The following is a 41,105-nucleotide window of genomic DNA, read 5'->3' on the forward strand; positions in this document are numbered from 1 at the left end:
GGCCTGACGGCCTGACGGCCTGACGGCCTGACGGCCTGACGGCCTGACGGCCTGACGGCCTGACGGCCTGACGGCCTGACGGCCTGACGGCCTGACGGCCTGACGGCCTGACGGCCTGACGGCCTGAGCCGCCGGGAAAGCGGCGCGACGCCTGCGGGGACGCCCGCCGGGGCCCGGCCGCGCGCAGCCTGCCGAGGCCGTGCGTCGGGCGGCTTGCGCAGGCGGTGACTCGTGGGTTCAGCGCGCGGCCGCTCCTGGGCTGGGCGTGCCGGGCGGCGTCTGGGTCCGGGGGCCGGCGGCGCCGGCGCCGAGGGTGGCGCGCTGGTCGGGGTGGTTCAGCTGATGCTGGATCGCCGCGGCCACGAACGGGACCGGCACGCCGTCGAACTCGAGGGTGCGCCGGCTGGTCGTCCAGCCGGTCACCTCGACGACGTCGGGCCGGGTGAGCGTGAGGCGCAGCCGCAGCGGGGTGCTGTCCGTGGGGTGCGGTGCGGACACCGCGGGCCAGGGGATGGTGACCGTGCCGGCATACTTCTCGTTGCGCAGGCCGTCCGGGGTGAGCGTGAGCCGTACGCCGTACCAGAGGGCTCGCCAGTAGAGGGCGAACCCGGCGAACAGCACCGCGGTCGCCGGCGTGAACGGGACGCCCATCGGGGTGGTCTCGTCCGGGAAGAGGGCTGTCAGGCCGAGCGCGGCCAGGTGCGCCACGCCGCCGAGCACGACCGTGCCGGTGCGCGGGGTGTGCACGGCCTCGTGGTCCACTTCGAACGCCGCCGGGCGCCGTCGCACGGACGGGGCCGCCAGCGTCACGAGGTGCAGGAGTCCGGTGCCCAGCAGGATCAGGAACAGCCAGGGAGCGAGCAGATCCGGGTCGGCCCCGAGCGCCCGCGCGGCCACCACCGCCGTGACCACCAGCGCTGCGGTGATCAGGATCGGTCGCCGGTGCCGCGCGATTGTTGCGGACAGCCGCAGCGTCATGCCCGCATCCTAGGTGCGGCGACGTGCCGGGTGCGGTCCCGGAAGAAGGGGCGCGGGCGCTTTGTGATCAAGATGTGGATCCGCTTTGCGCGCAGTTCGCCGCGTCGGCCGGAAGTCCGTGCCACGATGGGCGAGTTGTGGTAGCTAACGGTCCGGAGTGGGAGAGATGAGCGAACACGTTTCCGACAGCGCCGAGTGGCAGGGTCTGCAGGGGCTCGCGGAGAAGTTCTCGGCCGTGCACCTTCGCGACCTGTTCGGCAGCGACCCGCAGCGTGGCGAGCGCTACGCCGCCGAGGTGGCCGACCTGTACGTGGACTACAGCAAGAACCTGGTCACCGACGAGGTGCTGGCCGGCCTGTTCGCGCTCGCGCGGCGTGCCCAGCTCAGCGAGAAGATCACCGCGATGTTCTCCGGCGAGCACATCAACGTGACCGAGGACCGGGCTGTCCTGCACACCGCGCTGCGCCTGCCCCGGTCGGCGAAGCTGGTCGTGGACGGGCAGGACGTGGTCGCCGACGTGCACGAGGTCCTGGACCGGATGGGCGCCTTCGCCGACAAGGTGCGTTCGGGGGAGTGGACCGGGCACACCGGGCAGCGGATCAAGACGATCGTGAACATCGGCATCGGCGGGTCGGACCTGGGCCCGGTGATGGCGTACGAGGCGCTCAAGGACTTCTCGCAGCGCGACATCGAGGCGCGGTTCGTCTCGAACATCGATCCCACCGATCTGTACGAGAAGACCCACGACCTGGATCCGGCGTCGACGCTGTTCATCATCGTGTCGAAGACGTTCACCACCCAGGAGACGCTCACCAACGCCCGTGAGGCGCGGACGTGGCTGCTCAAGGGCCTCGGTAACGACGACGCGGCGGTGGCCAAGCACTTCGTGGCCGTCTCGACCAACGCCGAGAAGGTCGCGGCGTTCGGCATCAACACCGACAACATGTTCGGGTTCTGGGACTGGGTGGGTGGCCGTTACTCGCTGCCCTCCGCCGTCGGCCTCAGCGTGCTGATCGCGATCGGCAAGGAGCGGTTCGCCGAGATGCTCGCCGGTTACCACGCCGTGGACGAGCACTTCCGCACCACGCCGATCGAGCGGAACGTGCCGGCGCTGCTGGGTCTGCTCAACGTCTGGTACGACACGTTCCTCGGCGCCCAGTCGCACGCCGTCCTGCCGTACGCGCAGTACCTGCACCGCTTCGCCGCCTATCTCCAGCAGCTGACCATGGAGTCGAACGGCAAGTCGGTGCGCCTCAACGGTGACCCGGTCGGATATCAGACCGGCGAGGTGTTCTGGGGTGAGCCCGGCACCAACGGCCAGCACGCGTTCTACCAGCTGATCCACCAGGGCACCAAGCTGATCCCGGCGGACTTCATCGGCTTCAGCGTGCCGAACCACGACATCGGCGAGATGCACGACCTGTTCATGTCCAACTTCCTGGCGCAGACCGGGGCGCTGGCGTTCGGCCGTACGCTGGAGCAGGTTGAAGCCGAGGGCACCGACCCCAAGGTGGCGCCGCACCGCGTCATGCAGGGCAACCACCCGACCACCACGATTCTCGCGGAGCGGCTCACGCCGGCGACGTTCGGGCAGCTGGTGGCGCTCTACGAGCACATCACGTTCACCCAGGGCGTGATCTGGGAGATCAACTCGTTCGACCAGTGGGGTGTCGAGCTCGGCAAGGTGATGGCGAGCCAGCTGGCGCCGAAGCTGACCTCCGACGCCGCGCCCGCCGACGACGCGGATTCGTCGACCAACGCCCTGATCAAGCGGTACCGGGCAGCGCGCGGGCGGTGATGTTCTCCTAGGCTCGGTGCCGTGGACTCCTCTGCGGCACTGAGCCTTCGCCTCACCAGCCTTTTACTGGGCCCCACGCCGGCGGGCGCCGGCGCGTCCGGCCCTCATCCGACCGGCGATGTCCCGGGCGTCGTCGCCTGGTTCGGCGCCATGCAGGCGCAGGACCTGAACAGCGTGCTCTGGTCGCTCGGCGCCCGCCTGCCGCATCTGCGCCTGCCGGACGTCGTCGCGGCCACCGAGGACCGGTCCGTGGTGCGGACCTGGCCGATGCGGGGCACGGTCCACCTCGTACCGTCGGCTGACGCGCACTGGATGCTCGACCTCACCGGCGTACGGCAGCTCACCGGGGTGGCCCGCCGCTGGGCGCACCTCGGCCTGGACGAGAAGATCGCCGGCCGGTCGATGGAGTTGCTCGCCGCCGCCCTGACCGGCGCCGGCGGCCGCCTGACGCGATCCGCCTGCCTGGCCGCGCTCCGCGAGGGCGGCATCGACGTGAGCGGTCAGCGCGGTTACCACCTGTTGTGGTACGCCGCCCAGCGCTCGTTGACGGCCATCGCCCCGAACGACGGCGCGGAACAGACCTTCGTCCTGCTCGACGACTGGGTGCCGGAGCGGTTCACGCCGTCGTCGCGGGAGGAGGCGCTGGCGATCCTGGCCGGCCGGTACTTCCGGTCGCACGGCCCGGCGACGGTCAAGGATTTCGCCGGGTGGACGGGTCTGGGCCTGCGGGAGTCGCGGGCCGGCATCGCCGCGGCCGGGCTCGTCGCCGTGGACGTCCAGGGTGACGAGATGTGGGCCGACCCGGCGGTGCTGGACGCCGGCCCGGTCACCGGGTGGTGGGCGCTGCCGGGCTTCGACGAGTTCATGCTCGGTTACAAGGACCGGTCGATGATGGCCACCACCGAGCAGCTGTCCCGGATCGTGCCGGGCGGCAACGGGGTGTTCCAGTCCACGATCGTCCGGGACGGGCGGGTGGTCGGCGCGTGGAAGCGGACGATCGGCGCTAAGGCGGTCACGGTGACGGTGACGCCGTTCGCGACGCTGCCGGACGCCGATGTCGAGGCGGCGCTGGCCGGGTACGCCGCCTACTTAGACCTCCCGTTAATAGTTAAGAACCCTTGATATTCATGGTGGTGAATGTCACTATGTGCGCATGAGAGTGCGACGCGTGATGCTGGCCCTGACGGCCGGGCTGGTGGTGGCGGCCGGGTCCGTGACGATGTTCTCGCCGAGCGGTGCGGCAGCCGTCGCGTGCTCGCCGACCGTCTGGGCCGAGGGGGTGGCGTACACGGCGGGGCAGCAGGCGACCTACCAGGCCCGGCTCTACCAGGCCCTCGTCACGCACACCGCGTGGACCGGGACCGGCTGGAACCCGGCCGCGACGCCTACCCTGTGGCGCGACCTCGGTGCCTGCTCCGGCGGCACCACGTCGCCGTCGCCGTCCGTACCCTCCTCGCCGTCGACCTCACCCTCCACCCCGCCCTCGTCGTCCCCGCCCGTCTCGCCGTCGGCCTCGCCGTCCGTCTCGCCCTCGGCGAGTCAGGCCGCTTGCGCGGTCAAGGGCCGTCCCGCCGGCAAGGTCCTGCAGGGTTACTGGGAGAACTGGGACGGCGCGGCGAACGGCGTGCACCCCGGCATGGGCTGGATCCCGATCAACGACAGCAGGATCCCCTCGCACGGGTACAACGTGCTGATGGCGGCGTTCCCGGTGATCCGGTCCGACGGCACCGTGCTCTGGGAGAACGGCATGGACGCCGGCGTCAAGGTGCCGACCGCCGCCGAGATCTGCGCGGCGAAAGCGGCAGGCGCGACAGTGCTGATGTCGATCGGCGGGGCGGCCGCCGGCATCGACCTGAGCTCCAGCGCGGTCGCCGACCGGTTCGTGGCCACGATCGTGCCGATCCTGAAGGCGTACCACTTCGACGGCATCGACGTCGACATCGAGACCGGGCTCACCGGCAGCGGCAGCATCACCACGCTGTCGGCCTCGCAGGCCAACCTGATCCGCATCATCGACGGGGTGCTCGCCGCGATGCCGCCGAACTTCGGGCTCACCATGGCGCCGGAGACGGCGTACGTCACCGGCGGCAGCGTCGTCTACGGCTCGATCTGGGGCTCCTACCTGCCGATCATCAAGAAGTACCTGGACAACGGGCGCCTCTGGTGGTTGAACATGCAGTACTACAACGGCTCGATGTACGGGTGCTCCGGTGACTCGTACCCCGCCGGCGCCGCGCAGGGCTTCACCGTCCAGACCCAGTGCCTGGCGAACGGTCTCACCATCCAGGGCACCACGATCCGGATCCCGTACGACAAGCAGGTCCCCGGCCTGCCCGCCCAGCCCGGCGCCGGTGGCGGGTACATGAGTCCCGCCCTGGTCGGCCAGGCCTGGAACAGCGTGCCCGGCCTCAAGGGCCTGATGACCTGGTCGATCAACTGGGACGGCTCGAAGGGCTGGACCTTCGGCGACACCGTGAAAGCCCTCCAGGGCCGCTGATCGGCACCGGCTCGTCCCGGGTCCTCCTCAATGGACCCGGGACGGCGCCGGAGGTGGTTGACTCGGATGATGTTCAGTGAACTCGCCGGAACTCTGCACCAGGAGACCATCGACTCGGTCCTGCTGCGGGACAACCCGCTCGGCGACCCGCACATCCGTCCGCTCTGGGTCTACACCCCACCGGGGTACGCGGACTCGGCCGCACGCTACCCCACGATCTACGTGATCCAGGGCTACTCCGGCCAGGTCGCGATGTGGGGCAACCGCCAGGCGTTCCGCGACCCGTTCGTGGTGACCGCCGACCGGGTGTTCGCGACGGATCAGGCGCCCGGTTGCATCCTGGTCTACGTGGACGCCTGGACGGCGTACGGCGGATCCCAGTTCGTCGACTCACCGGGGACCGGCGCCTACCACTCGTACCTCTGCGACGAGGTGGTCCCCTGGGTGGACGATCATTTCCGGACGATCACCGACCGCGAGTCGCGCGCCATCACTGGCAAGTCCTCCGGCGGCTTCGGCGCGATGATCACCCCGATGCTGCGGCCCGACCTGTTCGGCGCGCTCGCCACCCACGCCGGGGACGCCCTCTACGAATACTGCTACCTCAACGAGTTCGCGAAAGCCGCCCGGGCGCTGCGCGAGTACGACCACGACATCTACAAGTGGTGGGCCGACTTCAACTCCCGGGTTGCCTTCACCAAGGAGAGCGACATGTCGCTCACCCTGCTCCTGGGCTGCACGGCCGCGTTCTCCGCCGACACCGACGGCGCGCCGCTGCTGCCGTTCGACCCGCGCTCCGGCCGGTTGATCCCCGAACTCTGGGACCGCTGGCTGGCCTGGGACCCGATCCGCATGATCGACGACCACGCCGAGGCGCTGCGCTCCCTGCGCGCGGTCTGGATCGACGCCGGCACCCGCGACGAATGGTTCCTCGACCTGGGCGCCGAAGCCTTCAAGGACGGCCTGATGAGAATCGGTCTCCCCGAGGATCGGATCGCCTTCGAGCTGTTCCCGGCCGCACACGGCGGCATCGATTACCGGTACCCCCTGGCCGTCGCCTGGCTCGCCGACCGGCTCAAGCGGACCTGACCGCGCCGCCCGGCTTCCACCGGTCCTCACCCGCGGTCGGTCGCAGGGTGGCGGGTACTTGGCACACTGAGCGCGTCGGAGCGAGCACTCTGCGTGCCAGTGTGGAGGAATGGCCATGCCGATCCCGCTGCCCGGACCGCGGCCGCCGGCTCCCGCCACCCCACCGGCCCGCCGGCACCTGATCGCCCTGCCCCGGGGCCGCCCACCCCATCCCGGGTCCGAGCCCCACCCGGGGTCCGGACTCGCGCTCGCTCCTGCGCCGTCCGGGCCTGCGCTCGAGCCGGTTCATCGCCACCTGGTCGTCTTCTCGCGGAGCCGCCCGTCACGACTGACCGTCCCGCTCCCTGCCCCGCAGGTCACCCGACTCCCGGTCGCCGCTCCCGCCCTTACGATCGCCGCCCCCGAGGCCGCCGCTTTCGTTCCCGCCGCCGTCGCTCCCGCATCGACTTTCATGCCGGTTGCTGACGAGGATCCGCAGGCAGGCGCGGACCCCGGGGCTGCTGATCATCGGCAGGTGATCGCCGTGGTCGGTGCGCTCGTCGCGATCCTCGCCCTCTGCGGCGGGGTATTGATAGCTTTCGCTACCGCCCTAGGCTGACCTGATGGGGGACGAACAACTTTTCCGTGAACGAATCCTGATCGGTCTCCGGGTGGCGGCGCTCGGACTCGGACTGACCTACCTCGTCGCCGCCGGATGCCTCACCGCAACGTCTGCGGACGGCGGCACCACCCTGCCGGTCAACCTGGTCATGGCGTTCGTCTTCACCGTGGCAGCCGCTCCGGCAACGTTGGCGCTCGGCCTGGTCGGCGGCCTGTTCTGGGCATGGCCGACCGCGCGCGACGACAGCTGACGCCACCGGGCGAGGTGGCGCAGGGCCGGAAGCGGCACGGCAGCGTGGCTCGCCTTCCCGCGGTCACGAGACAGGGTGGGCGGCCCCCGGCGCCGCCCACCGGCTCCTGCGTCACAGCCCGGAGAACCCACCGACACGTACCTGGCTGTCAGATGGTGAACCGCGCGGCATTGTTGATCTGCTAGCGATGCGAAATCGCGGTTTCAAGCCCATGATCACACCGATTTCGTAGCGCTAGCTGATCAACATCTCGGCAAGGCGGCGCGGCCGGCGCCACCGCATGCCCGGCAACGGCCACGGTGGGCGGGCCGCGCTGGTCTGGCATGGGGCGGGCTCGGTGGGTGGGCTGCGGTGGGCGGGCCACGCGGGCCGGCCGACGTTCGGGGACGCCGGGACGGCACGAACGTCCGCCTTCAGATCAGCAGCAGGGTCTTCCCTACGGCGGTGCGGTTCTCCATCGCGGCGTGCGCGTCGGCGGCGCGCTCCAGCGAGAAGGTCTGCCCGATGACCGGCCGGACGAGTCCCGCCGCCGCCTGCGACATCATCTGCTCCGCCCACCGCACCACATGCGGCCCGAAACCGAAGAGCTGTTCGATGTCGAGCACTCGCACGCCCCGGCGGCCGGCCTCCGCAGGGTCGATGAGCGTGGCTTCCCCGCTGGCGGCTCCGTGCACCGAGAAACGCCCGCCGCGCGCCGTCACCTCGAACGCGGCACGCCCGATCCGGCCGCCGACTCCGTCGAACACCACGGTCGGCCCTGCGCCCCCGGTCGCTTCGAGCACCCGATCGGTCCAGCCTGGCTCGGAGTAGTCGACCACCGCGTGGGCGCCCAGGTCCCGGGCCACATCCAGCTTCCGGGCTCCGCGAGCGGCTCCGACGACCTGCGCGCCCGCCACCCGGGCGAGTTGGACCAGCAGGCTACCCACCCCACCCGCCGCCGCCTCGACCAGGACCCGATCACCTGGGCCGATCCCGGCGTGCTCGGCCAATCCTTGTGCCGTGCTGCCGTCGCTGTACAGGGCGGTGGCTTCCGGCAGGCCGAGGCCGTCCGGTACCGGGAACAGCTCCCCGGCCGACGCCACCGCCCGTTCGGCGAAACCGCCGGTCCCGCCGGTGCCCGCCACGACACGCCGGCCCCGCCACGCCGGATCGACCTGGTCGCCGACGTCGCTCACCTGGCCGGCGACGAGCGTGCCCGGCACGTACGGCAGCCGCGGACCGGCATGCCATCTGTCGGTGCCGCGCCGGATCTGCGTCTCGACGAAGGTCATGCCCGCCACCGCCACATCGACCACGACCTGGCCGGGCCCGGCCACCGGCTCCGGTGCCTCGCCGAGCACCAGTACCTCGGGACCACCGAAGCGGATCGCCTGAATCACTCGCATACCGCCTGCTCCACTCCCACTCACCGACGTGACGGCCGAAGCGCCACTCACCGACGTGACGGCCGAATCGCCGCGCGCCGACATGACGGCCGAAGCATGCGACCTCAAGTTCGGATGAGGTCAAGCCGCACAGCGATCCGGATCGGCGCCGGGATTGACCTCAACCTACCTTGAGGTACGACAGTCGTGTCCTCGACGACGGGACGGGGACTTCCGATGACACAGCCCAGGATTCTGGTGAGCGGCGCGACCGGACATGTCGGCGGCGCGGTCGTGACGCGGCTGCACGCGGCGGGAATGCCGGTGCGGGCGCTGGTACGACGACCGGCGGACTTCCCGGAGGGTGTGCGGGCGGTACGCGGCGATCTCGGTGATCCCGCGTCGCTGGACATGGCTCTGGACGGCGTCGACGCGGTGTTCCTGATGTGGCCGTTCCTGAGCGCCGACGGCGCGGCGGAGGTGATCGACGCGATCGGGAAGCGCGCCCGGCGGGTGGTGTACCTGTCCTCCGCCGGGGTCGGGGGCACGGAGCGGCCCGGCGAGGCGATCACCATGTTCCACGCCGAGCTGGAGCGGCTGATCGAGGCTTCCGGCCTGGAGTGGACGGCGCTGCGGCCCACCGGGTTCGCGAGCAACACGCTGGGCTGGGCGGAGGAGATCCGCACCACCGCCGCGGTCCGGGCGCCGCTGGCGGGGCTGGCTCGCCCGCTGATCCATGAGGCGGACATCGCCGCGGTCGCCGTTGAGGCACTGACGACCGGCACCCTGCTCGGCGCCCGCCCCCTGATCACCGGTGTCGAACTGGTGACTCAGGAACGGCAGGTGGCGCTGATCGGCGAGGCGATCGGGCGGCCGGTGCGGTTCGAGGAGATCGCCCTGGAGGAGGCCGTGGAGCGTATGAAGGCCGCCGGGTACCCGGCGGAACTGGTGGAGGCCGTGTTGCCGGCCCAGGTGGGGATGCTCACCGATCCGGAGCCGGTCAACGACGAGGTGGAGCGCATCACGGGCACCCCGGCCCGATCCTTCCGGGAATGGGCGGTGGATCACGCGGCCGATTTCCGCTGAGACGGGTGCCCTCAGACGGGCTGGGCGACCTGGACGATGTCCCACTCGCCGTTGTGGACCAGGTAGCCGCGGCCCACGCCCAGCCGCACCGGTGACCGCCGCGGCAGCGTCACGCCGAGCAGGTCGCCGTCGAGGTCGATGTTGGGGCGCAGCAGCAGCCCGGCCTTCGAGCGCCGCACCGTCTGCGTCCAGTGGCCGTACAGCGTGCGCACCGCATCCGAGCGCCCCGCCACCACGACGTGCAGGTCGGGACGCGCGGCGCCGAGGAGGCCGGCGATCGCCCCGTCGGCGTCGTCCAGCTGCTCGGCGTCGTCGATCAGCAGGACCGCCGGGCCGTCGACCCCGCGCAGGTCGGCGAGGAGCGCGGCCGCCTCGCCCCCGGCGGCGGCGAACCGGTCCAGGTCGGTGCTCGTGCGCAGCGGGGAGCGGCGCCCGCCGACCCCGGCCACGTACGCCCGCCCGCGCAGCACGGCGGCGAGGGCGAGCAGTGCCGTGCTCTTCCCGCACCGGGCCGGTCCGGCGATCAGTGCGTGGTCGCCCTCGTAGAGGGTGAGCGAGGCCGCGTCCAGGTCGGATTCCTGCACGCCGAGCGGCAGCCGCCACGGTTCGCCGTCGAGGACCGGGACGGGCAGGTCGGTGACGGCCACCGACGACGGCAGCACACCGATCCGGGCGGCCACGACCGGCGCGTCCGGGTATTTCGCGGACACCAGGGCGACCACCGCTGCGGCGCTCGGTGTCGGCCGGCCCACCTGGGCCTGGTGGCCGGCGGGGAGGGCGACCATCCGGCCGGGCACCCGGGCGGGCACGTCCTTGCGGGTCAGCCCCGCCTGCACGTAGTCGTAGGGGTCGGGCAGACGGAACAGCCAGCGCTGCGTGGTGACCGAGGTCCACGCCGCCGGCACGGTGCTGAACCGGTCAGCGGTGACGGCGAACCAGATGCCCGCGGCGGTGCCGTCGGCGTAGAGCCGGGTCAGCGTGTCGAACACGGCGAGCCCTTCCACGTCGTCGAACTCGGCGCGCATCGCGGACAGGTTGTCGATCAGCACGACGATCGGCCGGCGCGGCGGCCCGCCGGAGCGGCGCCTGTCCAGTTCGGCGCGCAGGTGCCGGATCAGGCGTACCTGGCGTTCCCGGTCGTCCGCGGCGATCACCGCGCCGGTGTGCGGCAGGGTGTCAAGAACGGACAGGTCGCCGGTGCCGTAGTCGACCGCGTACAGCTCCAGCTCGTCCGGCGCCCGGGCCACCGCGAGGCTCAGCGCCAGCGAGATCAGCGTGGTGGTGGTGCCGCTGCCGGTGATGCCGAAGAGCAGCAGGTTCCCCTCGGCCGGGTCCCAGCCGACCGGGTGCTGGCGTTGCTGGTCCGGGTCGTCGGCGAGCGCGGCGACGGCCCGGCCGGCGGCCGGCGGCAGGGTGGACAGGTCGATGTCGGCGCTGAGCGGTTCCGGCCACGGGCGGTGCGGTGCCGGCAGGCCGGCGGCGGCTTCGGCGACGGCGTCGACGAGACGCGCCAGGTCGGTGCGGCCGGAGTCGGCAGCGGGCGGGGTGCGGCCGGCGTCGCCGTCGGTGACCTCGCCGAAGGTGAACGGCGTCACCGACACCGGCGAGTCGTCCCCGCCGCCGGACGTCGTGGTGACAAGTGCCGTCTGGATCCCGACGACCTCGCCGGGCCCGAGCCGCACGTACGCCCGCCCCGGCAGCAACCGGCTCAGCTCGGCCGCGTCCCGCACCCCGATCACGTCGATCGAGTCGGCGGTGTCCTGCACCCGCAGCGCGACCCGCAGGTTGGTGTTGGTGCGGATGTTGTCGTTGACGGCGCCGGACGGCCGCTGCGTGGCGAGGATCAGGTGCACCCCGAGGGTCCGTCCCCGCTGCGCGATCCCGACGAGCGCGGTCAGGAAGTCCGGCAGCTCCTTGGCCATGGTGGCGAACTCGTCGATCACCACGACGAGCCGGGGCATCGGCTCGGCTTCGGCGGCGCCGCTCCGGACGTACTCGATGAGGTTGTCGGCCCGCACCTCCCGCAGCCGCCGCTCGCGTCGCCGCAGTTCCGCCTCCAGGGCGCGCAGGGCGCGTTCGCCGAGCTGTTCGTCGAGGTCGGTGACGAGGCCGACGGTGTGCGGCAGCCGGGCGCACTCGTCGAACGCGGCGCCGCCCTTGTAGTCCATCAGCACGAACGTGAGCTGCTGCGGCCCGGCGTTCGCGGCGAGGGCGGCGACCAGGCTGCGCAGCAGTTCGCTCTTGCCGGAGCCGGTGGTCCCGCCGACCAGGCCGTGCGGGCCGTCCCGGATCAGGTCGAGGGTGAACACGCCGCGATCGGTCATGCCGAGGGGCGCGGACAGGGCGACCGGGTCGGCGCGGCGCCAGCGTTCCCGGATCGCCTCGGCGTCGATGCGGGCCAGGCCGAGCATGGGGAGCAGGCGTACGCCGTCCGGCAGTCCCGCACCGGTGCGCCGCAGTTCCGGGTCGTCGAAGCGGGCCAGGTTCCGGGCGCAGGTCAGCGCGTCCGCGGTGGACAGCCCGGCGAGCAGCACCCCGGTGACGGACGTGCCGTCGGCGGGCCGCCGCACGGTGGCGTCACCGTCCGGCCCGGTGATCTCGATGACCGTGTCGCAGGCCGCCGGCAACCGGTCCGGGGTGGCGGCGAGGACGATCCCGGCGATCCGGACCGCCGGCTCGGACCGGCCGAACGCCGCCGGCGCCGGGTTGCGGGCGGCGTTGAGCAGGTCCCGGGCCGGCGAGTGCACGCCGTCGGTCAGCACCTCCGAGTCGAGCACCACGAGCGCGGTGCCGGCGGCGCCCCCGGCGGCCAGCTGCCGCAGCATGCCGTCGCTGCGGTCACGCCGGTGCGACAGCCACTGCCCGGAGCCGTCGCCGAGCCGGGTGTGCGGCAGCCACTTGCACCACTCCCAGGCGGGTTCGCGGCCGTCGTCGACGAAGACCCCGGCGGTCAGGTCCGCCGGGCCGTGGTGCACGGCGGCCTGGCAGAGCAGGCTGCGAGCGACGGCGAGCGCGGCGGCCCGGTCCCCGGCGATCCCGACGATGCCGCCGCCGCCCAGGTCCACCTCGATCGGGGCGGCCGGGAGGCGTACCGCGTCGATCAGCTCGGTGACCGCGTCCGGCAGCCGGCCGGAGTCGGTGCGCACCGGCGGCTTCCAGGGCCGTTCGGCGAGCCCGGCGTGCAGCAGCAGGAAGTCGTCGTGGTGCGGCCGCCGTTCCCACAGCCGGGTGCTGGGCAGCGCCGCCCGGCGCAGCGCCTCGGCAGGGTCGGCGACGATGTGCCGCAGCCGGTTGCGCTCCACCGTCCCGGACTCCGCCACCCGTTCGCCGAGCTCGGCCAGCTCCGTCCGGAACTTCTCCTCGCCCTCGGCCGCCTCCTTGCGGCTGCGCCGCCGCGACTCCACGTAGGTCCCGATCCCGATCAGCGGCGAGAGCAGCGCGAACAAGCCGAACCGCAGGTCCCTGGTGATCGCCACCATGAGCACCGCGATCACCAGGGGGCCGAGGGTGGACGCCACGCTGAAGTGCGGTTTCGACGGTTCCCGGGGTTCGGCGGGCGCGGTCGTGCCGTCCGGTTCCGGCGGCGGGGCGGTCCGGGGCGGCCGGTTGAACGACACCGTGCCGCCACGCCCCAGGTGCCGCCGCAGGTCGAGGCCGGCGGGCCGGTCCGCCTCGCTGACGCGGCGCACCGCGAACGCTGTCGCGCCCACCCCGAGCACGTCGTCGGCGGCGATCGGGGCGGGGCCGCGCACGCTCACCCCGTTGAGTTGTACGCCGTTCGCCGCACCCAGATCCGTCACGGCCACGCCGTCCGCGGTCACGGTCAGCAGGCAGTGCTCCCGGGACACGGTGTCGTCGGCGAGCCGGATCCCGGCCTGCGGCCCGCGGCCGACCAACCACTGACCGGGCGCCAGCGGGAACACCTGACCGGCCCGCAGCCCACCGACCGTCACCGCCTCGTAGAGCACCTGCCCGGCCCGCCCGGGCGGCGGCGGCCCGGCGGCCAGCACGGCGCCCTCGTGCAGCCCCGACTCGTCGATCCGCGTCGCCGTCCCGACGGACCGCCCGTCGATCGAGGCGACGCCGGGATCGGGCGCGCCGAGCGTCCGGAAGAGGTCTGCCAGCGTCGCGTCCCGGCTGCGCGGGCGCACCTCGACCTCGAACCCGCCGGGCCCCGGCGGCCCCGTGCCGCCCGGCGCATAGATGATGTGCACGACCACCTCGCCTCAGTCCCTCGCCCAGGCTAGCCGCTCGATCCATCCCCGTGGATGTTGATCTCGTCGTCAGCGCGCCCCCGAGGGACAGGTTCAGGCGTGATCTATGCCAAGGCTCCCGGGACGATGCCGGGCGTGTGGGACGAGGTCAGAGACGCGGTGTGGAAACCCGGGCACTTGGCGCTCTTCTGGCATGTTCCGTACCGGTCTTCGTGCCTCATCCACAGCACGACATCCAGTGCTCTCAGGTCGCTGGTCAGGTCTGCCACGCCGGCCGCGACCCGGGCGTCGGTCAGTGCCGCGCTCAGTGCGCCGCCGTCGCCGGCGAAACGCTGGTGCAGCGGCAGCCAGAATTCGGCCGGCCGGCCGAGCTGGCACTTCACCCGGGAGTCGTAGACCGGAATGAGCTCGGGGCGTTTCCGGGCAAGCAACTTGCCTGCGATGACGTGACCGAGTGTGAGGTCGCGTCGGCGGTGGACGTAGCGAGCCGCCTTGAGTTCCTTGTGTGCCTCGTCCGCGTCGCCGCCCGGGCGCAGCAGAAGGGCCGCTCGAGGATCAGTGATGGGCACGGCCGTAGGTATCTCGGCGAGACGTGAGCCGATGCTCGCGCCGAGCGGGCCGTCGATCAGGTCCCGGCGTGCCTCGGCCGGTATTTCGACGCTGAGACCTTCGACCGCGATCAGATCATCCCCCGTGATCCTGTTCCGGACGGCGTCATGAGCACCGCCGCCGCCCAGCGTCTCGAACCAGCGTCCGGTGTATGTCGTCGCCGGCGGCTCGGCGAAGTACCGCACGAGGTAGTGGGTGCCGACGGCGCGGACGATGTCGGTCAGGTCTTCGGGCATGGACGCATTCTAGAAATTCTCGTGCGGCGGATCTCTCCGGCAGCCGTGGTCGTCGTGGGCACCGCTTCCGCCGGGGCAACAGGGGTGTGACCCCCGCCGCAGCGCAAGTTGTTTGAATCTGAAATAGTTTCTGCGTCAAGGAAGTTGTGCAGGGCAGACCGGGACGTCAGAAGCCCCGGCCGGGAGCACCAGGAGCGGGTCATGCAGTTCGGAATCTTCTCAGTTTCAGACATCACCACCGACCCCACCACCGGCCGGACCCCGACCGAGGCGGAGCGGATCAAGGACATCGTCACGATCGCGAAGCACGCGGAGGAGGTGGGCCTGGACGTGTTCGCGCTCGGTGAGCACCACAACGAGCCGTTCTTCTCGTCCTCGCCGACGACCACGCTGGCCTACATCGCGGCGCAGACCACGACGCTGCAGCTGAGCACGGCGACCACGCTGATCACCACGAACGACCCGGTGAAGATCGCCGAGGACTTCGCGATGCTGCAGCATCTCGCGGACGGCCGCGTCGACCTGACGCTGGGCCGCGGCAACACCGGGCCGGTCTACCCCTGGTTCGGCAAGGACATCCGCGCCGGCATCCCGCTCGCCATCGAGAACTACGCCTTGCTGCACCGGCTGTGGCGCGAGCACGTCGTCGACTGGTCCGGCAAGTTCCGTACCCCGCTGCAGAGCTTCACCTCGACGCCGCGCCCGCTCGACGAGGTGCCGCCGTTCGTCTGGCACGGTTCGATCCGCAGCCCGGAGATCGCCGAGCAGGCCGCCTACTACGGTGACGGCTTCTTCGCGAACCACATCTTCTGGCCGGCCTCGCACACCCAGCGCATGGTGCAGCTGTACCGTCAGCGCTTCGAGCACTACGGCCACGGCTCCGCCGACCAGGCCATCGTCGGCCTCGGCGGCCAGGTGTTCCTCAACAAGAACAGCCAGGACGCGGTCAAGCAGTTCCGGCCCTACTTCGACAACGCCCCCGTCTACGGCCACGGGCCGTCGCTGGAGGACTTCAGCCGGGAGACGCCGCTGACCGTCGGCAGCCCGCAGCAGGTCATCGACCGTACCCTCGGTTTCCGCGAGTACGTCGGCGACTACCAGCGCCAGCTGTTCCTGATGGACCACGCCGGCCTGCCCGTGAAGACCGTCCTCGAGCAGCTCGACCTGCTCGGCGCCGAGGTCGTACCGGTGCTGCGCAAGGAGTTCGCCGCCCGCAAGCCGGCGCACGTGCCGGACGCGCCGACCCACCGGTCGCTGCTGGCCGCGAAGCTGGCGAAGGACGCGAAGGACGCGACCAAGGAAGAGGTCCAGGCATGAAGCAGCGCAAACTCGTTGTCGTCAGCTCCGGCCTGAGCCAGCCCTCGTCGACCCGCCTGCTCGCGGACCAGTTGTCCGCGAGCGCGGTCGGCGCCGCCGCCCGGCTCGGTGTCACCCTCGACGTCCAGGTGATCGAGCTCCGCGACCTGGCCCACGAGATCACCGACAACATGCTGACCGGTTTCGCCCCCACCGCGCTGCGGCAGGCGCAGGAAGAGGTGACCGCCGCGGACGCGCTGATCGTGGTGACACCGGTGTTCAGCGCCAGCTACAGCGGCCTGTTCAAGTCCTTCGTCGACGTGCTCGACAAGGACGCCCTGGTCGACAAGCCGGTCCTGCTGGCCGCCACGGCCGGAACCGCCCGCCACTCCCTGGTCCTGGACCACGCCCTGCGGCCGCTCTTCGCCTACCTGCGCGCCACGATCCTGCCGACCGCCGTCTTCGCCGCCAGCGACGACTGGGGCGCCAACTCGGTCGAGGGCCCGCTGCGCGGCCGCATCGAGCGCGCCGCCACCGAACTGGCCCGTGAGGTCGAACGCCGCGAGCCCGCGGTGGTCACCGACCCGTTCGCGCTGACCAGCAACTTCGAGGACATGCTGAAGAACCTCTAGGAGTACGGGCAACGGAGGGCTCCCGCACGTCGCAGCGGCCCAGGTGCGTGCACCGGGCCGCTGCGCCCGTTTCGCTATCGGTGCGTGGTGGCGCTGCGACCCCCTTTCCGGATCCTCCCCGAACGGGGTGTCCGGCGACTTGGCGTCGCCCGCTGTCCCCGCTGAGCGGCGCGGTGCGGCACGGTGCTTTCATGGTGGCGTGCGTCGATGGCTGCTGATTCCGCTGCTCCTGCTCGTCACCGCCTGCAGCGCCCAGCCGGTGCCCGCCCCCGAGGCCGGGGAGACGTCCGCGCCGGCGCCCTCGCCGAGCCCGGCGCCGGAGGTGACGCTGCCCGCCGGGTACATCGGCGCGAGCGAGGCGTCGGAGCCGCCACCGGCGGGGGAGGCCGCGCTGCGGGGCGCCGGATGGTCGCTGCGGCCGGGTCCGGTGCAGGTCGGTCCGCTGGTGCGGACCCTGCACCCGGTCGTCGACCTGCGCACCGGGGAGCAGACGATCGGCAACTACTTGATCGGATACGCCATGATGCGCGCCCCCGAAGGCCAGGAGATGGTCGTCGTGCCGCTCGGCGACCCGGCCGACCTGCCCGCGGTGCCGGTCACGATCCGCGCCGGCGACCGCAGCGAGCGGATCACGAAGCTGACCGCGCCGATTGTCGTGCTCACCGTGCTGGCGGGCGCCCCGGTGAGCCTCACCGTCGAGGACGGCCGGCCGCAGACGCTCGACCTGCGCACCGGGAAGCGCGCCGGTCGCCCGGACACCGACCTGCTCTACGACACGCCGCGGCTGGCGAAGACGGACGGCCCGTCGTTCGGTGTCCCGGGGTCGACCGGGCTGTTCCTCAGTGTCGAGGCTGAGCTGGTGCCCGGTGTCGACGGTGCCGGGTACGCCCGGAAGGGCTTCGCGTGGCTGGCCCTGACCGTGGAGGTCGGCGGCGCGGAGTGCGACATGCGGCTGGCGCGTTCGTCGTTCCGGTTCGAGACCGGCGGCCGGTCGTACCGGCCCGCCGGCGGCCACCGGGTGGACATGTCGGTCGCCGCCGGCGCCCTGGCGCTCGGCACGATCCTGGTGGCGATCGAGGTGCCGGAGAAGACCCGGCGCGGCACGCTGGTGATCGAGCCGGCGGGATCCCGGGAGGGCGGCTCGTGCGGCACGGGCCGGCTGACCACGGTCCCGGCCCGGGACAGCATGCCGGTGGCCCTGTCCTGACCGGACCCCGCCGGTCCGCAGGTCGCGCACCGGCCGGGTGTGTCACCGATGGCGGAACGTCGTCCGGTACGCGGTGGGAGTGACGCCGAGAGCGCGCTGGAAGTGCCGGCGCAGGGTTGCGGCGGTCCCCATGCCGCAAGCGGCCGCGATCTGGTCGATCGAGGCGTCGGTACGTTCCAGGAGCTCCTGTGCCCGGGCGATCCGCTGCTGGTGGAGCCAGCCGAGCGGCCCGGTCCGGAGTTCCGCCTGCATGCGGCGGGCCAGCTGGCGAGGGCTGAGGTTGGCGTGCCCGGCGAGGTCGCGCACGCTCAGCGGCCGGTCCAGGCGGGCACGTGCCCAGGCGAGAGTGGGCGCGAGACCGTCCGGGTTCCGCGGCTCGGCGGGCGGGGTGATGAACTGCGCCTGCCCGCCGCTGCGGTGTGCGGGCACGACGAGCCGCCTCGCGATCCCGTTCGCGGCCGCGGTGCCGAGGTCGCGGCGCACCAGGTGCAGGCAGAGGTCGAGCGCCGCCGTCTTGCCGGCCGAGGTGAGCACGTCGCCCTCGTCGACGTAGAGCACGTCGGGCCGGACATCCACCTTCGGGTAACGGCGGGCGAGATCCTCGGCGTGCATCCAGTGCGTGGTCGCGGCCCGGCCGTCGAGCAAACCGGCAGCCGCCAGGACGAAGGCGCCGGTGCACAGCGCGGCGACGCGGGTGCCACGGTGGCGGGCCGCACGCAGCGCGTCGAGGAGAGCCGGGTCGGGGTTGCTGTCGAGGTCGTCGGAGGACGGAACGACGACGGTGCCGGCCCGGGCGATCCCGGCGTACGACGTGGTGGGGAGTCGTGGCAACCAGGGGTGCGGGGCACCGTCCGCGGTACAGACGACGAAGTCGTACCACCTGCCGGTGGCGGACAGCTCCGATCGGTCGACACCGAAGATCTCGGCGGCGATCGCGACCTCGTAGAGCATCGCGGAGCCGTGCATGACGAGGGCGATCCGTCCCATGTCCGAAACTGTACGGCCGACGTCGTTTCGGACGCTCGTCCCGTACCGGCGTACGCCCCAGGATGTGTTCATGAACGTTCTTGTCTATGGCGCCACCGGTCACACGGGACGCTTCGTTGTCGACGAGTTGTTGCGTCGCGGGCTCGTTCCCGTGCTGGCCGGCCGCAGTGCCGACCGCCTGGCCGCCGTACCGTCCCGGCACGCGGGCCTCGACCGCCGGGCGGTGGGCGTCGAGGATGCCGGCCTGCTCCGCCGGGCGGTGGCCGGGGCCGGCGCTGTCATCAACTGTGCCGGGCCGTTCCTCGACACCGCGCTCCCGCTCGCCCGCGCGGCCGTCGAGTCCGGCGCGCACTACCTCGACGTCACCGCCGAGCAGCCGGTCGTGCAGGCGCTCTACCGCGACCTCGATGCCCCGGCCCGTGCCGCGGGCGTCGCCGTGGTCCCGGCGATGGCCTTCTACGGCGGTCTCGCCGACCTGCTGGTCACGGCCCTGCTCGACGGCGGTTCGCGGGCCGACGAGGTCGACGTCGCCATCGGCCTGGATCGCTGGTGGCCGACCGCGGGCACCCGGGCCACGGGCGAGCGCAACACCGCGACGCGGCTGGTGATCCGCGGCGGCGCCCTGGTCCCGCTGGAGACTCCGGCGCGGCCGGCCACCTGGTCCTACCCGGCACCGCTGGGCGGCCAGCCGGTCGTGCGGATGCCGTTCTCCGAGGTCATCACGATCGCCAGGCACCTCGACGTGGGCGAACTTCGCTCCTACCTCAACACCGCCGCCCTCGAGGATCTGCGGGACGCCGCCACGCCGGCGCCGGCCGCGACCGACGAGCACGGACGATCGGCACAGCGGTTCGTCGTGGACGTGGTCGCGCGCGTGGGCACGCGGACCCGGCGGGTCAGTGCGAGCGGGCGTGACATCTACGCCGTGACCGCGCCTGTTGTTGTCGAAGGCGCCGCCCGGCTGCTCGACGGGCGCCACCGAGGTGGCGGCGCCGCAGCACCCGGCCAGGCGTTCGACGCCGCCGACGTCCTCGCCGCACTGCAGCGGGACACCGGCGCGATCGTGGTGCGGTCCGACCGGGAACCGGCTGTCGGCTGATCCGGAACGCCGGGCGCCGCCCGCGAACCGGGCTTCGGCCGGTCGGCGTCAGGTGCCGACCGTGGTGAAGAACCAGAGGGAGGACGTCAGCCACAGGCCGGCGATCGCCGTCAGCAGCAACCCGCCGGCCAGCGGCAGCACCCAGGCGCGGCTGTCGCCGGGGCGGCTGATCAGGAGCATCTTGGCGACGAACGCGCCGTAGCACAGGCAGCCCAGCACCGAGTGGGCGAGCGTGCGCAGGCTGCCGGTGCTGAAGCCCAGCGCGTAGAGGCAGTGCACCGCGATCGGCAGGGAGAGCAGCAGGGCGATCCGGCCGCTCCATCGGTGCAGGGCCGGGATCCAGGGTGCGGACGGCAACCGGCCGTAGAGGGCGAGCGCCGACACCAGCTGCACCACCGCGAACAGCAGCACCGCGGTGGCCAGCCAGACCTTGCCCGACTGCAGGCGCAGGGCGTCACCGATGCCGGAGGTGCCGGCCGGGTCGTGCAACCGGCCGTAGACGCCGAGCGCGACGGCCACGCCGACGCCGGCCACCGCGGGCAGCCACACCCGGGGCTGCCGCAGCGTGCCGGCCTCCACGGTCAGAATCCCTCCCCGCTGTCCACGTCGACCGACGTGGTGTCCAGGGTGAAGCCGTCCACGGTGACCTGCCGGTTCGTGACGTCCAGGGAGGGCGCCGGAGCCGGTACGCCGTCGCGGGTCAGCACGCCGACCTGACGACCGTCGCCGAGCACGATCCACGACCCGTTCAGCTGGGCGCCGCGGACCCGGGCGGCGGTGCGGTAGAGCCCGGACGGCTTCTTCACCACGCCCAGCTCGAAGCCGTGGGTGTCGCCCTCGATCGTGATCTCACCTTGGGCGGAGCGCGCGTCGAACGTACCGCTGATGGCGCTTCCGTCTTCGCCCTCGAGCGAGAGCTCGCCCGCCTTGGCCGTGCCCTGCAGCCAGGCCTCGACCCGGTTGCCGTCGCAGACGTACGCGATCGCCTTGCCGTCCCGGATCGAGATGGCGAGCGTCCCGGCGTCGTCCTCGACCTGACCGGCCAGGGTGACCCGCAGCTTCTCCGCGGCGGGGCTGGTGGTCGCCGGAGCGGCCAGGCCGGTGGTGGGCAGGGTGGTCGCCGGCGTCTGGCCGGTGACCCGGGGCGGCACGCTCACCTGCTGGATGGCCTGGCCGCCCCGCTCGCCGGCGGCGGCGGCCGCGTTGATCCCGGCGAGCCCCGCGGCGACCAGCACGGCGACGCCGAGCGTGACGAGCGGGCCGCGCCGCCAGCGTGACGGCGGCGCGGCGGGCTCGGTGGGCGGGGGAGGGGCCGCGGGCACGATGCCGGGGCGCAGCCGGGTGTCGTACGGGCCGGGCGCGGACGCGGCCGCCGCCTGTGCCGGCGGCATGTCGGCGGGTGCCGCCGGGAAGGCGGCGGCCGCCGGCGAGAGGTCGGCGTTGCGCAGGTACGCGGCCACCCGCCGGGCCGGTGGCCGCTGGCGCGGGTCGGCGGCCAGGCAGTCCCGGGCCAGCGGCGCCAGGGCCGGTGGCAGCACGCCCGGATCCATCGACGTGTTGCCGGTGGAGAGTTCCGCGATCAGCAGCCCGAGCGACCACACGTCGGCCGCCGCGGTGGGCGGCCCGCCACCGAAGATCTCCGGGGCGGTGTAGCCGGGGGTGCCGCCCGGCGCGCCACGCTCGGCGTCGTGCAGCAGCACCGCCACACCGAAGTCGGTGATACGCACCTGCGGCATGCCGGCACCGGGCATGACCAGGATGTTCTCCGGTTTCAGGTCGAGGTGCACGACGCCGTGCGCGTGCGCCGCCGCCAGCGCGGCGGAGGTCTGCCCGGCGATCGCGGCGACCTCGGCGACCGGCAGGCGGCCGCCCCGGAACCGCAGGTAGTCGCGCAGGTTCGGGCCGTCGACGTACTCCATCACCAGGGCCAGGGTGTCGCCCTCGACGACGAGGTCGCGCAGGCCCACGATGCCGGGGTGGTCGAGGTCGCGCAGGGTGGCCTCCTCGCGGAGGAACAGCTCGCGGACCCGGCGGTCGCTCGCGTACTCCGGGCGCAGCAGTTTGGCGGCCAGCGGTGGACCGCCTGCCCGGCTCGTCGCCCGGCGGACCACCGCCACGGCGCCCCGGCCGATCTCCTCGTGCAGCAGGTATCCCCGGCCGAGGGGTTCCTGATCGGCCATGCCCCGTGCCTCCTTCAAAAATGATCTAGTAGCCGCCGCCGGCGGTCATGATGTTCTGCGAGATCTTCTGGAGCTGGTCCCGCAATTGATCCAATTCCTGTTTCGCCTTGTCGAGGGCTGCTTTTGTCTCCGGCCAGGTCTGGTCCCGGAATTGCTGGGGGAGCGGGCCGTCCCACACGTCGGGGTTGGACAACATCTTGCCCTGCGCGTCGAGCTGGGCGATCTGGTCGGTGAGGCCGCCGTTGATGATCGACTGGACCTGCTGGATGGATGTCTTCGCCTGATCCGTCGAGAGTACGCGTGCCGCCATCTGTCCACTCCCTTTCTCGGGACCGCCATTGTCCGCGCCGACGGCCTATCATCGCAATCACTTGCCAATTGCAGGGGATGGCGATGGTCGATCTGCGGGGGATTTCCGAGGACGTTCCGTTCAACTGGGAGGCGGCCACCCGGCTCGCCGCGCAGTTGCGCGGCAGTGCCGACGCCTGCGAGGGCGCGATCCCGCGGCGCACCGCGGTCGCGACGGTCGCGACCGAGGAGTGGCGGGGCGTCTACGCGCGCCAGTTCGCCACCCGGATGGGCATCTGTGTGACCGACGCGCAGCGTCTGGCGGCCGCGATGCGCCAGGCCGCGAACCAGGTCGACGAGCTGGCCCGCCTAGCCCGCGAGGAACAGGCCCGGCGGGAGAAGGCCCGCGAGTGGCAGCGCCAGCAGGAGGAGGAAGGCGTCCTCGACAAGATCGGCGACTTCCTGTTCGGCGAGGACGAGCTGCCACCGGTGCCGGACCCGATCACCCCACCGGTCTACACGTCGCCGGCCCCGGCCGCCGCGGCCCGGGAGTGACATGGCGACGAGTTCGGCACGCCCCGACGACCTGGACGCGTTCGTCCGCGGCAACCGGGCCGCCGACGACGACCTGCGCGGCCGGTTGGCACAGCTGCGCGCGGCCTACGCCGAGTTCCAGAGCGGTAATCGCTGGGGTCAGCTTGATGCGGCGTCGTTGATCAGTGCGTTCGGGCAGTATCTGGATCTCAACGAGGTGGATGCCCGGTGGGTGGCGCAGATCGCTGAGGCGTTCCGGGCGGCGGGTGGTGACGGTGATCTGGCGCGGTTGCCGGATGCGGCGATCGCGGCGTCGTTGCGGGCTGCGGGTTTGGGTGGTGGGCGTGGTGCCGTGACGTTTGATGATCCGATCGCGTACGGGTTTCCGGCCACCAGTGGTTTCGCTGATGATCCGGTGAACACGGCGAGCGGCAATTTTCTGGTGGCGGTGACTGATGTCCGGCTGTGGCGGCGGGTGTACAACAGCCGGTCGGTGGTGGTGGGGGCGTTCGGGGCGGGGTGGTCGTCGTGGGCTGACTGCCGGTTGCGGGCGACCGAGGCGGGTGCTGCGTATGTGGGTCCGGACGGGCAGCGGGCGGTGTTCCCGCGCCAGGGTGCGAGCTATGGGCGGGTGGCCGGGGTGGCCGCCGAGGTGGTGCCGGTCGGTGACGCCTTGGAGTTGCGGTGGTTCGACGGGCGGGTGTGGGTGTTCGACGCGGCCGGGCGGCTGACGACGGCGGACAGGGCGACGTTCGGTTACACCGAGGGGCGGCTGTCGAGTGTCACGGGGCGTGGTGGGCGCCGTGTCGAGGTGCGGTGGGCGGGCGAGCGGATCGTGGCTGTCGGGGAGGTTCTCTTCGCGTACGCGGACGGTGTTCTGATCTCGGCCGGTGATCAACGCTACGAACTGGACTCGCAGTCCCGGGTGGCCGCGGTGGTCGACGCGGACGGTGTGGCGGAGGCCCGGAACAGCTACGACGCCGACGGGCGGGTCGTCGAGCAGGTGTCACGGTTCGGGCGGCGCACCCGGTACGCGTACCTGCCGGGCCGGGTGACGGTTGTCGGCGACGTCGACGGGGTCACCAACACCTACGTGCATGACCAGCACGGCCGGCTGCTGTCGGTCACCGACGGTCACGGCAAACGGCTGAGCCGGACCTATGACGAGTGGGGAAACCCGGTCACGGTCACCGACCGCAAGGGCGCGGTCAGCACCGCACGCTGGGACGACCACGGCCGGCAGCTGCGCCGGGTGCTGCCCGGCGGCGAGACGTTCGAGTACGGCCACGACGACGCCGGCCGGCTGCTCCAGGTCACGGCCGGTGACGCGTCCGTCCGCTACCGGTACCCCGGCGACGAACGCATCCCGGACCGGATCGTCGACCCCGAGGGCGGTGTCACGGAACTCGAGGTGCGCGACGGCCTGGTGCACCGGGTGACCGATCCGGACGGGGTCAGCCTCACGTTCGGCTTCGACCCGGCCGGCGATCTCGTCGCGGTCACCGACGGCCTCGGCAACACCGCGCGCCTGCGCCGCGACACCGAGGGCAGGCTCGTCGCGACCGTCACCCCGCTCGGCCGGGAGACCCTGTTCCGGTACGACGCCGCCGGCCGCCTCGTCGAGCGGCACGACCCGGGCGGCGCCGTGTGGCGGTACGAGTACTCACCCGCCGGCCGCCTGCTGTCCGCGACCGATCCCACCGGTGCTCGCCGCGAGACCCGGTACGGCGCGCACGGCGAGCCCGAGACCAGGATCGACCCGCTCGGCACCGTCGCCGGTCTGCATTGGGACGACGTCGGCAACCTGACCCGGCTGACCGTTTCCGGCGAGGCGAAGTGGGACCTCGCCTACGACGCGCTGTCCCGGCTGACCAGCACGACCGACCCGGCCGGCGCCACCTGGCTGCGCGAGTACGACGCCGAAGGCAACCTGACCGCCGCGATCGACCCGGTCGGCACCCGGCACACCGCCACGATCGACCCGCAGGGCCGGGTCAGCGGGATCGGCGACGGCGTCACCGGCAGCGCGTTCGCCTACGACCGTCTCGGCCGCACCCTCGCCCACCTGCGCCCGGACGGCACCGCCGCCCGCGCCGGGTACGACCGCTGCGGGCGCCGGACGGTGATCGAGAACCCGGAGGGCGGGCAGTCCCGGATCGAGTACACGCCGGCCGGCCGGGTCCGCCGGGTCGTGACGCCAGGCGGCCACGCGACCGTCTTCGAGCACGACGCCGCCGGCCGGACCGTCGCCCGCACCGACGGCGCGGGCCGGCGCACCGAGTTCTACTACGACGCCGACGGCGCCCTGCTCACCGCCGGAGCCGTCACCTTCAGCTACGACGACGCCGGTCGGCTCGCCGGCCGTGACGGCGTGCGTTACACCCGGGACGCCGCCGGCCGCGTCGTCGCGATCACCGACCCGGCGGGCGGGACCCGCCGGTTCGAACGCGACGCCGCCGGTCGCGTCGTGGCCGCCACGGACCCGCTCGGGCACCGCAGCACGTACGAGTACCACCCGCGCGGCTGGCTCACCCGGACGACAGATCCGCTCGGCGCGGCCACCACCTACCGGCACGACGAGGTCGGGCGGGTCGTCGCGGTGACCGATCCGCTGGGCCGCGTCACCCGGTTCACCTACGACCCGGCGGGCCGGATGACCGGCCGGGTCGACGCGGCCGGGCGGGCCGTGCGCTGGGCGTTCGACGCGTCCGGGCGGGTCGTCTCGATCGAGGGCGGCGACGGCTCCGCGATCACGTTCCGCCGGGACACCCTCGGGCGGCCGGTCGCCGTCCGGGAAGGCGACCTCGAGGTGACACTTACCTGGGACCGGGCCGGCCGGTTGCTCGAACGGCGCCGCGGCGGGCGCACGATGCGACGCCGGTACGGGCCGGACGGCGAACGCACCGCCCTGGTCCTGCCGGACGGCTCGGAACGGACCTACACCTACGACGGCGGCGGCCTGCTGTCCGGTATGACGACGCCGCTCACCGGTCATCTCGCTGTCACACGGGATGCGCTGGGACGTATCACCACGATCCAGGGGGCGGACGGCCGCCGGGCGAGCTGGACGTACGCGGACGACGGTCACCTGGCCGGCTTCGCGTCCGGTGGCCGGGTGGCCCGGCTGGTCCGCGACCCGGCCGGGCGGATCATCGGGGACGGGACACGAACCTACGGTTACGACGCGGCCGGACAGCTCGTCACGGCAGGTGACCGGACCCTGGAGTACGACGCCGCCGGCCGCCTGATCCGCGACGGCGGGCGGGCGTTCACCTACGACGCCGCCGGCCAGCTGACCGGTTCCGGCTATGAGTACGACGGGTCCGGGCGGCGGCTGCGGGACTCCGCGCGATCGTACGCCTGGGATGGTCTCGGACGGCTGACCACCGTCACCGCCGGCGGCCGCTCGATGAGCGTGCGCACCGATCCGCTCGGTGAACTGGCCGAGGTGGACGGCCAGGACGTGCTCTGGGACGGCCGGCCCTGTCTGATCGGGGACACCGAGGTCGTCGCGCACGGCATGCCGTGGCAGGCCGGGTCGTCGCCGCTCACGCCGGACTGGCAGGGCACGCCCGGCGAGGGGCGCGACGAGTGGGGTGCGCCGGCCCTGACCGATCCGGGTCCCGGCTTCCAGGGCGAGCTGGAGTTCGCCGGGCTGACGTGGCTGCGCAACCGCGTCTACGACCCGTCGTCCCGCGCGTTCCTGAGCCCCGACCCGCTGCCGGCAGTTCCCGGGACGGCCTGGTCGGGGAATCCGTACCACTACGCCGGCAACGATCCGCTCGGTCACGCCGACCCGCTCGGGCTGCGACCGATAACGGACACCGAACTGGCCGCCTACCGCGACGAGATGGGCAGCGGCGCCTTCGAGGACGCCGCCGACTGGGTGGGTGAGAACGGGGAGTACCTGGCCGCCGGCGCGATGATCGTGGGCGGGGTGGCGCTGATGTTCACCGGCGCGGGCGGGCCGGCCGGGATCGCGTTGATGGCGGCGTCCGGCGGCCTGATCGCGGGCGGCGCCAGCGCGGGCATCCAGAAGTTCACCACCGGCGAGGTCGACTGGGCTCAGGTCGGGCAGGACGCGCTTGTCGGCGCGGTCACCGGGGCCGCCGGCGCGGGCACGGTAGCCATGCTCGGCAGCACCGCCCGGCTCGCCGCGACCAACCCGTTCGCCCGGGAACTCGCGCTCAACGGGGCCGAAGCCCTGGTCAGCGGCGGCATCGAACGGGGGATGACAGGTGGGGACGTCTTCAACCCGCGGGCCGTGGCCACCGACCTGCTCACCGGTGGCGCGGCACCGGCACCCGCCGGCGGCCTCGGCGCGACCACCCGGCACGGCGACCCGCTGGGCGAGATCCGCGTGTACTCGAGCGGCAACTCGCCCTCACTCCCCGAGCTGAACCGGCGGGAACCGCTGATCAGCGTGGAGGAGGCCCGGGCCGCCGCGGAACGGCAGAACCTCGACACCCGCAGCATCGACATCCGCCTGCGCCGCGAGGGCGAAATCGGCTACTACGAATATGGATGGGGGAGTACGGCGTTCCGGCCCAGTTTCAGTCCGCCCTACCGGGACACACCGATCCGCGCGGATGACGGTAGGTTCATCGTGGACCTGCAACCCTCCGCGCTCCAGGACGAGATGACGGCGGTGAAGACGATTTCCCACGAGCTCTTCCACCTGCGGGCATGGGCCCGAGGAGACGACATCCACGACCATGCGTCCGCGGAGACCGCGGCCGAGCTGACCGAGATGTATTACCGGCAATGAGCGGCGACAACTGGGAACGGGTGGCCTTGGCCCGGACGCGTGAGGACGCGTTCCGGCAGTTCGAGGCGTGGAAGGAACGGACCGGCCTGACGCCCGCCGAGAACGACATCCGGCTGAACTGGGGCCGCCACGCCGACGGCGGCGACTACTGGGAGATCATTTATATCCGGCCGCGGTGAGATGGCCGAGGCTTCTTGCCGGCTCCTCAGTAACCGCCACCGGCGGTCATGATGTTCTGTGCGATCTTCTGCAACTGATCGCGCAATTGATCCAATTCCTGCTTCGCCTTGTCGAGGGCCGCTTTCGTCTCCGGCCACGTCTGATCGCGGAATTGCTGCGCCAGCGGACCGTCCCACACGTCCGGGTTGGACAGCATCTTGCCCTGCGCGTCGAGCTGGGCGATCTGGTCGGTGAGGCCGCCGTTGATGATCGCCTGAACCTGCTGGATCGACGTCTTCGCCTGGTCCGTCGAGAGTACCCGTGCCGCCATGATGACCATTCCCCCGCATTCGTTGATCCACATTGACGGTGCTGTTTCCGGACTGACATTGTCCGCACATCAGGCCTATCATCGCAATCACTTGCCAGATTCGGGGGATGGCGATGATCGATATGCTCGGCCGAGGCTGACGTGGCGACCAGCTCGGCCCGCCCCGACGACCTGGACGGATTCGTCCGTGGCAACCGCGCGGCCGACGACGATCTGCGGGGCGACGCGGCCCGGCTCCGAGCGGCCTACGCCGAATTCCAGAGCGGTAACCGCTGGGGTCAGCTTGATGCGGCGTCGTTGATCAGTGCGTTCGGGCAGTATCTGGATCTCAACGAGGTGGATGCGCGGTGGGTGGCGCAGATCGCTGACGCCTTTCGGGCGGCCGGTGGCGATGGCGGCCTGGCGCGGTTGCCGGATGCGGCGATCGCGGCGTCGTTGCGGGCTGCGGGTTTGGGTGGTGGGCGTGGTGCCGTGACGTTTGATGATCCGATCGCGTACGGGTTTCCGGCCACCAGTGGTTTCGCTGATGATCCGGTGAACACGGCGAGCGGCAATTTTCTGGTGGCGGTGACTGATGTCCGGCTGTGGCGGCGGGTGTACAACAGCCGGTCGGTGGTGGTGGGGGCGTTCGGGGCGGGGTGGTCGTCGTGGGCTGACTGCCGGTTACGGGCCACCGAGGCGGGTGCGGCGTATGTGGGGCCGGACGGGCAGCGGGCGGTGTTCCCGCGGCAGGGAGCGGGTTACGGGCGGGTGGCGGGAGTCGCCGCCGAGGTGGTGCCGGTCGATGACGGCAGTCTTTCGTCCGACGGCGGCCTTTCGCCCAGCGGCGGTGTTTCGTCCGACGGCAGTCTTTCCCCCGACCGCAGTCTTTCGCCCGACGGCGGCCTGGGGCTGGGTGGCGGGCTGGAGTTGCGGTGGTTCGACGGGCGGGTGTGGGGGTTCGACGCGGCCGGGCGGCTGATCCGGGCGGACACGGTGACGTTCGGTTACACCGAGGGGCGGTTGTCGAGTGTCACGGGGCGTGGTGGGCGCAGTGTCGAGGTGCGGTGGGCGGGCGAGCGGATCGTGGCCGTCGGGGAGGTTCTCTTCGCGTACGCGGACGGTGTTCTGATCTCGGCGGGCGATCAGCGCTACGAGCTGGACGAGCACGCGCGCATCACCGCGGTGGCCGACGCCGACGGGGTGGCCGAGGCCCGGAACAGCTACGACGCCGACGGTCGGGTCGTCGAGCAGGTGTCACGGTTCGGGCTCCGGACCCGATACGCGTACCTGCCGGGCCGGGTGACGGTCGTCGGCGATCTTGAGGGCGGGGTCACCAACACCTACGTCCACGACCAGCACGGCCGGCTGCTGTCGGTCACCGACGGTCATGGGGAGTCGCTGAGCCGGACCTATGACGAGTGGGGAAATCCGGTCACGGTCACCGACCGCAAGGGCGCGGTAAGTACCGCTCGCTGGGACGACCACGGGCGCCTGCTGCGCCGGACGATGCCCGGTGAGGCCGCCTTCGACTACCGCTACGACGACGCCGGCCGCCTGCTCGAGGTGGTCACCGGTGACGCCGTTGTCCGTTATCGATATGTCGGTGAGGAGCGGATCCCGGCCGCGATCGAGGACCCGGAAGGCGGGGTGACGCGCTTCGAGGTGCGTGCCGGGCTGGTGCACCGGGTGATCGATCCGGACGGGGTCAGCCTCACGTTCGGCTTCGACCCGGCCGGCGAGCTGATCTCCACGACGGACGGGCTGGGCAACACCGCGCGTCTGCGGCGCGACGCCGAGGGCAGGCTCGTCGCGACGGTCACCCCACTGGGCCGGGAGACCCTGTTCCGGTACGACGCCCGTGGTCGCCTGGTCGAGCGGGAGGACCCGGCCGGCGGGGTCTGGCGCTACGCGCACTCGCCGGCCGGCCGCATCGTGGCCGTGACCGATCCGGCCGGTGCCCGCCGCGAGACCCGGTACGGCCCGCACGGTTCGATCGAGGCCACCGTCGACCCGCTCGGCCAGGTCACCGGCCGCGCCTACGACGACGTCGGCAACCTGAGCCGGCTGACCGCTCCGGACGGCGCGAAATGGGACTTCACCTACGACGCGCTGTCCCGGCTGACCGCGACCACCGACCCGGCCGGCGCGACGTGGCTGCGCGAGTACGACGCCGAGGGCAACCCGATCGGCGCCGTCGACCCGTCCGGTGTGCACCGCACCGCCGACGTCGACGGCAACGGCCGGATCACCGGGCTCGGCGACGGCCTGACCGGCAGCGCCTTCGAGTACGACGACCTCGGCCGCACCACCGCCCACGTGCGGCCGGACGGCACCGAGGCACGCGCCGGGTACGACAGGTGCGGCCGGCGGACCACGATCACCGCTCCGCTCGGCGGGGTCACCCGGATCGAGTACACAGCCGCCGGCCGGGTGCGCCGGGTGCTGTCACCGGGCGGCCGCGCGACCGTTTTCGACTATGACGCAGCCGGTCGCCGGGTGGCCCGCACCGACGGGGCCGGGCGGCGTACCGAGTTCCGCTACGACGCCGACGGCGCGTTGCTCACCGCCGGCCCGGTCACGTTCGGCTATGACGACGCCGGCCGGCTCGCCCGCCGCGACGGCACCCGTTTCACCTACGACGCGGTGGGCCGGGTCGTCGCGGTGACCGACCCGACCGGCGGGACCCGCCGGTTCGAGCACGACGCCGCCGGCCGCCTGGTGGCCGCGATCGATCAGCTCGGGAACCGGACCGTCTACGACCGTCACCCCCGTGGCTGGGTCACTCGGGTTACCGATCCGCTCGGCGCCGTCACCGCCTACCGGCACGACGAGCGGGGACGTGTCGTCCGGATGACGGACCCGCTGGGCCGTCACACCACGTTCACCTGGGACAATTCGGGCAGGCTGACCGGGCGCACCGACGGCGCCGGGCGCACGGTCGCCTGGCGGTACGACGCGTTCGGCCGGGTCGTGACGATGACGGCCGGGGACGGCACGGCCGTGACGTTCCGGCGGGACACGCTCGGCCGCCCGGTCGCCGTCGACGAGGGAGAACACCGGCAGCGGCTGGTCTGGGACCGGGCCGGGCGGCTGATCGAAAACGACCGGGACGGCCTGGTGCTCCGGCGCCGCTACGGGGCCGACGGCGAACGCACGGCACTGGTACAGCCGGACGGTTCCGCGACGACGTACACCTACGACGACGGCGGCCTGCTGTCCGGCCTGTCGAACGGGCTCACCGGCCCGCTCGCCGTCACCCGGGACGCGCTGGGGCGGGTCGTCGCCGTCACCGCGGCCGACGGGCGGCAGGCCACCTGGGAGTACGCGGGCCCGGACCTGGCCGGGTACGCGTCCGGCGGGCGCACGACACGGCTCACCCGGGACGCGGCCGGACGGATCGTCTCGGACGGGGTGCGCGACTACCGGTACGACGCGGCCGGCCAGCTGATCGGCGCCGGTGGGCGGGTGCTGGCCTACGACGCGGCCGGGCGGCTGGTGCGGGACGGTGACCGGCGGTTCGACTACGACGCCGCCGGCCAGCTGACCGGTTCGGGCTATGAGTACGACGGGTCGGGGCGGCGGGTGCGGGAACCGTCCGGTCGAGCGTACGAATGGGATGGTTTCGGTCGCCTCACCGGCGTCGACGCCGGAGGCCGCCGGATGCCGGTGCGGGTGGACAGCACCGGCGAACTCGCCGAGGTCGACGGACAGGCGGTGCTGTGGGACGGCGCGCCGTGCCGCCTGGGGGACACCCCGATCGCCGGGCCCGGGATCCCGTGGGTGGCCGGTGCGGAACCGCTCGACCCGGACTGGCAGGGTGCCCCCGGCGGCGACCGCGACGAATGGGGCGCGCCGGCACTCACCGAACCCGGCATCGGATACCGGGGCGAACTCGAATTCGCCGGACTGACGTGGCTGCGCAACCGCGTCTACGACCCGTCGTCCCGCGCGTTCCTGAGCCCCGACCCGCTGGCGGCGGTGCCGGGGACGGCCTGGTCGGGGAATCCGTACCACTACGCCGGCAACGATCCGCTCGGTCACGCCGACCCGCTCGGGCTGCGACCGATAACGGACACCGAGCTGGCCGCCTACCGGGACTCGCTCGGCAGTGGCTTCTTCGAGGACGCCGCCGACTGGGTGGGTGAGAACGGGGAGTACCTGGCCGCGGGCGCGATGGTCGTGGGCGGGGTGGCGCTGATGTTCACCGGCGTGGGCGGGCCGGCCGGGATCGCGTTGATGGCGGCGTCCGGCGGGCTGATCGCGGGCGGCGCCAGCGCGGGCATCCAGAAGTTCACCACCGGCGACGTGAACTGGGGGCAGGTCGGCCGGGACGCGCTGCTCGGCGCCGCCGCCGGTGGCGTCGGGGCGGGGACGGTGGCGGCGCTGGGCAGTTCGGCGCGGCTCGCGGCGACGAACCCGTTCGTCCGCGAAATGGTCGTCAACGGGGCCGAGTCGGTGGTCACGGGTGGCCTCGACCGCGGCCTCACCGGCGGCGACATCTTCAGCCCGAAGGCACTGACCCAGGACCTGCTGGCGGGCGGCGTGATCCGCGCCCCGGGCGCGCGGGTGGGCGCGAGCCCACCGGTCGACGACGGCTTGGTCGACGTGTGGCGTTTCCACACCGCCGCCGACCCGGAAAGTCTCAGGTCCATCCTTTCGCGAGAGCCTCCAGAAGTTCAGGAGAGGGTTCTCAAAACCTTCGCGACCGACCCGGAAGCCTTCCGGGAAATGATCGAGAACCACGCCAACGGCATCAAGGCCAACAGCCCGTTCCTCAGTGTCACCACCGACCCGGCAGCTGCAGCGCGGACGACCGACCCGGATCTGCGTGGGATCATTGTGGGAGACGCCTATGGTTCCCAGCGTCGCGCGCCTGACCTAAGCCATTTCCAAGTGCCACGTGACCGGCTGTATCAGCCGAACTTCGAGTTGTCACACCTTGAAGGGGAATTGCTCTACTACGGCGATGATCTCGCCGACCTCAAGCTGAGCACGAGACCCAATCCCTACGGGACGCCACCGAGCGGAGGACCATGATCGAATCCTCTCAGTTCAAAGATGTGCTGGTGACGATCAGCCATCCGTGGACCGATATCGAAATGCCGTTGGCCGAGTGGGCACAGCGGGGCCCCAGTAAGGAGCGCCCGCTGATGCGGATAGTGTCCGCGAAGTGGGCCTCGACCGGTGAAGCGATCGCGCTTGAAGATCTCCCGCAGGAATACCTCAACACCAGAAGAACGCGGCGGATGCAGCGGGAAGGATTGTTGCCGGCGCCGTGGGGAATGCCGCCTGAGGACCGGCCGCTGCCCAAGCTGGAAGGGGCGCCACCGGATGTCAGGGAGAGATTGATCCGTGGTTGGGAGGGCTGACCTCTAGGCGTTGGATTGTAGGGCGGTCAGCAACGCGAAGGCGGGGGTGTCCACTGAGCGTTGCGTGTCGCTCAAGGCGATGACGCCCACGCGTTTCGCCGGGTCGAAGCCGACGAACGACGTGAATCCGCCTGTGCCGCCATTGTGGAAGATCTGCACCTGGCCGCCCTGCAACCGCCGCGACATCCACCCGAGCCGGGCGGTCAGGAACGGGTTGACCCGGTGCTCGACATCGAGGGCCATCGCTACGGCGGGTGCCAGCAGGCCGGTCGGATCCCAGTGGGCGCGGACGAAACGGATCAGGTCGGTGGCGGTCGATCGGAGACCGCCCGCGCCGGCCAGGGCTGCCAGGTGCCACGGTCCGGCCGGCTTGCCGGGCTTGCGGTAGCCCTGCGTGGTGGTGCCGCCGATGCTCGTACCGCTGAGTTGCAAGGGTGTGATGACCTCGTCGGCGACCAGCGTCTCGTAGTTCACGCCGGCCCGGCGTGCGAGGGCGAGGCCGAGCAGGCCCGCCCCGAAGTTGGAGTAGCGGAACCGGCGGCCCGGTGTCGCGCCCAGCCGGGTCCGGGACAGGGCGCTGAGCAGGTAGGACTCGGTGCACTGGGCGTACGGGTCGGTGCGGTTGGGCCGCAGCAGCGCGCCGAGCAGCATCCCGGTGGGCAGGCGCGGCAGCCCCGACGTGTGAGTGGCCAGGTGACGCAGGGTGATCGCGGTGCCGTCGCGTGTCGGGACCGGCGCGGACAGGAGGTCACTCAGCGGCTCGTCGAGCGAGACGCGGCCGTCGAGGGTCAGCCGAGCCAGCGTGAGCGCCGTGAAGACCTTGGTCACCGAGCCGATCTCGAACCGGGTGGACGCGTCGTGGCCGGCGGTGCCGCGAACCTCCGCGGAGTCCCCGGTGATCGCGGCGACGACCACACCGTGCCGCTGGCGGGCGAGCTTTGCGACGGCCTGGTCGAGATCGGTCATGGGCACCATGATGGCGGGTTGGCACAAACCAGCCGGCCCGGCCGCGCAGGACTTCCCCGCCACGCGTCGGCCGCCGCCGGGGCGTCGGCGCCGGGTTCGCCGAACTCTACGATTGCCGGGTGCCCCGCGTCTCCGAAGCTCACCTCGCCGCTCGCCGCCAGCAGATCCTCGACGCCGCCGTGCGGTGCTTCGTCCGCAAGGGCTTCCACCAGTCGTCGATGCAGGACGTGATCAAGGAAGCCGGGCTGTCGGTCGGCGCGTTCTACCGCTATTTCAAGAGCAAGAACGAGCTGATCACCGCGATCGCCGGCGCCAAGATCAGCGAGGTGACGTCGGTGCTCGACGACCTGCTCGCCGCCGACCCGATGCCACCGGTCACGGAGATCGTCGACCGCGTCCTGGAGCTTGTCGACCGGTCGGTGGCCGAGGACGGGCCGGTGCGCATCGCCGTGCAGGTCTGGGGCGAGGCGGTGCACGACCCGGAGGTCGGTGCGCTCGTCGCCGAGATCTACGGCCGGGTGCGCTCCCGGGCGGTGCAGGTCGCCGAGCACGCGCAGGTCGCTGGCCAGCTCGACCCGCGAGCGGATCCCGAGGGGGTTGGCGCGGCGTTGTTCGGGTTGATCCAGGGTTACATTCTGCAACGCATCTTGCTGGGAAACGTCGACCGCAAACAGTACGTGAGCGGCGTACGCGCGCTGGTCGCCGGTTAGCCCCCGGTCAGCCGGCGGATCGCCGCCGTCAGGCCCGGCTCGTCCAGATCGGTTCCGGTCGTCAGGGTGAGCAGGATGAGGCCGTCAAGCAGGGCGCAGATGTCCCGGCCGGCGGCGGCGCCGACGTACGGTTCCAGGACGTCCGTGAAGCCACGCATCCAGACCTCGGCAAGTGGGCGCAGCCGGGCGTCACGGGCGGCGGCGAGGCACAGCTCGTACTCCAGGCGCACCTGCTGCCGGTCGGTGAGGTATTCCCTGGTCAGCTCGGTCAGCGTGGCGGCCAGGTCGGGTGCGCCGCGCAGCCGCTCCGCCCACTCGTCCAGGCAGCTCCGCAGCATCGCGGTGGCATGGGCCAGGCCGGCCGCGATGAGGTCGTCCAGGGTCGGGAAGTAGTAGGTCGTGGCGCCCAGCGGCAAGCCGGCCCTGGCGGCGACCGCGCGGTGCGTGGTCCGGCCCACGCCGTTCTCCGCGATCACTTCCATGGTCGCGGTCGCCAGCGCGGCGCGGCGTGCCTCCGGATCCCGGGTGCGGCGGCCGGTCAATGCGCCGCGCCGTTGTTCAGGTTCAACACGACCACCCCGGCGATGATGAGGGAGATCCCGGCTATCTTGACCGTCGTGATCGGCTCGCCGAGGATTGTCGCGCCGATCGCCACGATCGCCGCCGTGCCCACCCCCGACCAGATCGCATAGGCGATCCCGACCTGGATGCCCTTCACTGCCTGTGACAGCAGGGTGAACGACGCCGCGTAGGCAGCCAGGCAGGCGAGCGTCGGCCAGAGGCGGGTGAACCCCTCGGTGGCCTTCATCAGGCTGGTGCCGACGAGTTCGGCCGCGATGGCGCCGAACAGGAAGACGTATGCCACGGCAGGCCTCTCGGATCATTCTGGTACGTTTGTACAAGTACGATCGTACAGAATGGTCCGGGGTCTGGGTCCTTGGCCGCACGCAGGTGTCAGTGGTCGAAGGCGGCGGCGGCCCGATCGTCCGGGGTGGCTGTCTTCCGAGCGTCCACGGCGGTGTCGGCTTTGTCGTTCCTGGCAGTGGCAGTGATGGTGGTGGTGATGGCCAGGCTGGGGCCGACGGCCTCGAACGCCGCCCTGGTGTCCGCCGTGAGCAGGGCGCGGTCGGCGATCCCGTCGCGGGCGGCCCATCGGGCGATGCTCCGCTGATGCGCCGCGACAACGATGTCCATGGCCAGCAGCACCCGGACGTCGTGCGGCGCGGCCAGGCCGTGACGCCGTTCCAGAACGGCGAGCGCGGCCTGGGTGGTGCGGTGGCAGAAGTACAGGCAGTGGGCCTCGACGGCGGGTGACGCGGTGGACAGGTGGATGCTGCGCCGCAGCCGGTCCGCCCAGCCCTCGGAGGTCATCGCGCCGATCCCGGCGAGCAGGCTGTCGCGCATCACGTCGATGAGCGGGCGCTCGACCGTCGGGGCCGTCTCGAGGGACTGCAGCGCCGCCGCCCACAGATCCTCGTAGGTGGACATCGCGACCTGCTCCTTGCTGGCGAACGTCCGGAAGAACGTCCGCTTGGAGACCTCGGCCGTGTCGCAGAGCTCGTCGAGTGTCACGTTGTCGAAGCCGCGCCGGCCGAACAGATCCAGCGCGCTCTCCACCAGGACCTCGCGAGTGCGCTGCTTGCGGCGTTCGCGCAGGGGCGGTCGGGCACTCATGTGATCAGCCTACCTGGATGCCACCTGTCGCCAATTGCCACTGAGTGGCACACTCGGTGACTCCACTGTCGAAAGGTGCTGGCATGCGTGCTCTGCTCGTCGACCACTCCGCTCCCGCCGGGCTCCGGCTGGGCGTGGCGCCCGACCCCGAACCGGCGCCCCATCAGGCACTGATCCGGGTCGGGGCGACGTCCCTCAACCCCGGCGACCTCGGCTACGACCAGACTCCCGAGGGCAGCGTCCCCGGTTACGAGGCAGCCGGGGTGATCGAACGCGCGGCGGCGGACGGCTCCGGCCCGCCGGTCGGCACACCCGTCGTGACGATCGACGCCGGCGGGGGCTGGGCCGAACTGCGTGCCGTCGCCACGGCACAACTCGGCACCGCGCCGCGCGACGCCGACCCGGGCCCGCTCAGCACCGTCGCGGTCGCCGGGGCGAGCGCACTGCGGGCGCTGCGCAGGATCGGGCCGATCCTGGCGCGGCGGGTGCTGATCACGGGGGCGGCGGGCGGTGTGGGACGGTACGCCGTCCAGCTCGCGCGGCTGGGCGGCGCCGACGTGGTGGCGGTGACGAGTGACCCGGCCGGGCGTGGCCCGCAGCTGCGAACGCTCGGCGCAGGCCAGGTCGTGGCCGATCCTGCCGAGGTGGACGGACTCGTGCACGGCGTCGTCGACACGGCCGGTGGGATCGGGCTGGTACACGCCTACGACCGGCTGGCCCCGCACGGGATTTTGGTCTCGGTCGGGCCCGGCACCGGCGAGACGTTCCCGCCGATGTCCTTCGCCGGCCACCAGGGGCGGCACGAACGCACCATCGTCACCTTCTTCAACACCGAGGGCGCGCCGATGCCGCCCGACCTGACCTGGCTCGCGGAACGGGTCGCCGGCGGCACCCTGGACCCGGGCATCGCCCTGCGCACCGGCTGGGACGACGTGGCCGACGCGATCGGCGCGCTCCGCGAGCGCCGGGTCTCCGGCAAGGTCGTCCTCGACATCACCTGACGCGGCTCCGCCCGCTGCCCTGCCTTGTCCGACACCTGCGCCGTCGCTTGGTGTTCAGCGCGCGTGGAACCCGGCCACCTGCCAGCGCCCTCGCTTTGTTCACCGTGGATCGAACCCGGCCACCCGCTTGCCGAGGTAGGTGAGCGGCCCAGCGACGGCGACCGGCAGAACCTCGAAGCCGAGCCGGTCGTAGAACGCCCGTGCCTGAACGTTCGCGGTCAGCATCCCGACGTGGACGCCGGGCGCGGGAACCGTGGCCAGGAACCGGTCGATCAGGCGCCGGCCGTGGCCGCGACGCTGGTACGCCGGCAACAGGTCGATGTGCAGGTGCGCGGGATGGTCGTCGAGGCCAGTGACGAGCAGCCGCTCCGGATGGTGGTGCAGGGCGTGCATGTCCTGCTCGGGGGTGCGCGGCGGCGGAGGCGGAACCGGGTAGCGGTCCCCGAGACGCGGGATCCACTCGGCCCGGTAGCGACTGGCGAACGTGGCAGTGTCGGCCGTGCCGACCAGGTAGCCGACTGCCGTGCCGCCGTCGTCCACGACGAAGGCGAGCTCCGGTTCCAGATAGGCGTAGGGGGCGGCGAACAGGTCGCCCATCAGCTGGTCGGTGGAGTAGTGACCGCGGGCGTCGTTGCCGGCGTCGGCCGTGCGCACGCAGATGTCGTAGAGGGCGGGCAGGTCACCGGGGCGGTAGGGGCGGATCTCGGGCACCGGCGGACCTTAAGTCGTGGAAGCGGTTCCACCGCAAGAGGGCGATCACGCCGCACCGCACGAACCGCGGATCACGGGATGGCTGGGGAACAGCCGGCCCGGCGCCGGCTCGCCCAGGGCGGCGCGGACCGCGGCCACCGCGATCAGCTCGACCGGATGAGTGGCGGTGGAGAGGCCGGGGTGGACCGCCTCGGCCAGCGGGCTGTCGTCGAAACCGGTCACCGCGATGTCGGCCGGAACTCGGACGCCATCTGCCGCGAGAGCGCGCAGCACGCCGACGGCCGTGGCGTCGCTGACGGTGGCGATCGCGTCGGTGTCGGGCCAGCGTCTCCGGATCTCGCGGGCGGCGTCCCGGCCCCGGGCCGCGGTGAAGTCGCCGTGCACGACGCGCGCCGGCAGGCCTGCCGCCCGCATCAGCCGGTTGTAGGTGGTCAGCGGGGCCCACGAGGCGCCCAGCCAGGACGGGCCGGCGACCAGCGCGATCCGCCGGCGACCGGTCGCACAGAGGTGCTGGATCAGCGCGCCGATGCCCGCGGCGCTGTCGACGTCACTGCCGCCGACACCGATCATCGCGGTCCGGCCGCGCAGCCCACCGGGCAGCCTTGCCGGGAGGTCGCGGTCGTGGCCGGCCACCACCAGCGCGGCGACACTGCGGTCGGCCGCCAGCCGCTCCAGCTCGGCGGCCGCGTTCAGCGGCAGGCGGATCAGGGCCGTGCCCAGGCCCGCCGGCTCGGTGGCGGCGGCCATCGCCGCGGCGGCCCTGGTGACGAAGGGGTCGCGCAGGATGTCGGCGCGCTCGTCCCGGACCGCGAGGACGATGCGGGTGCCGGACCTCTCGGCCAGCCGCCGGGCGACCGGGTGCGGCACGTAGCCCAGCTCGCCGGCGGCCCGGCGGACCGCGTCGCGGCTGGCCGGGGAGGCGGGGCCCCGGCCGGAGAGCACGCGCGACGCGGTGGCGACGGAGACGCCGGCGCGGCGCGCCACGTCGGCGAGACCCGGGTTGGCTGTCATGCCGACATCCTGCCTGCCGGGTGCGACAGAAACCGCCCCGCCCGGTCACGGGGCAAAAATGTCGGTGGGCCCGTCTACTGTCCCCGGCATGACGACGCTGACCGATCGGCCGAACACGGCGCTGCTGATCATCGATGTGCAGAACGGGGTCGTCGCCGGCGCCCCGCGGCGGGACGAGGTGATCGCGAACATCAACACGCTGCTCGACAAGGCGCGTCTGCGGAACGTGCCGGTGATCTGGGTGCAGCACTCCGACGACGGGCTCGCGCGCGGCAGCGACGACTGGCAGTTCGTCCCGGAGCTGGCCCGGGCCGACACCGAGCCGCTCGTCCACAAGACCTACGGCGACTCGTTCGAGGCCACCGAGCTGGAGGAGTTGCTGGCCGAGCGTCAGGTCGGCCGGCTCGTGGTCACCGGCGCACAGAGTGACGCGTGCATCCGGTCGACGATCCACGGCGGGTTCGTCCGGGGTTACGACGTCCTTCTGGTGTCCGACGCACACACCACCGAAGACCTTTCGGCGTACGGTGCTCCGGCTCCCGAGCAGGTCATCGCGCACACCAACCTCTACTGGCAGAGCCAGCGCGCGCCCGGCCGGACCGGCGGCACGGCCGAAACGGCGAAGGTCTCGTTCGAGGGGTGACTACCGTAGATGCGTGATCGAACAGTCGGACAACCTGTGGCTTCGCAAAATCGCCGAGAATCCCGGCCACTCCCGGTGGTACATCGACCGCTTCCGGGAGATGGCCGCCCGCGGGGATGACCTGGGTGGTGAGGCCCGCATGATCGATGCCATGGTGCCGCGCGGCGCGCGCATCCTCGACGCCGGCTGCGGGACCGGACGAGTCGGCGGCCGGGTCGCCGCGAGCGGGCACACCGTCGTCGGCGTCGACCTCGACCCGGAACTGATCGCGGAGGCACGGGCCGAGTTCCCCGGCGTCCGCTGGGAGGTGGGTGACCTCGCGGAGCTGTCGCTGGGTGAACGCTTCGACGTGGTGGTGTGCGCGGGAAACGTGATGACGTTCGCCGCGCCGAGCAGCCGAGAGGTGATCCTGCGGCGCTTCCGTGAGCATCTCGCGGAGGGCGGGCGTGCGGTGGTCGGTTTCGGCGAGGGGCGGGGGTACGAGTTCGACCAGTTCCTGAAGGACGCGGCGGTGGCCGGACTGGAACCGGACCTGCTGCTGGGCACGTGGGATCTGCGCCCGTTCACGCCCGGCGCCGACTTCCTGGTGGCGGTGCTGCGGGCAGCCTGAGCCCGGGGCACGGCGTCCGGGCGCCAGCGCACAGCCGGTGCACGGGACCGCTTGCCGGTAGGCAGGCAGCCGGCGTGCGACGTCGGCGCCAAGCGGTCAGCCGGCGTACGTCGGCTGACCGCCAGGCGGAGATCGGCGCACCGGCCGGCTTCTGCGGTGCGCCGGTCCCCGCAGTGTGCGGTCTGCGGTGCGCCGGTCCCCACAGTGTGCGGTGATGTGCCCGGT

Annotated in this window: 34 protein-coding genes; 19 read left to right on the forward strand and 15 right to left on the reverse strand. The window is 72.2% G+C overall.

Features of this window, described 5'->3' with window-relative positions:
• Window positions 1-237: 237 nt before the first annotated feature.
• Window positions 238-978, reverse strand: coding sequence for a hypothetical protein (locus tag LPA41_RS39490; RefSeq protein ID WP_229076620.1), 741 nt, complete (start codon window positions 976-978; stop codon window positions 238-240).
• 166 nt (window positions 979-1,144) lie between these two features.
• Between LPA41_RS39490 and pgi the strand changes: the two genes are divergently transcribed.
• From pgi to LPA41_RS39515, 5 genes are all read left to right on the forward strand, one after another.
• Complete coding sequence (pgi, locus tag LPA41_RS39495) at window positions 1,145-2,776, forward strand: glucose-6-phosphate isomerase (RefSeq protein WP_229076621.1); 1,632 nt, start codon at window positions 1,145-1,147, stop codon at window positions 2,774-2,776.
• Window positions 2,777-2,797: 21 nt separating this feature from the next.
• Complete coding sequence (locus LPA41_RS39500; protein WP_229076622.1) at window positions 2,798-3,898, forward strand: winged helix DNA-binding domain-containing protein; 1,101 nt, start codon at window positions 2,798-2,800, stop codon at window positions 3,896-3,898.
• A 31-nt stretch (window positions 3,899-3,929) separates the two neighbouring features.
• Window positions 3,930-5,273 (forward strand): glycosyl hydrolase family 18 protein, encoded by a 1,344-nt coding sequence (locus tag LPA41_RS39505; RefSeq protein ID WP_229076623.1) that lies wholly within the window; start codon window positions 3,930-3,932, stop codon window positions 5,271-5,273.
• Between the two features lie 66 nt (window positions 5,274-5,339).
• Window positions 5,340-6,362 carry an esterase family protein gene (locus tag LPA41_RS39510; protein WP_229076624.1) on the forward strand — a complete coding sequence of 341 codons (1,023 nt, stop codon included), beginning with the start codon at window positions 5,340-5,342 and terminating at the stop codon, window positions 6,360-6,362.
• 602 nt (window positions 6,363-6,964) lie between these two features.
• Entirely contained in the window at window positions 6,965-7,213 is a 249-nt protein-coding gene (locus tag LPA41_RS39515) for a hypothetical protein (protein WP_229076625.1), read from the forward strand.
• 413 nt (window positions 7,214-7,626) lie between these two features.
• Here LPA41_RS39515 and LPA41_RS39520 read toward each other — a convergent pair whose 3' ends face one another.
• Entirely contained in the window at window positions 7,627-8,598 is a 972-nt protein-coding gene (locus LPA41_RS39520; RefSeq protein WP_229076626.1) for a zinc-binding dehydrogenase, read from the reverse strand.
• A gap of 216 nt (window positions 8,599-8,814) precedes the next feature.
• Between LPA41_RS39520 and LPA41_RS39525 the strand changes: the two genes are divergently transcribed.
• The gene (locus LPA41_RS39525; RefSeq protein WP_229076627.1) at window positions 8,815-9,663 is read left to right on the forward strand and encodes an NAD(P)H-binding protein; all 849 of its coding nucleotides are present in this window, start codon (window positions 8,815-8,817) and stop codon (window positions 9,661-9,663) included.
• 11 nt (window positions 9,664-9,674) lie between these two features.
• Here the strand turns inward: LPA41_RS39525 and LPA41_RS39530 are convergent, their stop codons facing one another.
• Together LPA41_RS39530 and LPA41_RS39535 are read right to left on the reverse strand one after the other, a co-directional pair.
• Window positions 9,675-13,877, reverse strand: a complete 4,203-nt coding sequence (locus LPA41_RS39530) for an FtsK/SpoIIIE domain-containing protein (RefSeq protein ID WP_229076628.1) — start codon at window positions 13,875-13,877, stop codon at window positions 9,675-9,677.
• 104 nt (window positions 13,878-13,981) lie between these two features.
• Window positions 13,982-14,722, reverse strand: a complete 741-nt coding sequence (locus LPA41_RS39535; protein ID WP_229076629.1) for a DUF6308 family protein — start codon at window positions 14,720-14,722, stop codon at window positions 13,982-13,984.
• A gap of 201 nt (window positions 14,723-14,923) precedes the next feature.
• On the opposite strand from LPA41_RS39535, the gene LPA41_RS39540 reads away from it, so the two are divergent.
• The 3 genes from LPA41_RS39540 (at window position 14,924) to LPA41_RS39550 (ending at window position 17,857) form a co-directional block, all read left to right on the forward strand.
• Window positions 14,924-16,039, forward strand: coding sequence for an LLM class flavin-dependent oxidoreductase (locus LPA41_RS39540; protein WP_229076630.1), 1,116 nt, complete (start codon window positions 14,924-14,926; stop codon window positions 16,037-16,039).
• Entirely contained in the window at window positions 16,036-16,650 is a 615-nt protein-coding gene (locus LPA41_RS39545) for an FMN reductase (protein ID WP_229076631.1), read from the forward strand. Before LPA41_RS39540 ends, LPA41_RS39545 begins: the two co-directional genes overlap by 4 nt.
• Window positions 16,651-16,849: 199 nt before the next feature.
• Window positions 16,850-17,857 carry a hypothetical protein gene (locus LPA41_RS39550; RefSeq protein WP_229076632.1) on the forward strand — a complete coding sequence of 336 codons (1,008 nt, stop codon included), beginning with the start codon at window positions 16,850-16,852 and terminating at the stop codon, window positions 17,855-17,857.
• A gap of 42 nt (window positions 17,858-17,899) precedes the next feature.
• Here the strand turns inward: LPA41_RS39550 and LPA41_RS39555 are convergent, their stop codons facing one another.
• Window positions 17,900-18,844 carry a GlxA family transcriptional regulator gene (locus LPA41_RS39555; protein WP_229076633.1) on the reverse strand — a complete coding sequence of 315 codons (945 nt, stop codon included), beginning with the start codon at window positions 18,842-18,844 and terminating at the stop codon, window positions 17,900-17,902.
• A gap of 70 nt (window positions 18,845-18,914) precedes the next feature.
• Between LPA41_RS39555 and LPA41_RS39560 the strand changes: the two genes are divergently transcribed.
• Complete coding sequence (locus tag LPA41_RS39560) at window positions 18,915-19,943, forward strand: trans-acting enoyl reductase family protein (RefSeq protein WP_229076634.1); 1,029 nt, start codon at window positions 18,915-18,917, stop codon at window positions 19,941-19,943.
• 48 nt (window positions 19,944-19,991) lie between these two features.
• Here LPA41_RS39560 and LPA41_RS39565 read toward each other — a convergent pair whose 3' ends face one another.
• Genes LPA41_RS39565 through LPA41_RS39575 form a run of 3 tightly spaced genes read right to left on the reverse strand, consistent with a single transcriptional unit; the run spans window position 19,992 to window position 22,433 of the window.
• Complete coding sequence (locus LPA41_RS39565; RefSeq protein ID WP_229076635.1) at window positions 19,992-20,522, reverse strand: DUF6529 family protein; 531 nt, start codon at window positions 20,520-20,522, stop codon at window positions 19,992-19,994.
• A gap of 2 nt (window positions 20,523-20,524) precedes the next feature.
• The gene (locus LPA41_RS39570) at window positions 20,525-22,123 is read right to left on the reverse strand and encodes a serine/threonine-protein kinase (protein WP_229076636.1); all 1,599 of its coding nucleotides are present in this window, start codon (window positions 22,121-22,123) and stop codon (window positions 20,525-20,527) included.
• A 25-nt stretch (window positions 22,124-22,148) separates the two neighbouring features.
• Window positions 22,149-22,433 (reverse strand): pyrophosphorylase, encoded by a 285-nt coding sequence (locus tag LPA41_RS39575; RefSeq protein ID WP_229076637.1) that lies wholly within the window; start codon window positions 22,431-22,433, stop codon window positions 22,149-22,151.
• Window positions 22,434-22,516: 83 nt separating this feature from the next.
• Here LPA41_RS39575 and LPA41_RS39580 point away from each other — a divergent pair, with 83 nt between their 5' ends.
• From LPA41_RS39580 to LPA41_RS39590, 3 genes are read left to right on the forward strand one after another with little or no spacing between them, the layout of a single operon-like run.
• A complete protein-coding gene (locus LPA41_RS39580; protein ID WP_229076638.1) occupies window positions 22,517-22,966 on the forward strand; it encodes a hypothetical protein in 450 nt (149 codons plus the stop codon).
• Window position 22,967: 1 nt separating this feature from the next.
• The gene (locus tag LPA41_RS39585) at window positions 22,968-27,713 is read left to right on the forward strand and encodes a DUF6531 domain-containing protein (RefSeq protein WP_229076639.1); all 4,746 of its coding nucleotides are present in this window, start codon (window positions 22,968-22,970) and stop codon (window positions 27,711-27,713) included.
• Window positions 27,710-27,892 carry a hypothetical protein gene (locus LPA41_RS39590; protein ID WP_229076640.1) on the forward strand — a complete coding sequence of 61 codons (183 nt, stop codon included), beginning with the start codon at window positions 27,710-27,712 and terminating at the stop codon, window positions 27,890-27,892. Before LPA41_RS39585 ends, LPA41_RS39590 begins: the two co-directional genes overlap by 4 nt.
• A gap of 26 nt (window positions 27,893-27,918) precedes the next feature.
• Here LPA41_RS39590 and LPA41_RS39595 read toward each other — a convergent pair whose 3' ends face one another.
• Window positions 27,919-28,236 (reverse strand): pyrophosphorylase, encoded by a 318-nt coding sequence (locus tag LPA41_RS39595; RefSeq protein WP_229076641.1) that lies wholly within the window; start codon window positions 28,234-28,236, stop codon window positions 27,919-27,921.
• A 108-nt stretch (window positions 28,237-28,344) separates the two neighbouring features.
• On the opposite strand from LPA41_RS39595, the gene LPA41_RS39600 reads away from it, so the two are divergent.
• Together LPA41_RS39600 and LPA41_RS39605 are read left to right on the forward strand one after the other, a co-directional pair.
• On the forward strand, window positions 28,345-33,222 hold the full coding sequence (locus LPA41_RS39600) for a DUF6531 domain-containing protein (protein WP_229076642.1): 4,878 nt from the start codon (window positions 28,345-28,347) through the stop codon (window positions 33,220-33,222).
• Complete coding sequence (locus LPA41_RS39605) at window positions 33,219-33,554, forward strand: hypothetical protein (RefSeq protein ID WP_229076643.1); 336 nt, start codon at window positions 33,219-33,221, stop codon at window positions 33,552-33,554. Before LPA41_RS39600 ends, LPA41_RS39605 begins: the two co-directional genes overlap by 4 nt.
• Before the next feature lie 3 nt (window positions 33,555-33,557).
• On the opposite strand, the gene LPA41_RS39610 is transcribed toward LPA41_RS39605, so the two are convergent.
• Complete coding sequence (locus tag LPA41_RS39610) at window positions 33,558-34,520, reverse strand: serine hydrolase (RefSeq protein WP_229076644.1); 963 nt, start codon at window positions 34,518-34,520, stop codon at window positions 33,558-33,560.
• A 119-nt stretch (window positions 34,521-34,639) separates the two neighbouring features.
• Between LPA41_RS39610 and LPA41_RS43165 the strand changes: the two genes are divergently transcribed.
• Window positions 34,640-35,230 carry a TetR/AcrR family transcriptional regulator gene (locus tag LPA41_RS43165; protein WP_229076645.1) on the forward strand — a complete coding sequence of 197 codons (591 nt, stop codon included), beginning with the start codon at window positions 34,640-34,642 and terminating at the stop codon, window positions 35,228-35,230.
• Here LPA41_RS43165 and LPA41_RS39620 read toward each other — a convergent pair.
• The 3 genes from LPA41_RS39620 to LPA41_RS39630 form a co-directional block, all read right to left on the reverse strand.
• Window positions 35,227-35,772, reverse strand: a complete 546-nt coding sequence (locus tag LPA41_RS39620) for a TetR/AcrR family transcriptional regulator (RefSeq protein ID WP_229076646.1) — start codon at window positions 35,770-35,772, stop codon at window positions 35,227-35,229. The genes LPA41_RS43165 and LPA41_RS39620 overlap by 4 nt on opposite strands.
• On the reverse strand, window positions 35,769-36,095 hold the full coding sequence (locus LPA41_RS39625) for a multidrug efflux SMR transporter (RefSeq protein WP_229076647.1): 327 nt from the start codon (window positions 36,093-36,095) through the stop codon (window positions 35,769-35,771). Before LPA41_RS39625 ends, LPA41_RS39620 begins: the two co-directional genes overlap by 4 nt.
• Window positions 36,096-36,184: 89 nt before the next feature.
• Window positions 36,185-36,904, reverse strand: a complete 720-nt coding sequence (locus tag LPA41_RS39630; protein ID WP_229076648.1) for a TetR/AcrR family transcriptional regulator — start codon at window positions 36,902-36,904, stop codon at window positions 36,185-36,187.
• Window positions 36,905-36,987: 83 nt separating this feature from the next.
• On the opposite strand from LPA41_RS39630, the gene LPA41_RS39635 reads away from it, so the two are divergent.
• Window positions 36,988-37,905 carry a zinc-binding dehydrogenase gene (locus tag LPA41_RS39635; RefSeq protein WP_229076649.1) on the forward strand — a complete coding sequence of 306 codons (918 nt, stop codon included), beginning with the start codon at window positions 36,988-36,990 and terminating at the stop codon, window positions 37,903-37,905.
• A 99-nt stretch (window positions 37,906-38,004) separates the two neighbouring features.
• Here LPA41_RS39635 and LPA41_RS39640 read toward each other — a convergent pair whose 3' ends face one another.
• Both LPA41_RS39640 and LPA41_RS39645 read right to left on the reverse strand, forming a co-directional pair.
• The gene (locus LPA41_RS39640; RefSeq protein ID WP_229076650.1) at window positions 38,005-38,616 is read right to left on the reverse strand and encodes a GNAT family N-acetyltransferase; all 612 of its coding nucleotides are present in this window, start codon (window positions 38,614-38,616) and stop codon (window positions 38,005-38,007) included.
• A gap of 45 nt (window positions 38,617-38,661) precedes the next feature.
• A complete protein-coding gene (locus LPA41_RS39645) occupies window positions 38,662-39,627 on the reverse strand; it encodes a LacI family DNA-binding transcriptional regulator (protein ID WP_229076651.1) in 966 nt (321 codons plus the stop codon).
• A gap of 88 nt (window positions 39,628-39,715) precedes the next feature.
• Here LPA41_RS39645 and LPA41_RS39650 point away from each other — a divergent pair, with 88 nt between their 5' ends.
• On the forward strand, window positions 39,716-40,270 hold the full coding sequence (locus tag LPA41_RS39650; RefSeq protein ID WP_229076652.1) for a cysteine hydrolase family protein: 555 nt from the start codon (window positions 39,716-39,718) through the stop codon (window positions 40,268-40,270).
• 100 nt (window positions 40,271-40,370) lie between these two features.
• Complete coding sequence (locus LPA41_RS39655; RefSeq protein ID WP_229076653.1) at window positions 40,371-40,880, forward strand: trans-aconitate 2-methyltransferase; 510 nt, start codon at window positions 40,371-40,373, stop codon at window positions 40,878-40,880.
• The last annotated feature ends 225 nt before the right edge of the window (window positions 40,881-41,105 follow it).

Source organism: Actinoplanes sp. DH11 (assembly GCF_020873875.1).
Taxonomy (GTDB): Bacteria; Actinomycetota; Actinomycetes; order Mycobacteriales; family Micromonosporaceae; genus Actinoplanes.

Excerpts from the sequence above, each read along its gene's own strand:
- LPA41_RS39490 (WP_229076620.1), bottom strand. The coding sequence starts at position 978 with ATGACGCTGCGGCTGTCCGCAACAATCGCGCGGCACCGGCGACCGATC.
- pgi (WP_229076621.1), top strand. The coding sequence starts at position 1,145 with ATGAGCGAACACGTTTCCGACAGCGCCGAGTGGCAGGGTCTGCAGGGG.
- LPA41_RS39505 (WP_229076623.1), top strand. The coding sequence starts at position 3,930 with ATGAGAGTGCGACGCGTGATGCTGGCCCTGACGGCCGGGCTGGTGGTG.
- LPA41_RS39510 (WP_229076624.1), top strand. The coding sequence starts at position 5,340 with ATGATGTTCAGTGAACTCGCCGGAACTCTGCACCAGGAGACCATCGAC.
- LPA41_RS39515 (WP_229076625.1), top strand. The coding sequence starts at position 6,965 with ATGGGGGACGAACAACTTTTCCGTGAACGAATCCTGATCGGTCTCCGG.
- LPA41_RS39520 (WP_229076626.1), bottom strand. The coding sequence starts at position 8,598 with ATGCGAGTGATTCAGGCGATCCGCTTCGGTGGTCCCGAGGTACTGGTG.
- LPA41_RS39525 (WP_229076627.1), top strand. The coding sequence starts at position 8,815 with ATGACACAGCCCAGGATTCTGGTGAGCGGCGCGACCGGACATGTCGGC.
- LPA41_RS39535 (WP_229076629.1), bottom strand. The coding sequence starts at position 14,722 with ATGCCCGAAGACCTGACCGACATCGTCCGCGCCGTCGGCACCCACTAC.
- LPA41_RS39540 (WP_229076630.1), top strand. The coding sequence starts at position 14,924 with ATGCAGTTCGGAATCTTCTCAGTTTCAGACATCACCACCGACCCCACC.
- LPA41_RS39545 (WP_229076631.1), top strand. The coding sequence starts at position 16,036 with ATGAAGCAGCGCAAACTCGTTGTCGTCAGCTCCGGCCTGAGCCAGCCC.
- LPA41_RS39555 (WP_229076633.1), bottom strand. The coding sequence starts at position 18,844 with ATGGGACGGATCGCCCTCGTCATGCACGGCTCCGCGATGCTCTACGAG.
- LPA41_RS39560 (WP_229076634.1), top strand. The coding sequence starts at position 18,915 with ATGAACGTTCTTGTCTATGGCGCCACCGGTCACACGGGACGCTTCGTT.
- LPA41_RS39570 (WP_229076636.1), bottom strand. The coding sequence starts at position 22,123 with ATGGCCGATCAGGAACCCCTCGGCCGGGGATACCTGCTGCACGAGGAG.
- LPA41_RS39575 (WP_229076637.1), bottom strand. The coding sequence starts at position 22,433 with ATGGCGGCACGCGTACTCTCGACGGATCAGGCGAAGACATCCATCCAG.
- LPA41_RS39580 (WP_229076638.1), top strand. The coding sequence starts at position 22,517 with ATGGTCGATCTGCGGGGGATTTCCGAGGACGTTCCGTTCAACTGGGAG.
- LPA41_RS39585 (WP_229076639.1), top strand. The coding sequence starts at position 22,968 with ATGGCGACGAGTTCGGCACGCCCCGACGACCTGGACGCGTTCGTCCGC.
- LPA41_RS39590 (WP_229076640.1), top strand. The coding sequence starts at position 27,710 with ATGAGCGGCGACAACTGGGAACGGGTGGCCTTGGCCCGGACGCGTGAG.
- LPA41_RS39595 (WP_229076641.1), bottom strand. The coding sequence starts at position 28,236 with ATGTGGATCAACGAATGCGGGGGAATGGTCATCATGGCGGCACGGGTA.
- LPA41_RS39605 (WP_229076643.1), top strand. The coding sequence starts at position 33,219 with ATGATCGAATCCTCTCAGTTCAAAGATGTGCTGGTGACGATCAGCCAT.
- LPA41_RS39610 (WP_229076644.1), bottom strand. The coding sequence starts at position 34,520 with ATGACCGATCTCGACCAGGCCGTCGCAAAGCTCGCCCGCCAGCGGCAC.
- LPA41_RS39630 (WP_229076648.1), bottom strand. The coding sequence starts at position 36,904 with ATGAGTGCCCGACCGCCCCTGCGCGAACGCCGCAAGCAGCGCACTCGC.
- LPA41_RS39635 (WP_229076649.1), top strand. The coding sequence starts at position 36,988 with ATGCGTGCTCTGCTCGTCGACCACTCCGCTCCCGCCGGGCTCCGGCTG.
- LPA41_RS39645 (WP_229076651.1), bottom strand. The coding sequence starts at position 39,627 with ATGACAGCCAACCCGGGTCTCGCCGACGTGGCGCGCCGCGCCGGCGTC.
- LPA41_RS39650 (WP_229076652.1), top strand. The coding sequence starts at position 39,716 with ATGACGACGCTGACCGATCGGCCGAACACGGCGCTGCTGATCATCGAT.
- LPA41_RS39655 (WP_229076653.1), top strand. The coding sequence starts at position 40,371 with ATGGCCGCCCGCGGGGATGACCTGGGTGGTGAGGCCCGCATGATCGAT.